The following is a 56,607-nucleotide window of genomic DNA, read 5'->3' as shown; positions in this document are numbered from 1 at the left end:
CGTTAGAATAATACGCTATTTATAAGAAAAACCCATGGCTAATCATGCGAACAAAAAACAGTCAGCCGTATATAATTCATCCGCGTTTCGCTTGACTGCAAAGCAAACGGGCCAGCAGACGCTGACCCGTGGAAAGGTAAAATGACACACCTGCCGTCAGGCGATCTTTTTGGCAATTAATCGTTCCGGGATCACGAAGCTGAAGCGAGTTCCTTTACCCAGCGTACTCTGGATATCGAGACGGCTTTCATGATGATTTACCGCGTGTTTAACAATCGCCAGCCCCAGGCCGCTTCCGCCTGTCTGCCGGGATCGCGCTTTATCCACACGGTAAAAACGCTCGGTCAGACGCGGAATATGCTCAGGCGCGATCCCCGGCCCGTTGTCTTCCACGCTAAACTCAGCCCCCGTTGGGGCGTGGTGCCAGCGCACCACGATATTCGTCCCCTCCGGCGTATGATTCACCGCGTTATACACCAGGTTAGAAATGGCGCTACGCAGTTCATCTTCGCTGCCCAGCACCTTCAGCGTATTGTCGACCTCAAAGGTCAGGTGATGCTTTTTGTGGCTTAACGTCTGCGCTTCACGCTCAACGACCCGCAGCATCATCGGGACATCAATGGTGTCATTTAGCGCGAGCGTTGGCGCCGCTTCAATCTTCGAGAGCGTCAGCAGTTGCTTCACCAGCCCTTCCATCCGGTGCGTTTGCTCGCGCATGGTGTGCAGCGCTTTTTCACGCGGCGCGCCTTCAAGCGTTTGCTCCTGCATCATCTCCAGGTAGCCCTGAAGCACGGTCAACGGGGTACGCAGTTCGTGACTGACGTTGGCGAAGAAGTTGCGACGCGCCCCTTCCAGCTGGTGCATCTGGGTGACATCGCGCGCCACCATCAGCCACTGCTTATCGCTGTAGGGCATCACGCGGATTTCCAGATGGCGACCATTATTGAGCTTCAGATTATGCGGGCGGGTAAAATCACGCGTTTTCAGATACAACGTGAACTCGGGATAGCGCAGAAGGTTGAGGATATTCTGACCATTGTCGTCGGGCCAGCGCAGGCCCAGCAGCTGTTGCGCAAGACCGTTACACCAGAAGATCGTCCCTTCTTCGGTCGTCAGAATAACGGCATCCGGCAGCGACTCTGCACCGCTACGAAAACGCTTAATCAGGCTTCCCAGCTCGCGGCGACGCTTTTTATTACGCATCTGCATCTGATGCAGACCGTACAGCAGCGGCTCCCAGCTGCCGCTTCCCGGCGGCGGCGTCATACTTCGGTCAACCCACAGCCACCAGGAGAGGCGCAGGAGGTTCCAGAAATGCCAGATCAGCAGCCCGGTGACCGACGCCAGCAGAAACCACGGCAGGTGTCCAAGAAAGGCCCCAAGAAGGAAGGCCGGAATACAGCATAAGATCAGTTCAAAGACGAGCCTTTTCCATGACAGACGTTCCAGCACGCGTCACACTCCTGTCATTGTTCAGAAACGGGTAGAAAAACGATAACCCGTGCCGCGGACCGTCTGCACCATGCGATCGTGGCCGCTCAGTTCCAGCGCTTTTCGCAGGCGGCGAATATGTACGTCAACCGTCCGGTCTTCGACATACACGTTAGTTCCCCAGACGTTATTCAGCAACTGCTCGCGGCTGTACACGCGTTCCGGGTGGGTCATAAAGAAGTGCAGGAGTTTAAATTCGGTAGGCCCCATGTCGAGGGGATTTTCACCGGTCATCACGCGGTGTGAGGTGGGGTCAAGGCTCAGCCCCTGCATCTCAATCACCTCTTCCACTGCCATCGGCGAAATACGGCGCATCACGGCTTTAATGCGGGCCACCAGCTCTTTCGGTGAAAAAGGTTTGGTAATGTAATCATCCGCGCCGGTCTCCAGACCGCGCACGCGATCCTCTTCCTCTCCGCGCGCCGTGAGCATCACAACCGGGATGTCGCGGGTCAGCGCCTCACGCTTCAGGTGTTTGATAAACTGCAGTCCGGAGCCGCCGGGCAACATCCAGTCCAACAGAATCAGATCGGGCCAGGGTTCATTCAGCTGGTTCACTGCGCTATCATAATCTTCCGCTTCAACCGGCTGGAAGCCGTTTTGCTCGAGCACGAAGCACACCATTTCACGAATTGGAGCTTCATCTTCTACGACCAGAATACGTCTCGCCATACTTTGCCCTGTCTTATCTTATTTAAGTTACAAGTTTGTAATTCGGCGCCATTATGCGTCAGATTTATGACAGATTTATGAAAAACAGTACCACGATAACGGGCAAACCGTTGTTTTATTACAGCGGTTATTTTCCCGTCTCTGAAGGTTTATAATCCTGCTTTCTCTTTTTTGCCACGGATCAGCTATGCGCATACTTCACACCTCAGACTGGCATCTGGGTCAAAATTTTTACAGCAAAAGCCGTGCGGCTGAACACGAAGCCTTCCTGAGCTGGCTGCTGGAAACGGCCCGGACGCACGAGGTGGACGCGATTATTGTGGCGGGTGACATCTTTGATACCGGCTCGCCCCCCAGCTATGCGCGTGAGCTGTATAACCGCTTCGTGGTGAATCTGCAGCAAACCGGCTGTCATCTGGTGATTGTCGCCGGCAACCATGATTCGGTCGCGACGCTCAATGAATCCCGCGACATCCTGGCATTTCTCAATACCACCGTGGTGGCCAGCGCGGGGCACGCCCCGCAGATCCTGAAAAAACGCGACGGTACGCCGGGGGCGGTGCTGTGTCCCATTCCGTTTTTGCGTCCGCGCGATATTGTGCAAAGCCAGGCGGGACTTTCCGGCGGCGAAAAGCAACAGCATCTGTTACAGGCCATCACCGACTATTACCACCAGCAGCACGCCGATGCCTGCGCCCTGCGCGGCGACCAGCCGATTCCGGTGATTGCCACCGGGCATCTCACCACCGTCGGGGCCAGTAAAAGTGACGCCGTACGTGACATCTATATCGGTACGCTGGACGCCTTTCCGGCGCAAAACTTCCCGCCAGCCGACTACATTGCGCTCGGACACATTCACCGGGCGCAGATCGTCGGCGGCAGCGAGCATATCCGCTACTGCGGCTCGCCAATTTCGCTCAGCTTTGACGAGACGGGTAAAGCCAAATCCGTCCATCTGGTGAGCTTCACCGAGGGCAAACTCCGCGCCGTCGAGACGCTGGAGGTGCCCGTCACCCAGCCGCTTGCGGTGCTAAAGGGCGATCTTGACGCCATTACCACCCAGCTTGAGCAGTGGCGCGGCGCAGCGCTTAACCCGCCCGTCTGGCTGGATATCGAAATCACCACCGATGACTACCTGCACGATATGCAGCGTAAAATTCAGGCGCTGACGGAAGATTTGCCCGTCGAAGTCTTACTGGTACGCCGCAGCCGCGAGCAGCGCGAGAAAATTCTGTTAAGCGCTCAACGTGAAACGCTCAGTGAGCTTCGGGTTGAAGAGGTGTTTGAACGCAGGCTCTCGCAGGAGGAAATTGACGACGCGAAGCGCGCAAGACTCAGCGAACTGTTCAGCCATACCCTGCATGCGCTCAATGATGAGGAAGAAAACGCATGAAAATTTTGAGCCTGCGCCTGAAAAACCTTAACTCGCTCAAGGGTGAGTGGAAAATTGACTTTACCGCGGAGCCGTTTGCCAGCAACGGTCTGTTTGCCATCACCGGCGCGACCGGGGCAGGTAAAACCACCCTGCTCGACGCCATCTGTCTGGCGCTTTATCACGAAACACCACGACTGCAGAAGGTCTCTCAGGCACAAAACGACCTGATGACGCGCGACACCGCCGAGTGCCTGGCGGAAGTGGAGTTCGAGGTAAAAGGCACCGCCTATCGCGCCTTCTGGAGCCAGAACCGGGCGCGCAATCAGCCGGACGGAAACCTGCAGGCGCCGCGCGTGGAGCTGGCGCGCTGCGAAGATGGCAAAATCCTGGCCGACAAGGTGACGGATAAACTGGAGCAAACCGCTGCGCTCACCGGGCTGGACTATGGCCGCTTTACCCGCTCAATGCTGCTCTCACAGGGGCAGTTTGCCGCCTTTCTTAATGCCAAACCGAGCGATCGTGCCGAGCTGCTGGAGGAGCTGACCGGCACAGAGATCTATGGCCAGATTTCCGCCATGGTGTTTGAAAAACACAAAGCCGCCCGCAGCGTGCTTGAAAAGTGCGAGGCGCAGGCGGCAGGCGTCGTGCTGTTGAGCGAAGAGCAACAGCAGCAGTTACAGCAAAGTTTGCAGGCACTTACTGACGAAGAGAAAACCCTGCTGGTTCAGCAGCAAAGCCAGCAGAAAGATTTTCAGTGGCTTACGCGCCATGATGAGCTTGTGCTTGAGCAACAGCGCGTCACCGCGATGCAGCAGCAGGCGCAACAGGCGCTGACGAACGCTGCGCCAGAGCTGGCAAAGCTCCAGCTCGCTCTGCCCGCCGCCCAGCTTCGACCGCTTTGGGAGCACCAGCAGGAGCAAACCGCGCGTCTGTCACAAACCCAGCAGCGAATTATCGAAGTAAATGCACGCTTACAAGCCAAAACCGCACTGCGCGCACGGATCCGTCATACCGCCCAGCGGAGTCATGAGCAGCTTCAGACCGAACTGACGGCGCTGGCGCAGTGGCTGGCGGAGCACGAGCGCTATCGCCTGCTGGGGCAGGAGATTGCCGGCTGGCGTGCCCAGTTCTCGCAGCTTAACCGCGATAAAACGCAGTTAGCCTCGCTTGCTGCGAAGATGAGTGAATTACGCAACAGGCTGGCTGAGATGCCGGAAAATGTGCTGACCCTGACGGCGGATGAGGTCAGCGCGGCCATGGAGCAGCAGTCCCGGTCACGCACGCTGCGCCAGCGGCTAACGTCGCTGCATGCCCGCTATCAGCCGCTGCAAAAGCGCCTGCGCCAGAGCGGTGAAAGCGTGCAGAAGGCCCAGGCCGATCAAAATAAACTCAATGAAACGCTGACGCTGCGTCGCCAGCAGTACAAAGAGAAACACCAGCACTATCTGGACCTGAAGGCCCTGTGCGAACGTGAAGCGACGATTAAAGACCTGGAAAGCTATCGTTCCCGGCTTGAGGCAGGTAAACCCTGTCCGCTGTGCGGTTCCAGCAAGCACCCCGCCGTTGAGCAATACCAGTCTCTTGAGCTGACGGATAACCAGCGCCGCCGTGATGCCCTGGAAAAAGAGGTCGCCGCGCTTAAAGAGGAAGGCCTGCTGGTGCTGGGACAGGTTAATGCTCTGACTCAGCAGATCCAGCGTGAGACAGACGAAGCGCAGACTCTCTCTCAGGAAGAGCAAGCACTCACTAAAGAGTGGCTGGAAGTCTGCGCTTCTCTGAACATCGCGTTGAATATTCAGGAAGATATCGCGCCATGGATGAACGAGCAGGAACAGTACGAGCGCCAGCTCTATCAGCTCAGCCAGCGTCTGACCCTGCAAAACCAGTTGAACGAGCAGGAAGTGCAGGAGCGACAGTATCAGCAGCAGCTGACGACCACGCGCCAGGCGCTGGAACACACCCTGCTCTCGCTATCGCTTAACGTACCTGACGACGGCAATGAAGCCGCCTGGCTGCACGCCCGCGAAGCGGAATTTGCGCAGTGGCAGGAGAAACAAACGCAGCACGGCGTGCTTCTGGAACGCATAAACGCTCTCAAGCCGTTGCTCGACACACTTCCGGAAACGAACGGCGAAGAGGCCGAACCGGCCATTCCGGACGGCTGGCGCGACGTCCACGACGAATGCGTGTCGCTACAGAGCCAGCTCACCGCGCAGCAGCAGCAGGAAAAGCTGGAGCAAGAGCGCCTGCATCAGTCGCAGACGCAGTTCATCGCAGCGCTCTCAGCGAGCTGCTTTGCCGATCGGGATGCGTTCCTTGCCGCGCTGCTGGATGACGACGCTATTCGCCACCTCGAACAGCTGAAACAGTCGCTGGAAAACCAGATACAGCAGGCCGCAGCCCTTTCCGGCCAGGCTAATCAGCAGCTGCAAGCTCATCTGGCGCTGCGGCCGGAAGGGATTGACGCCGATGCTCCTGCGCTGCAAAGCCAGCTACAGCAGCTGGCGCAACGGCTTCGCGAGAACACGACGCATCAGGGCGAGATCCGCCAGCAGCTCAAGCAGGACAGCGATAACCGACAGCACCAGTTGGCGCTGATGCAACAAATTGAAGAGGCCGCACGTCAGGCAGACGACTGGGGGTATCTGAACGCGCTTATCGGCTCCAGTACCGGCGACAAGTTCCGTAAGTTCGCTCAGGGGCTGACGCTGGACAATCTTGTCTGGCTCGCAAACCAGCAGCTTAACCGTCTGCACGGGCGTTATCTGCTGCAGCGTAAGGCCAGCGACGCGCTGGAGCTGGAAGTGGTCGATACCTGGCAGGCGGATGCGGTGCGCGATACCCGTACGCTCTCGGGCGGCGAGAGCTTCCTCGTCAGTCTGGCGCTGGCGCTGGCCCTTTCCGATCTGGTGAGTCATAAGACGCGGATCGATTCCCTGTTCCTGGATGAAGGGTTCGGCACGCTCGACAGCGAAACGCTGGATACCGCACTGGATGCGCTCGACGCGCTGAACGCTACCGGAAAAACCATCGGCGTGATCAGCCACGTTGAGGCGATGAAAGAGCGCATTCCGGTGCAGATCAAGGTGAAGAAGATCAACGGGCTGGGGTATAGCAGGCTGGACAGAGAATTTGCGGTGCAGTAAAGGTCCACTCTATCTGTAGATACTGTTATGCCACGCAAGCATTTTCCTGATGTAATGTGGCATCGAACGGGCGTCCTGATTTCAGGACGCCATACGCCACCTGCGCCAGCTTGCGCATCATCGCTCCGATTATCAGCTTCGCTCCCTTGCCGTTCTTTTCCAGACGCGCCCTGAACGCTTTTCCCCACTCCGTTTTGTACAGCGCCACCATCGCGGGCATATACAGCGCCCTGCGAAGCGAGACATGGCCTGCCTTACTCATCCTGCCTGCCCTGTGTACGCTGCTTCCGGATTCATGCTGCCGCGGTGTCAGTCCTGCGAAAGCCGCGAACTGCCGCGCCTGACCGAACCTGTCCTTCAGCCCCACATACGCCAGCAGCACCGCGGATGTCTTTTCACCGATACCCGGTATGCTGTCCAGCAGTTTTCGCCGGTGCTTCAGGTCCGGGTCATCATCCGTCAGGTCCTTTATCTGTTTCTCCAGCCGCTTCAGCTCCGCTTCCAGCCACAGAAGGTGCGCATCAATACTCGGCATCTGCACCTCCCGCGCCGTCTCACGACGGTTCAGCTCCTGCGTGTGCATGTCTGTCAGGGACTGGTGACGCAGCACCAGCGCCCGCAACGCGCGCTCCAGCGGATGAGGTGCCTCCCAGGCTACCGGACGCTTCTGCCGGCAGAACTCTGCCAGCATACGGGCATCAACGGCATCGGTTTTACTGCGCAGGCCTTCACTCTGCGCAAAGGCTTTACCAAGAGCCGGGTTGATGATGGATACGGTGAAACCGGCATCGCTGAGGGATGCTGCTGCGTCTTCCATATAGGTGCTGGTCGCTTCCATGCAGATATGTGCCTGAGCCACATTATGGCTGCGGAGCCAGCTGAGCAGCTCCTCGTGACCTTTAGGTGTGTTAGTAAATTTTTTGCTGCGGTGACGGCCATCAGGTCGCAACACATCGACATCCAGCTTAGCTTTGGAGATGTCGATACCAATAAAGTGAAGTTCCTGTTCCATAGTGAAACCAACCTTGTGAATGCGGATTACCGGGAAAACCGGTCCATGATACTGTCCGGTTTGTCACTTGTGGAGAAGGTGCAGTCCACTGCAGGGATCTACAACACAGGCGCGTGGCCTAAGGCCGGGTACGGCATGTGGACTGCATGGCAGAAAGTACTGGCCGGTTCTTTCTGCACGGAAGGATAATACAAGGCCGGGTAAGGCGTAGCCGCCACCCGGCTTTTTTTTGCGGCTGCCTGAATTCGCCCGGTGGCGCTGCTGTATGACCGGATACATAGGTGACAGATCAGACCGGGAACATAGGTAACACTTTTAGTCTATCCGGAGCACACTCTGGGTTCTTCGGTCATAGTACGCAAGCGTTATTCCGTTAAAGATGATGGCCTCAAGGCCATCATCTTGTTCTTCCAGCATGATGTACTCATCAGTCAGCGCTTCACTCAGGAACACCGTCCCCTTTTTCCCCATGTAGAGTGTCCCCCTCGATTTCACCCTGTAGACCGTACCGCCTTCCGGATAAGCATATTCAGGAACCCTGCCATCCCAGTGACGGCCTGAGGGCTTCCACACCGTTCCGGGCGTTGCACCCGCCAGGGCTTCATGCGGTCTTTCGTGGTTAAATTCTTCCCGGTAGTCACTGAACCACCGCTGTTGTTCTTCCATCGTCATGAAGGTGTTGCCCTGTTTCACTGCACTTTTCAGCGAGCGGTGCATTCGCTCATGACGGCCGTTTTCTTCCGGATGCCCCTTTCTGATACGTTCCGGTCTGATGCCCAGCTTTATCAGCCAGACTGCAAGGCGACTTAACCCGGCAATACCTGTTCCCGCGAACGGCTGACCATTATCCGTTCTCAGGACTTCCGGCAGACCGTACTCCAGGAACGCATCCGTCAGGCACTGCCTGACGAAGGGCTCGCTCTCCCGGTCCGTTCCCCGGCAGCTCAGAAGATACCGGCTGTGATTGTCGGTCAGGGTGAAGGGATGGCAGTATTCCCGGCTCAGCAGCCTGAACTTGCCTTTAAAATCAGCGCTCCAGACCTGATTGTTCTCACTGATGATGGTCAGGGGCTGGCGATTGCCCGGGGTTCTGCGTTTTCGCTTTTTATCCGGAACCAGGCCTTCACGCTTGAGGATATCGCCGATAGTGCTGGCAGCAGGGACGGTAAAATCGACGTGATGATTGAGCAGCCACATCCGCAGTTTTTTGGGACCCCAGTCAGGGTATTTTTGCCTCAGGGCCGTAAGCTGTCCGGCGATATCATCAGGAACCGTCCGGGAGTGGGAGTGTGGCGCGCGCGACCGGTCAGAGAGAGATGACAGGTCAGAGGGATCAAAACGCTGAAGCCATTTATAGCCGGTTTTACGGCTGATGCCAAAAAGACGGCAAAGAGCGGAGAAGGAGTCCGTACCTGCATGGCAGGCACGGATAAAATCAAGGCGTTGCATAGGTCGGGTCTCAGTCCAGGGCATAGCGAGTCTCCTCTTCTATGCCAGTTATAACTGTTACCCATGTATCCGGTCTAAAGTGTTACCCATGTTTCCGGTTCATACCCTTCGCTTACCGGGCCTACGAATTTACTGGCCATAACCACGCCGCGCCGCGCACGCCGCTGGAGTCACCGTGCAGCGCTTTGCGGATCGGGGTTTCGCACTCGCCGCCGAAGACCCACCGTTTCACCAGGTTCGGTACCGTGGCGTACAGCCGGTCGACGTTGCTCATGCCGCCGCCGAGCACAATCACGTCCGGATCGAGAATATTCACCACGTGCGCCAGGGATTTCGCCAGCCGCATTTCGTAGCGGCTAAGCGCCAGCTCGGCGACCGGATCCTGTTCTTCGACCAGACGCATGATTTCGTTGCCCTTGAGCGGCTGGCCGCTCAGACGGTGGTAGTCGGTCGCAAAACCGGTGCCGGAGATAAACGTCTCAATACAGCCTTGCTTTCCGCAGTAGCACGGCACTTCGGCGCGGTATTTAAGCTCATCTTCATCCATCCACGGCAGCGGGTTATGTCCCCACTCGCCTGCCGTACCGTTGCCGCCGATATGGGCGCGCCCGCCGAACGCCACGCCCGCGCCGCAGCCGGTACCGATGATCACGGCAAACACGGTCTGGGCACCGGCCGCCGCGCCGTCGATGGACTCAGAGACCGCCAGGCAGTTGGCGTCGTTGGCCAGACGCACTTCCCGGTTCAGACGTTGGCTTAAATCCTTATCAAACGGCTGACCGTTGAGCCAGGTGGAGTTAGCATTTTTAACCACGCCGGTATAGGGCGAGATCGACCCCGGGATCCCCATCCCGACGCTGCCGGTTTGCCCTGTCGCCTGCTCTGCCATCTCAACCAGTCTGGCAATCGTCTCGATAGTCTGGTGATAATCATCGCGCGGCGTCGGCAGACGATGGCGAAACAGCTGCTCCCCCTGCTCGCTCAGTGCGATAACTTCTGTTTTGGTGCCGCCCAAATCGATCCCAATACGCACAAGACTCTCCTCATTATTTTGATTATCAACAGAGTAGAAGCACGCTTCCCGATTAGCAATGCAAGCGATGCGACAATTCGTTATCATGCCCGCTGATTTAACGACAAGGCCGTGGAAATTATCATGCTGTGGTTCAAAAATTTGATGGTTTACCGTCTCAGCCGCGACGTTTCGCTGCGTGCAGAAGAGATGGAAAAACAGTTAGCCGCTTATACCTTTTCCCCTTGCGGTAGCCAGGATATGGCGAAAACCGGTTGGGTTCCGCCAATGGGTTCACAAAGCGATGCACTGACCCACGCCAGCAGCACGGGTCAAATCATCGTCTGCGCCCGTAAAGAAGAGAAAATCCTGCCGACACCCGTGGTTAAGCAGGCGCTCGAAGCGAAAATTTTCAAGCTGGAAGCCGAACAGGGCCGCAAGCTGAAAAAGACCGAGAAAGATTCGCTGAAAGACGAAGTGCTGCACTCCCTGCTGCCGCGCGCCTTCAGCCGCTTCAGCCAGACCATGATGTGGATCGACACCGTCAACGGGCTGATCATGGTGGACTGCGCCAGCGCCAAGAAAGCAGAAGATACGCTGGCCCTGCTGCGCAAAAGCATCGGATCTTTACCGGTCGTTCCGCTGGCGCTTGAAACGCCGATCGAGCTGACGCTGACCGAATGGGTCCGCAGCGGTGCTGCGGCACAGGGTTTCCAGATCCTTGATGAAGCCGAGCTGAAAGCCCTACTGGAAGATGGCGGCGTGATCCGCGCGAAGAAGCAGGATCTGGTGAGCGACGAGATCGCCGTACACATCGAAGCGGGTAAAGTGGTCACTAAACTGGCGCTCGACTGGCAGCAGCGTATTCAGTTCGTGATGTGCGACGACGGCTCCGTGAAGCGTCTGAAGTTCTGCGACGAGCTGCGCGATCAGAACGAAGATATCGACAGGGAAGATTACGCCCAGCGCTTTGACGCGGACTTCATCCTGATGACCGGCGAGCTGGCCGCGTTGATTCAGAATCTGGTGGAAGGTCTCGGCGGCGAAGCGCAGAGATAACAGACAAAACGTAGGCCGGGTAAGCGTTAGCGCCACCCGGCTTATTTTTTTATTTCAGGTAGCGGCACAGATAAGAGGTAGGTTCAGCCACCTGCAAATGAAATTCGCTGTGGCCAGGGACGTTGAAAGCTTGTCCGGCAGCGTAAACTTTCCATTCCGTTTCACCCGGCAGTAAGACGTTCAGCGCGCCGCTGACGACCGTCATTTCTTCAGCTTCCGCCGTGCCAAAGGTGTATTCCCCTTCAGCCATCACGCCGACACTGGCGCGGCCAGTGCTGCTGCTGGTAAAACCAATGGATTTCACTTTACCGGAAAAGTATTCGTTACTTTGAAGCATGAACTGGCCCTTATATTTATAGATAAAAATTCACTATAGGGGCCATGCTCATCACCTGTCACGCAAAATCATTACATGAGGAGTTCCGACGCCAGACGCGCCATCAGAACGTTGGATAACAGCACGGGCACATCCAGCGCTTTTTGCAGCAAGTCACGATGATGCTGATGGAAACCCAGGCAGTCCAGGATCAACACATCTGCCCCTCTCTCAAGCAGTTCCTTCCCGGCAGCAATGAGCTTGGCCTCACTGTCCCAAAACGGATTTGCCAGCGCATACAAGGGCACTTTTTCCAGCACGTGCCATTTTGCCTCCTGGTTATCCATGAGTTCCTCAATGGGAACAATCACCCCCACCTGATGACCGTCAACGATAGAGGCCACCAGCGGTGGAATGATCCGCATCGGCTCCAGCAAAATAGCATTACGCGCCGTAAGCCCCTTAATGGGTGCGGTACTCATCAGCAAAATAACGTCGTAACCTTGATTATCGAGCACTTCTATCACGCTCTGCAGCGAGCGCTCGATTTTCTGGCGTGAAACGTGCGCCAGTTTACCGTCACTTAATAACGTCGCCAGGGGATCCTCCCCCGCCTCGACAGCGTAGTCTTCCATGACCTCTTCCCGACTTATCTTCCCCAGCAGACTGAGATGCGTTATCTGTTGTTCAGATACATGCTCGGTTAAGAGCGGTAACACTTCGCTTACAGGGACCACACCAATGGTGAGGATCGCCAACGTTGCCTTCATTTTTATCGCCTTCCATTACTCCAACATCGTGTATACAGGTACAGGCTCACTACGCTGTACAGTTCGTTTTTTAAACAAAACAGGACCAAGCGTAGCAGGTGATCCCAACATCGAAATGTAAAGATCGCCTGCCGATACCGGAGTTACTTGTAATAACTAAATATTAACTCCTGCTTAACTTTCCCGATGAGTAAAAAGTGTGATTCAGGCACGATATTGGAGCGTTTAGGAAAACATTCAGGTTTTATCGGGATCTTCGTAGCGCCGTTTCGCGTCCAGCGCTTCCTGTTCAGTCTCATGTTCACTGATCAGCGAGTCCGGTTTGGGATGATCGGCACGCAGTTGATACCAGGTCACGGTATGACCCGTATGGCCTTTTTCAACGGTAACAATGCGCGCTTCACGCGGATAGGGAGGTCTGGTTGGCATAGCTCATCCTTTTTTTATGTCTGAGCTATAAGTATAGACGCCGGTTAGCTGGCACAAGCCAAACGCAGGGCGGTAATAATCTGAATCACAACGTCTTCGGGAGACGCTGACGCATCCACCACGTGGTGAGCCGCTTCGCGGTATAACGCATCGCGTTCGGCCAGCACTTCACTCACCTCTTCGTTGAGCGGCCTGGAGGTCAGCGCGGGGCGTTGCCCCTCTTCCGGAAACGCTTCCAGACGCCCTACCAGAGCCGACACCGGCGCGCTGAGATAAATCACAATTCCCTTTTCGCGCATAAAGCGGCGATTACACTCCGCCAGAACAATGCCACCACCGGTCGCGATCACGGCAGACGGGGTAGTGACCGCTTTCAGCGCGGCGGTTTCGCGTGCGCGAAAGCTCTCCCATCCCTCTTGCTCAACGATCTCAGCGATGGTTTTTCCGGCCTCGATTTGCAGCCAGTGGTCGGTATCAACAAACTGGCGATGACACACGCGTGCCAGCTCCAGGCCAACGGTGGTTTTCCCACAGCCGCGCGGGCCGACTAAAAAGATGGGTTGGGTCATGCCAGGTGTTCCCCTTGATGCCGAATGGCTGAAGAGTGTAAAGAAATAATTGCAGAAGATGTTGCGATTACTTTACTGCAAAGCGGTACGGGATGACAACCCTGTGGAGGCCACACTGTACCACAAATTGACAATAATTATCATTACGCTGTGCGGCGCTTCACTTCCAGCAGCCATTTATCCAGCTCGGCAGCGAACTGCTGACGGTCGCGCTGGGACAGGCTGTCCGGTCCACCGGTCTGCACGCCGCTGGCCCGCATCGTATCCATAAAATCGCGCATGGTGAGCTTTTCCCGAATGGTCGAAGGCGAGTAACGCTCCCCGCGCGGATTGAGCGCCGCCGCCCCTTTCTCCAGCACTTCAGCGGCCAGCGGAATATCCGCCGTGATCACCAGATCTTCCGCGCTGCACAGACGAACAATTTCGTTATCCGCCACGTCGAACCCGGCAGGCACGCGCAAAGAGCGGATGAACCGCGAAGGTGGTACGCGAATATTCTGGTTCGCCACCAGCGTCAGCGGCATCTGAACGCGCTCGGCGGCGCGAAATAAAATTTCTTTAATCACATTCGGACACGCGTCCGCATCAACCCAAATCGCCATATTGTCTCCCCATAATGACTCTGTCGACTATTGTCGCCTGCATTTCGTTGTTAAGCTATCAATCAGAGAAAACAACGCATAATGACGGAGAATCGTGATGGACAAGAAAATCGGGTTTATCGGCTGCGGTAACATGGGCAAAGCCATCCTGGGCGGTCTGATCGCCAGCGGGCAGGTGCTGCCGGGTCAGATTTGGGTCTATACCCCGTCACCGGACAAGGTCACCGCGTTGCGCGATCAATACGGGATCAACGCTGCCGAAAGCGCGCAGGAAGTGGCCCAGGTCGCCGATATCGTCTTTGGCGCCGTCAAGCCAAACATCATGATCAAAGTGCTGAGCGATATCACCTCCAGCCTGAATAAAGAGACGCTGGTCGTGTCGATTGCCGCGGGCGTCACGCTAGATCAGCTGGCGCGTGCGCTGGGTCACGATCGTAAAATCGTCCGCGCGATGCCGAACACACCGTCGCTGGTCAACGCCGGCATGACCTCCGTCACGCCTAACGCGCTGGTGACCACAGAAGAAGTGGCCGATGTGCTGAACATTTTCCGCTGCTTCGGTGAAGCTGAAGTAATTGCCGAATCGATGATCCATCCGGTGGTTGGCGTGAGTGGTTCAGCCCCTGCCTATGTTTTCATGTTTTTAGAAGCGATGGCCGACGCCGCCGTGCTTGGCGGAATGCCGCGCGCGCAGGCGTATAAATTCGCCGCGCAGGCCGTCATGGGCTCCGCCAAAATGGTGCTGGAAACCGGCAAACACCCGGGTGAACTGAAAGATATGGTCTGCTCCCCGGGCGGTACCACCATCGAAGCGGTGCGGGTGCTGGAAGAGCGCGGGTTCCGCTCGGCGGTCATTGAAGCGATGGCAAAATGCATGGAAAAATCAGAGAAGCTGAGTAAATCCTGATCCTCTCCGTCGGGCGTCAGGCCGCCACTTCGGTGCGGCCGCGCCCGGCATTTTTCGCCTTGTACAGCGCCACGTCAGCCGCCTTCAGCCATTCCCGATAGTGTCCAAACTGCGGTCCCCAGGGGGCAACACCGACGCTGATGCGCAGCGCTTCTTTTGGCGCGCACGGTAACGTCAGGTTTTCCAGCCGCTCATGCAACCGTGACATCACGGCGATGGCGCTTTCCGCCGCTGTCTGCGACATGATCACCGCAAACTCATCCCCACCAAACCGGCCGATCGCATCGCCTGACCGTACTGACCGCTGGAGTTGACGCGTAATAGCGATGATCGCCTCGTCGCCCACGTCGTGCCCCCAGGTGTCGTTGATGTTTTTAAAGTGGTCGATATCAATCAGCAATATCGTGGCGGTGCTATGGTCGCGCCGACAATGCTCAAATTCATTTCGCAGCAGCATTTCCCAGTGTCGGCGGTTAAAGACCCCGGTCATGCCGTCGCGGGTGCTCATCATTTCCAGCCGCCGCTTATGCTCCGCAAGCCTGACGGCGGTGCGGTGGCTGAGCCAGGCAAACAGCATGGGATAAAGCATGAGTACGGGCAGCGTTAGGCTCCACTCTACGGGGTCGGGGTTGAAGACGGCCACCTTCCCGACGAGTGGCAGGGTCACCAGCGCGGAGAGCAGCGTCAATGCGATCCCGGGGATAAACAGACGACAGCCCCCGGAACCCATCATATTCATCCCCACCATCATCACCAGCGCTGCCGTGGGTAACGCATTCATCCCCATCACGCCGATCCAGAGCCCGGCAATAATGGCATCGATTTTAAGATTGAAAATTTCCTGCTGATGAGGTGAAGCGGCACGGCAGGATAGCTGCCAGGCGAAATGGGGCCAGACGAACGACCACCCCACCAGTAAAAGCCACCAGCCTCCGGGTAAAAAATGGGTGACCAGCATCCCCGCAACCGGGAAAAACATCGCCGCCAGCCCGACGGCGCGCGCCAGCCTAACTCGGCGGGCAAACTGAATGCCGGCACGGTGAGGGTCATCCTGAGAAAGGGTTAAATTCCACTCTTCCCGAATGCGCTTTTTGTTGTAATACGTTTCATCATTCATCATTTTTGGGAATATTCTGAAACAATTTCCCAAATTATAGAGAGGGGGTCTGCGGGGAAAGTATGAAATTTCGGGTGAGCCGCCGAAGCCGCTCACCCGTTAGAACTACACTTTTTTCTTCAGGCAGGCACTCATGAACTTGCTGCGATCGTCCCCTTTCAGGGACTGCTCGGTTGCTTTCGCATTACACTCGCGCATTTTTTGTTGCTGCGGGGTCAGGCTTTTTTCAGCGGGTTTCGAGGCGCCATTTTTGAGGCAGTCACTCATGTAGGTCTTGCGAGCATCTCCCTTCAGACTCTGAGACGTGGCCTGCTGATTACAGGTGGTCATACGCTGTTGTTGAGGCGTCAACGTTTTCTCTTCCGCGTTCGCCGAAGCGACCAGGAACAGGCCAGAGAGCAGAGTAACCAGTAATGTTGTTTTCATTGCACCATCCTTTTGTGAACATTCCCTGTAAGTCTGGTTCGAGACAGGAAAAAAACCAGCCGACAGATGTGATTTCCGCCGGGATTTTATCATTTAAGACCCAGCGCCGCCTTCATGGTGTAGAACAGATCCGTTTGATCGGTCAGGCCTACCACGTTTGCCGCGTGCGGGCCATAGGCTGCAATGCGCAGCTGGGTGCCCGTGTGCTCCATGGACTCTTCCTCAGAGTTGCCGTAGCTCAGCACCATAACGGCACCATCTTTGGTGTTCAGCGCCTGCGTCAGGCCCGGGGCTTTGGTATCTGGCGGAATGATCTGGCTGGCGTGCGCATGATCCGCGGTGACAACCACCAGGGTGTTGCCGTCTTTTTTTGCGAACTCAAGCGCCTTCTGCACCGCTTCGTCCAGATCGACGGTTTCGCCAATCTGGCCGCACGGATTCGCGGCATGATCCTGTTTATCGATCGATGCGCCTTCTATCTGCAGGAAGAACCCTTTTTCGCTCTTGCTCAGCAGAGAGATGGCTTTATCGGTCATCGCCGCCAGGGTCGGTATGCTGTCCGTACGTTTTGGGTTTGGCGTACAGGTCACGGCAGGCTTATCGATATTGCCGTGATATGAGGCTTTTGGGCCTTCCCAGCGCACGGGCATGTTGCCGTCAGAGAATAACCCCAGCAGCGGTTTGTCCTGGTTCGCGTCGGTAATTGCTGCCAGCGAACTGGCGTCACTCACCAGCTGATAGCCGCGAGCCTGCGCCTGCTCGCGCAGCGTTTTGCCCTGCCACTCGCCGGCCGTCGCGGTTTCCGCGAAGGTTTTCGCGCCGCCGCCCAGGGTCACGTCAGGACGCGCATTCAGCAGCTGTTCCGTAATCGAGCCTTTGCCGCCTTTTTCCAGCGCGTTCGTTGGGCATTTTTCGCTGGTCACTGACGGGCCGTAGCATTTACGCGAGGTCACGTGCGCCACCAGCGCCGCGGGCGTCGCATCCTGAAGTTCAGCGGTGGAGACGTTGCCGGTCGCCAGACCCGCCGCTTTTGCCATCTCGAGAAGGGTTTGATGATCTTTTTCGTGAATATCCACCCCCAGCGCGCCATTATAGGTTTTCACGCCGGTGGACCACGCCGTGGCAGAGGCCGCGGAGTCCGTTACGTAATCCGGTTTACCGGTTTTTTTATCCAGCGCGTAATGGGTATATTGTCCGGTCAGCGGTAATGCGTCGATGCCTTTAAAAAATCCGCCCGCACCCTCGGCGTAATTTCGCGCCGCCGTGATTTCGGAATCGCCCATTCCATCGCCAATAAGCAGAATAATATTTTTCGCCGGCTTATCATTCAGCGAAGCGCGAATAGCGGCAGTTTGATCTTCTGATAAACGGCGTGCGCCGCCAGGCTGGGTGATATCCCCTTTTGCCGCACGATTATCCAGCACGCTGGTTTGGGCAGTATCGGCATAAATGGCAGGGGTAATTAACAGGGGAAGTAATGCGATGAAAAGTGCGCTCTGTTTCAATTTATTTTCTCCATGTACAAATACATAAAAATAAAAACAGAGCGACTATAGGCATACTGCATGACAATTCTATGACACGTCGTTACGTCCTGTGACGGTTTAGCTGCGCGGATGCCTTAACAGCTTCTTTACGTACTGGTGGAGCATCTCGGCATCCTCAACCGGAACCTGCGATTCAGGCCTGACGCTGTCCAGCGCGCCTTCCACGCTCTCAATCAACGCCTGTTGATCGGTTTTCGCCATTTGTCGCAGCAGCGCGGTGACCACAATTTCCAGCGCTTCGACCTGAGCAACCAGCTCTTTTGACTCTTCTTCCTTTTGTGCCAGCTTGACCAGCAATTCAGCAATGAGATTTTTCATCGTGCCAGTTCCTTTTTCAGTTTTGTCTGAAGTTAGCATTCTGAATCCATAATGCAAAGAGAAGAAGTTTATTAGGGTATGCAAAAGTGATGCAGGAATGAAAATAAAAGGCCGTCGCGGTGAGCGAAACGTTTTTCTATAAAAAAACGCCGCATTTCGTTATATAAAAATGCGGCTACTATAAGAATATTTAATACATCAGCGAAACGATTATCTCGACGATTTCGCTTCCGCCATTTGTCTGCGGCGACGCAGCGCAATAGCCAGCTGGATAATATTGATTAAAACGACAATCGCCGTGGCCGCAAATACCCAACGAAAACCGGCCATCGCGGAAACGGATGCGCCAATAAGCGGACCGGCAACATTCCCCAGATACATAAATGACTGGTTATAGCCAAAGATACGCCCCGTCACCTGGTCGCTGGAATATTTAACCAGCAGGGTCTGTACCGCAGGCAACATTGCGCCATCAGCAAACCCGAGCAGAAATCGCAATACGCCAAGCTGAAGCGGAGAGGTAACAAACGACATCGCGAAGAAGAGCACGACCGCAAAGATCAGCGTCGCCATCAGGATGCGCGCCGTGCCGATCCTGTCACCCAGTTTTCCCAGACGCGGCGCGGAAATCAGGGCGGATACGCCCGGCACAGCGGCAATCATGCCGCTCAGAAAAGCGATATTTGTGCTATCCGGCTCCATCGACTTGATAAACAGCGCCAGAATCGGACCGACCGAACCGTTACAGAGCTGGATAACCATAGTAGTCACAAACAGGCTGATCATCAGTCCCGGATAGGGCAGCGAGGCGAAGACGGCCTTGCCGCTCAGGCGTTCAGATTTACTGATAACCGGGCGGCCCCCCTCTTTGATAAGAAAGAGCGTGACCAGAAAACTGACCACCAGCAGGATCGCGGTAATGATAAATACCGCGCGCAGCCCGACGTGGTCCGCCAGAAAGCCACCCAGCAGCGGACCGCCGATGACGCCGCTGATCTGAGCCGTGGAGAGCGTACTCAGCGCCCAGCCACTACGCTCACGCGGCACCTGGGAGGCGACCAGCGCCATGGCATTTGGAATGTACCCGGACGTCAGCCCCATCACCGCGCGCAGGAAAAACAGCTGCCAGACGTTGGTGGCGAAGGCCTGCAGCAGAATGGCAATTGCCATCCCGAGCGAGGCGCGCAGCAGCATCAGTTTTCGGCCTTTCCGATCCGCCAGGCTGCCCCACATCGGTGACACAATGGCGGAGACCAGAAACGTGACGCTGAACGTCAGGCCGGACCACATGGAGAGCGCTTCATGCGAGTTCACCCCCAACTGCGAGACGTACAGCGGCAGGAACGGCAGGATCTGGCTGATGGCCAGCCCGGTGAAGAAGCAGCCGAACCAGACCGAGATGAGATTAACTTTCCAGGATTCCATAAAGAAATAGTCTTCATTTTTAGGCAAATTCGCCTACAGATTAGCAAGTTACGCGTTTTGACGTCGCACCAGAGATGCGGCCTGACTGACTTTGGTGTTTTATCTTCCCAGTCATCATATTTGTGAAATAAGTCACAATTCATCCATTTTCTGGCGGAATATTATGCTTCACCGACAGAGTCCGAAACCGCGCATTCCCAGATGAAAATGGTTGGCATGCGCCGCGTTATACTCCGGCCCCAGGCCGTTTCCGTAGTAGCCGCAGCTTGCCGCCAGCATTGCCTTCAGCCATGTCTGCGTTGTTGCCATCTTCCAGCCGTTCAGCACCGTGACGCGTTCCCCGTTCGCCAGACGAAAAGCGGCGATATCCAGCGCCTCAGCCGTGGCATGTTCACTGCGTCGCGCGTCAGGGCGGTGGTAAATATTGCGGCAGGCAAAGCTGCCGAGATGATCGATGCGCGCCAGGTCGCTGCCCGTATAGCGTTTTGTCAGCGGCCGGGCCTGCTGGCTGACAAACAGCGCAGAGCTGAGCGCCAGCGGACAGCTGGCAAGAAAACTGCTGTTCAGGCCGACCGGGCCGAAGTCGCGCACGCGCACCACGTTGTTAAGCGGACACGCGCCGCCGCTGTCTGCCACCGGCTGGGTGCGGATGAGATCTCTTTGGTTAGCCAGTGAAAGCAGGCTCGCGCACGCCTCGGGGGTTAAGCGCCGAAGTTTATACTGGGTGATTCGGCCCGGCGGGTCGTCAAGCGTCAGCGGCATAAAAGGGTTGTAGTAAGGCGGCAACCAGCGATAACCCACCGTTGCAACGGCCACAATGATGAAAACGGTCAGCAGCGTTTTTCCTTTCACTCTCCCCCCTCAACATTCCCCAAAACATTATGGCAGAAGGCCGCGAAACCCGCCGGGCATCGTGGTATGTTATTGGCTTTTCGTCAGACTGGAAGAGAGTGAGATGGCTAAGCAGCGCGTAGGTATTGTCTTTGGGGGAAAATCAGCTGAGCACGAAGTGTCATTGCAATCGGCCAAAAATATCGTTGATGCGATCGATAAAAGCCGCTTCGACGTGGTGCTGCTGGGCATTGATAAACAGGGCCAGTGGCACGTTAACGATGCCAGCCAGTATCTGCTGAATGCTCACGATCCGGCACACATCGCCCTTAATCCTTCAGAAGTGAGCGTCGCCACCGTACCCGGCGTCGTGAAGGGGCAGCTCATCGACGCCGGCAACGCGCAGGCACTCGCCCAGATCGACGTTGTCTTCCCCATCGTTCACGGCACTCTGGGGGAAGATGGTTCCCTGCAGGGAATGCTGCGCATGGCCAACCTGCCGTTCGTCGGCTCGGACGTCCTCGGCTCTGCCGCGTGCATGGACAAAGACGTCACCAAACGCCTGCTGCGCGATGCCGGGCTGAACATTGCGCCATTCGTAACCCTCACCCGCGCCAACCGCGACAAGCATAGCTTTGCGCAAATTAGCGGAGAGCTGGGTCTGCCGCTGTTTGTGAAGCCGGCAAACCAGGGCTCCTCCGTGGGCGTCAGCAAGGTCACCAGCGAAGCAGAGTTCACGCAGGCCGTCCGTCTGGCGTTTGAGTTCGACCATAAAGTGGTGGTTGAGCAGGGTATTAAAGGCCGTGAAATTGAGTGCGCCGTGCTGGGCAACGATTTCCCACAGGCGAGCACCTGCGGCGAAGTGGTCTTAAACAGCGACTTCTACTCTTACGACACCAAATACATTGATGACAAAGGCGCGCAGGTTGTCGTTCCTGCGGATATCGATCCGGCGATTAACGATAAGATCCGGGCGATCGCCATTCGCGCTTATCAGACGCTCGGCTGCTGCGGCATGGCGCGCGTGGATGTGTTCCTGACGCCGGAAAACGAGGTGGTGATCAATGAAATCAACACGCTGCCGGGGTTCACTAACATCAGCATGTATCCGAAACTGTGGCAGGCCAGCGGCCTGAGCTACCCGGAATTGATCACCCGCCTGATCGAACTGGCGCTGGAGCGCCACGCCGCCGACAGCGCGCTTAAAAGTTCCGTAAACGGTTAATCGGCGCGCTTCGCCTCATCCGCTGTCGTCTCTTCAGGGCGACGGCGGATAATCAACCCCGCCAGCCAGAAACTTATCACCCAGGTCACCAGCCCGACGGCATAGGTTTGCCATCCTTTTGCTTCAAACCCCAGCAGGCCCACGACACCGTTAAGAATAAAGATCAGCCCGATTGCAAAGGCATAGTAGTGCCAGTCACGGCGTAGTTTGGACGTGAGCTTCATAACAACTCCGGCAGGAAAAAAAAGATATCCTCTCACAGTTTTTCGGCCAGGTCTGTGGCAGATACGGAAATTCTGAAACGCGACGCAATTTCACTTAAGTGATGAAATTGTGATGTGCTGCAGAAATCGACAATCCAGGAGGATTCCGGCGCGGAAATTACCACGATTCTGATATTGACAAATGCGATGACCTGTCAAACTCACCCCGTAAGACGCGTATTAAAACAGAGTGATACCACGGGAGGTCAATATGGCTGACTTTACATTGTCGAAACCGATTTTTGGCGGCAAACCAAAAACCTCCACGGCGGGTAATATTGCTTATGCCCTGTTTGTCCTGTTCTGCTTCTGGGCCGGTTCCCAACTGCTCAATATGCTGGTCCATGCGCCAGGCGTTTATGAACACCTGATGCAGGTACAGGATAACGGACGCCCGCGAGTTGAGATTGGCTTTGGTGTCAGCACCCTGTTTGGCCTGATTCCCTTCCTCGCGGGATGTATGATTCTGGGGGTTGTGGCGTTAGTGTTGCGCTTTCGCCGTCGCCGTTAAAGCCCCATACAGCGAGCCCGGCGATCGTCCACGCGTTTTGCGAACCATGCGGTGGTCAGGTTACGCGTGATCTTCGGGCTTTCCAGCTGGATCCCCGGCAGGATAGCCCTCGGTAACGTTTTCCCGCTTTTCTGCTCTGCAAGCGCAAACACCTTCTTGTACAGATCCGTTTTCTCAAATGCCAGGCTGTCGCCTTTCTCAAGCTGACGGCGAATGTCGCTGTTGCTCAAGCCAAGCGTGGTCGACAGTTTCCGTACTGCCAGCTCGGTGCTTCCCGCCTCGCTGCTGCCGTAAGCGATGAGATCGCCGTCCAGCGCCAGCTTGACGCCGCTTGCGCGACTGACCGCACTCTGGAATGCCGCATTACGGCTCGCATACCAGCCCGCGTTAAAGTCGGCAAAGCGGTACAGCGGCTCATCATAGTTCGCCGGATAGTTCAGCAGATGATACGTGCCGAACCACAGCCCACCGCGCAGGGAGAAGACCTCCTGACGCACCGTACCGTCGATTTTCCACGGGTAGCCGTCGGTATGCTTCTCCGCGAACGCGATGCTCACCTGCATCGGGCCACCGGTGTGTACCGGGTTCAGTGAACCAAACAGCTTCTGCCCCATCGGGACCATACTGATGAAATCATCAAAGATGGCGCTCAGCTGTTTTTCGGTTTTCACCGCATCCAGCCGTTCGCTGTAGCTTTTGCCGTTCGGTGAGGTGATTTTCAGCGCGGTATGCACGAGGAATACCGGGATATGCATGGATTCCGCGCGGCGGTCGATCTCTTTCCAGGCAATTTTGTTCAGACCCGGCACCACCGGGTCTGACTGGTACATTGACTCCTGCTGCGCCACCGCGAGCACCGAGCAGATATTCTCCTCGGTCGGCGCGATCTTTTGGCTTTCAAAGGTTTTTGCCAGCGCATCTGCCCACGCATTGCGATCCTTCACGCTGGCGGGCATTTTCTGCCGCACAACGCTCGCCACATCGACGGGCTTCTCCCCCTTTTTGAGCGGAGCAGCCCCTTTTTCGGCACAGCCTGCCAGCACAAGAGCGGCCAGCAAGGACAACGGTAACGCGCGCGGTACGGCAAAAGACATAGCAACTTCCTGTATTAGCTAAATGTGTTGGTGACTTCCTGCAGGTCACGATCGTCCAGCTCACGTTCAAAACTGCGTAAACGTTTATAGATAGACATCAGTTCTACCAGGGTGGTCCAGGAGCTGATCAGGTACTGGAACGACCCACGAACCTGACCGAAAACGTTGGTGATCTGCGTCATCAGACCGAGCGTAATCGTACCCGCAACAATCGACGGGAACAGCAGGAACAAACCGAAAACATTGTCCACCTGCAGATACAAAATACGGGCAATGTTGAAATACATATAGTGGAAGTAGAGTCGGAAGTAGTTACGACGCACGGCGCCAAACAGCTCGCGGACGGTCGGCGGTGATGCGCGGTTGGCATCATCTTCACCGTAAACCAGCTCTTTACGGTAAGCGGCTTCCACGCGTTGATTTTTAAACTCCAGGCCCGGCAGTTTGATCCCCACCACCGCCAGCAGGCCCGTACCCATCAGCGACCAGACGATCGCGGCAATCACCAGACCATACGGAAGATGGCCAACAATCGGCAGATCCGGCACGTGCACCGAGAGCGTTACCAGCACGGGCAGGAAGGCAATCAGCGTCATGATGGCGTTGATAAAGCTTACGCCCATGTCTTCAAGGGTGGAGGCAAAACGCATGGTGTCTTCCTGCACACGCTGCGCGGCGCCTTCGATATGGCGCAGGTGCTGCCAGTGCGCCATATAATGTTCGTTCATTGCGGTACGCCAGCGGAAAACGTAGTGGCTGACGAAGAAATTGTTCATCACGCCAACGAATACCGAAATAAGGGCGATACCGAGGAAGACGCCAACCTCATGGTAGAACTGGTTGATAGTCACTTTATGCGGCGAGCTCAGCGCGGTCTGGATCAAATCGTAGAACGGCGCATACCAGGCGTTGACCGCCACACCCACCTCCACGAGGAACCAGGTGACAAAGATAATCAGCGATGTGCCGAGGATCGACCAGTACTGCCACCGGTGCGGAGAATACATAAACCAGAACAGCGCAAACAGCCCAACGCACACCGTATAGTAGGCGTAAAACAGCAGGTAGCTGAGCGACCAGAAGCGCGCCGCGCTAATCGGCACCTCGCCCGTTGCTCCCGTGATGCGCGTCAGCCATGCGCCGCCGCCCGCCTGCCAGAAAATGACAGCGATGAGTGCCCAAATAAATGCCGACAGGAAAAAAGGCCCCGGCTTTGGGAAAAAAGACTTAAACATAATGCTTCCTTCTTGTTGTTATGGCTGTTGCTGTGCACAACACGTTACCACACGAAAAACCTGCCCGAGCCAGCCTCCCGGCCCGGGCAAAAAGGTCAGACCCGAGGGTTAATTATTAGTTCGCTTTCCAGTTTTCGAGAATTGTTTCGGTGCGTTTCACTGCGAGAGGATTCGCCGGCGCGATGAAGTTACGCCACACATCGTTGTGGTGGTTAATCACGATCTGCGCATCTGCCGCCGGGCGATTGGCGGTAGTATGGGCATCTTCCGCCACGGTGATGTGATAACCCCGGCTGACGCCGTTCTTAACCGTCGTATCGACGCAGTAATCGGTGGCGCAGCCGCAGATGACAAACTCGCGAATGCCCTGCTCACGCAGCAGCGCCTCAAGCGCGGTGTTATAGAAGGCATCGCAGGCGGTTTTGGTCACGTAAAGCGCGTCAGCAGGCTGATGGAGTTCAGGCAGCAGCGCAAACCCTTCACTTCCCTCTTCCAGGCCCCCGGCCTCGGTATGCTGAATAAAAATCACCTTGTCGGCTGCCTGCGTAAGCTGGTTGATCAGAGAGACACACTTTTCGCGCTGATGACGAGGGGTTTCAAATACCCCGTTCTGCATATCGACAACCATAACCACACGCTTCTCAGACATACCGTTCTCCGTAAGATTGAGTGACACTGGCGTCTATCATAAGCCCGATGTCACAAAATGGGAGATGGCTCGTAAGTAAATTGTTCATATTTACCCATGGTTACGTTTTTCTCGCTATCGTTATGCAATTCGGGGCATTGCGCGGTTCCGATTAGTAGTATAAATACCCATTACTTTCCTCATTCACTTCATGGATGCTTTCGTTGAAACGTTGTCTGCTCTCTTTTGCCGCGCTGTGTGCGGTGAGCTTTTCTACCGCCCAGGCAGCCCAACCGCTGACGGCACCCGTTTTAGCTTCAGATATTGCCGATCGCTACGCGAACCTTATCTATTACGGCAGCGGCGCGACCGGGATGGCGATGGTCGTCATCGACGGCAACCAGCGTGTGTTCCGCAGCTTTGGCGAAACGCGCCCAGGAAATAACGTTCACCCGCAGCTGGATTCCGTTATCCGCATCGCGTCCTTAACCAAGCTGATGACCAGCGAAATGCTGGTGAAACTGCTCGACCAGGGCGTGGTGAAGCTTGACGATCCGCTCAGCAAATACGCGCCTCCAGGCGCCCGGGTTCCAACCTGGCAGGGGACGCCGATCCGGCTTGTGAACCTTGCCACCCACACCAGCGCCCTGCCGCGTGAGCAGCCAGGCGGTGCGGCGCATCGTGACGTCTTTGTCTGGCCAACGCGCGACCAGCGCTGGAGCTACCTGAGTACCGCCACGCTGAAGGCGGAACCGGGCTCGCAGGCCTCTTATTCAAACCTGGCGTTTGACCTGCTGGCAGATGCCCTCTCAACGGCGGCGGGTAAACCCTACACGCAGCTATTTGAAGAGCAGATAACCCGTCCACTGGGTATGAAAGACACCACCTTTACCCCGTCCCCGGAGCAGTGCCGTCGCCTGATGGTGGCGGAGAAAGGCGCGAGCCCCTGTAATAACACGCTCGCGGCTGTGGGCAGCGGCGGAGTCTATTCCACGCCTGGCGATATGATGCGCTGGATGCAGCAGTTCCTTTCCTCAGATTTCTACGCTCGCACCAGCCAGGCCGATCGCATGCAGACCCTGATTTATCAGCGTACTCAGCTGCACCGCGTCATCGGGATGGACGTGCCGGGTAAAGCCGATGCGCTCGGCATGGGGTGGGTCTATATGGCGCCAAAAAATGGCCGTCCGGGCATTATTCAGAAAACCGGCGGTGGCGGTGGATTCATCACCTATATGGCCATGATCCCGCAGTCAAACGTGGGTGCATTTGTGGTGGTCACCCGCTCCCCGCATACGCGTTTCGTCAATATGAGTGACGGGATTAATAACCTGGTGGCAGAGCTGAGCGCCAATAAAGCCCAGGTGCTCACCGCGTCTAACTGATCTTAATATTCTGTGGGCAAGCGGTTGATGCTGACCAGCTTGCCCCGGCTCATATTGATGTAGTTACCTTGCCGCAGGGCAGCGAGAACCTCAGCAACCACTGAACGTGAAATACGCGTACTTTGTTGAATATGATTCATCACACCAATTTTTGAGCGCAGCGTTTCATCCCACTCCGCCATATTCAGCAGCATGGCGCGGATCTGATGATAGGAATTATTTCCCACCAGCTGCATATCGCGTTTCTCAAGAATGTAGTTTATCCAGGATAACCAACCGAAGGCCTCTTTCCATAGCGCGTTCTGTTGTATAAGTTGACAGGTGGTTTCAGTGGGCAAATAAAAGCCCGTGCAGGATGTTTTGGCTACCACTCTATATTCCTGACTATGATTAATCATCACGGTGGACAGCCCCAAAATAAAAGGCGCTGTTGCGATGCCCACAAGCAGTTCATCTGAACAACGATAGATTTCGATTATACCGGTTTGTAATACGGTCGTGCGGGGAGCATGACACTCACCTGATGTAATTAACTGTTGTGGAGCAGATTTAAAAGGGGTACTGGCTGATTTCAAACACTGTTCGAGCCGGCTTAATTCAGAAAGCGGTTTCGCATTAACCCTCATGCAGACCTCAAGGCATCCGTATTTGTCGGTTCAATATTATTTTTATTGCTGTATATAAAAAGCGGGGGATATGACTCCCCCTGCTTTATTCATTACCAGGTATATTTCACACCCAGATTTGCGCCCCAGTTCTGGTCAACGTCACCGCCGCCCAGATAAGTGGCATCAGTATACGCACTGAAGTTCTTCGTGAAGCTGAACTGGGTGCCCAGCCCTACCCGCACAGCGGAGCCTTTCACGCCGTTATCAATGCTGTCACCGTTAACGTCGGCATTGTTATCGGCATCGTCATAAACGTAGGCCAGTTTGAAGTAAGGCGTCAGAGCCTGATCGCCGCCGTAGTTGAAGGTGTAACCTGTATCAACACCGAGTTCATAACGCAGGCTATCGTAAGATTGCCCATCCATGCGCATGTCATTGCTGAGACGATAATCATCACCAGACTGGAACAGGCCAGACACGGCTGCGTATGGCGTGACATAGCCGGACAGGTTTGGTTTCCAGTCATAGCCCAGTTTCAGCCCAAAACCAACAGCGTCATTGGAGGTGTTGCCGTCAACATACTGACCGTTGCTCATGTTAGCAGAGAGATCGCTGTTGAAGCGGGTATAGCTCAGGGAGCTGTCGAGGAACAGATCGTTCATGAACTTCGCCGACGCGTAGATCATCGCCGTCTGGCTGTCCTGATCGACCTGACCGGTACGATCGCTGATATCACCCTTCGCGAAACCTGCCGCACCACCGACGATCCACTTCGCATTATTACCGTCAATCTGCGTATCCAGACCAACCATAATACCGCTCACATCCTGATCGTAGCTAATAACGCCATTGTCGCCGTCGAAGTTGCCACCGAAGTAGCTTACCCACGCTCCGCCGTTATCCGCCAGGCCGTGACGGCTGTTGGTCAGACGCGTACCTACGGAATCCTGCTGCAGATTCCAGATGTTGGTGTTGGCAGATGGGATGCTCAGCGCCATATTGGCGTAATCGGTCAGCTCAGCCTGCTGCAGGACAACGGAGTCCCCCTGCTGCTGCGCCTGGTAGGTGTAAGCACCTAAATCGGCTTTGTTTGCAGCAGTAAAGCTGGCTGCGGTATCCGTGTTGTTATCATAAACATGGATAATTTCTTTGTTTTTATAATCAGCAACGGAGCCTGCACCAGTCGCATCATCGATGCGAACTTTGTAATTACCGGCAACGTCACCGTTCACCGCCAGATGGCCGTCAGAATTCAGTGCGACAACGCCATAGTCGTAGTCCGCCTGATATGGATCGTTGGTGATATAGCGAGCATTGCTCAGATCGCTGTTAAGGACATAATCGCGGCTGGCAACGTTCAGTACGCCGCCGTCAGTCAGCACCATATCGTGCGTATCGATCTGGCCCAGACCCAGCGCTAGCTCCGCACCGTTATCCACGGTGATGGTGTTGGCATACAGTGCTGCCGTCTCTTCCGTTAGAGCTGCACGGCTATAGCTGTCCAGATACAGACTGTCCGTCGCGACAGCACCGCTGTCACCAATATTCAATGATGAGCCATTGGTCAGGGTGATGGTATCAGCCAGCAGGCCAGAGTTTTCAACATTGACCTGAGACTGGTTATTTACCGTCAGCGTGTCGATGTTAGAAAGCTTGCGGGTATCCCACTCAGAGCCGTTATCCAGCGCGATGTTAAACAGACCGCTCTGATATACTGCGCCACCTGCAACGTGGTCGTTGCTGTCATAGGTGGAATCCGGCCAAATGCTGTTAGGGGACAGAGTGTCCCAGTCTACGTTGCTGTAGCCCTGGCCATACATCTGCGCCGTGCCGATAGCCTCGACGCTCGACTGTGCTGCACCAACCCATTTACTGCCATTGGTCAGAGTGACGTCCAGCTTATCGGTGCCGTCCCAGCCATTGGTGGTTGGGTTATAGATTCCATCTTCAGTCGTATCGGTTGCCGGATCGCCATTCGGGTAGAAGTTGTTGTCGAAGGTACTGGAGAAAAGAATGTCGCCCGTAACGGTGGAGTGATCGAACGTGGCGGAAGTCTGCATCGCGTTATCCGACGCGCTAGCTGCCACAATCAGCGCCGCATCATCCGCCACTGTCGCGTTGGTTTCACCATAATCGCTCGGCTTCGCGGTCTGACCGTAGAATCCGCTAGTACCTAAATCGCTGTACGCACCGGAAGTCAGTACAGAATCTTTCACCAGTAGCGTGTCGGTAAAGACTTTGCTGCTGTTGGCTACGCCTTCAACACCGTCGTACGGGGTATTATCCAGTTCCTGATACCCCTGAGTCAGAGTAATACCCGCAACGTGGGAATTATTCTGGATAACGATATCCGATTCAACATCCAGGGTAATCGCATTACCCAGAGCATAAGTGTCCAGATAGTGCGTCTCTGTGCTCTGACCATTTACGACGTCATATGCGTAATGCTCATAGGTATCGTTGATCGTAGAGTTATCCACGGTCAGACTAAAACGATCGTACTGAGAATGGGTCGTGCCATCGGTATCTATACCATCAGCACACGAGGTGGTCATACATTCAGAAGTGATCATACCATTAATGGTACTGTTGGAAATGCTCAACGCATTCGCTCGGCCATTTACGCCATCATCCAGATAGTATGTTGAAATAACACCATTCACGATGGTTTTATTAATCACGGGATAAATATCACCATCATGGGTGGTATCTGAGTAATCCCAGTCAGCATAACCATAATACCATGGTGTGGAGGCAGTATTATCATATCCGAAGGTATTATATGTCGTACCGGAAATATCCTTCGCATTGGCCTGAGAAGCGATAGCCAGGGTGCAGGCTAATGCAAGTTGAGATACAACCAGTTTCTTTTTCCATGTTTGCATTGGGTCATCCCTCCTCAGGGACGTAAGCAAGTTTGTCCATCAATGAATTTGCAATATTTAATTGCGGAGGGAATTATGCAGTTTCATTTCGAAAAGGTTCAATGAATGTTTCCATTAAGTCCGTATTCAGACAAAAGCACATCCAGACCACAAAAGCATAAGGTGTCATATAATAAATATTATAAAAACAAAGCGTTAATACGCGTCCAAATCAATCGGGTAAACACCATAAGAAATAATAAATAGTTTTTAATTATACATTCATTTTCATATAGAAATAACGCGAATATTTCATTCTTCTTTCAGAGGTATACTGACCAGCATTATATATATTATTGATGACTGTCAAACTAATCTGCCGCATTTCGCAAAAGCAAAATGCCCACTTTAGTAAAACACCCGTCTTCACTTTGAGGTACACTAGGCCTCTTTGTTCCACAAACATCAGGCATACCATGACCGATTTAATTGCACGCCCACGCCGTCTGCGTAAGTCACCTGCACTGCGCGCTATGTTTGAAGAGACAACCCTGACCTTAAACGATCTGGTGTTGCCGATTTTTGTCGAAGAAGAGATCGATGACTACAAAGCCATCGAAGCTATGCCGGGCGTCATGCGCATTCCGGAGAAATATCTGGCGCGTGAGATTGAACGCATCGCCAACGCGGGGATCCGATCGGTGATGACCTTCGGCATCTCACACCATACCGACGCCACCGGCAGCGATGCGTGGAAAGAAGATGGTCTCGTCGCCCGCATGTCCCGCATCTGCAAAGAGACCGTGCCGGAAATGGTGGTGATGTCAGACACCTGCTTCTGCGAATACACCTCCCACGGCCACTGCGGCGTGCTGTGCGATCACGGCGTGGATAACGATGCCACCCTGCTGAACCTTGGCAAGCAGGCTGTAGTCGCTGCCGCTGCCGGTGCGGACTTCATCGCTCCCTCTGCGGCGATGGACGGACAGGTTCAGGCGATTCGTCAGGCGCTGGACGCGGCGGGCTTTACCGACACCGCCATCATGTCTTACTCCACCAAATTCGCCTCCTCCTTCTATGGCCCGTTCCGTGAAGCGGCGGGCACGGCGCTGAAAGGCGATCGTAAAACCTATCAGATGAACCCGCTTAACCGTCGGGAAGCGATTCGTGAATCCCTGCTTGATGAAGCCCAGGGCGCAGACTGCCTGATGGTGAAACCGGCTGGCGCGTATCTTGATATCCTGCGCGACATCCGCGAGCGCACCGAGCTGCCGCTGGGCGCTTACCAGGTCAGCGGCGAGTACGCGATGATCAAATTCGCCGCGCTGGCGGGTGCGATTGACGAAGAGAAAGTGGTCCTCGAAAGCCTTGGCGCGATCAAACGCGCGGGCGCGGACCTGATCTTCAGCTACTTCGCGCTGGATCTGGCCGAGAAGAAAATTCTGCGTTAATCCGCTTTTGCGCCGGGTGGCGGCGTCGCCTCACCCGGCCTGCTCTCTGCGCTAATCTTCACCAAACTGCAATACAACCGACATCTGCGCCTTCTACTGTCTTCGCAAGACGGCAGGAGGAGTAATCATGTTTAGCCTCGATAGCGTTCTCGACGATCTTTGGCCTCAGGCGAGGCCTGCACCCTGGCAAAAAAGTCTCTTAAAAAGACTGTTTTACGAAGACGAATTTCAGCAATTTGCCGCAGCCCACCGCCACCTGAAAGGACTGGATATGGTGGAGCAAGTTCTGGAACACCTTGATATTCTCTGCACCGTTTCCGCCCGCGATCTCGAACAAATCCCCGAACATGGCCCGCTGGTCATTATTGCTAACCACCCGACGGGCACGCTGGACGGGCTGGCGCTGATGTACGCCGTCTCCCGCGTGCGACGCGATGTGAAAGTCGTCACCAACCGGATGCTGACGCACCTTGAGCCCCTCAGTTCGCTGTTTATTCCGGTGGACAATATGGGCGGCAGGACGGCGAAATCGTCGCTGGTGCAGATGGAACAGCATCTGCAAAACGCGGGCGTGCTGATCTTCTTCCCGGCCGGAGAAGTTTCCCGCCCCACGCGCAAAGGCATTCGCGACAAAAAGTGGCACTCTGGCTTTATCAAACTCGCCAGCAAGCTGCGCGCCCCGCTGCTGCCGGTGCATATTCAGGCGCATAACAGCCTGCTCTTTTATGCCAGCACGCTAGTATCTCCGACTCTGTCGATGCTGCTGTTGATGCAGCAAATGTTCCGCCGCCGCCATAGTCAGCTGCCGATTAAAATCGGCCAGCAGATTGCGTGGCATCACTGGCATAGCGCCACCCTTTCGTCGCGTGAGATGGCCGAGCAGTGTCGTCAGCACGTGATGCGTCTTGGCAAGGGAGTGCCTGGCGTCTTTAAAACCCAGTGCGCCATTGCCCGCCCGGAAGACCGCGCCACCCTGAAACGCGCGCTGGCGCAGGCCGAATGTCTGGGCAATACCAGCGACGGTAAAACCATCTATCTTTGGCAGCGCAACGGTCAGGAAGACGCCCCGCTGCTGCGCGAGCTGGGCCGCCTGCGCGAGATTGCCTTTCGCGCGGTGGAGGAAGGAAGCGGCAAGCGTCGGGACACCGACTGCTACGATGATGATTATCTGCACCTGATCCTGTGGGATGATGAGGATCTGGAGATCGTCGGCGCGTACCGCTTTATGCCGACCGCCAGCCAGGTTGAACGTCGCGGTCTGGAGGGGTTGTACAGCTATAGCCTGTTCCACTACGACGACAAAATGCAGGACGTGCTGGAACACGGCATTGAGCTGGGGCGCAGCTTTATTCAGCCGCGCTACTGGGGACGCCGCGGCCTGGATTATTTATGGTCCGGCATTGGAGCTTACCTGGCCCGTTATCCGCACTATCGTTACCTGTTTGGCCCGGTCTCGATTTCCGGCGGCTTACCGCCTGCCGCGCGGGATCTGCTGGTGGCATTTTACCGTCTGTGGTTCCCGGCGACGCATCCGCTGGCCGCGTCACGTCAGCCGTATCCCGCATCGCTGCCGGACGTGCTCGCGCAGTTTGGCGGCGTGGATTACGTGGACGATCTGACGAAGCTGAAATCCCTGCTCGGCAATCTTGGCTGCGGCATTCCGCCGCTCTACAAGCAGTATTCCGAGCTGTGTGAACCCGGCGGCGTACAGTTTATTGATTTTGGCAGCGACCCGGCATTTAACGACTGCGTCGACGGGCTGGTGCTGGTGGATTTGTGTTACCTGAAGGCGAACCGCTATCAGCGGTATATTGAGGCGCACCTTTAACCCCGTTGCCCGGTGGCGCTACGCTTACCGGGCCTACAATGGAACGTAGGCCGGGTAAGGCAACGCCGCCACCCGGCAATCAAGGCGCACGGTAAAACGGCTTATCCCCCAAAATCGTCGCCCGCTGCATAATCCTGCGCTGCGGAAGATAGTCCGCATTGGCATAGTGCTGCGTTACCCGGTTATCCCAGATCGCCAGGTCGTTCTCCTGCCAGCGCCAGCGCACCTGAAACTCCGGCTTGGTGATATGCGCGAAGAGGAACCCCAGCAGCGCCTCACTCTCTTTCTCGGATACGTCCACGATGCGCGTTGTGAACCCTTCGTTCACAAACAGCGCCTGCTTGCCCGTGACCGGATGGGTACGCACCACCGGGTGCAGCAGCGGAGGATGCTTCGCTACCGCCTCCTGCCAACGCTGATGTTCCTCTTCCGTTTTACGGTACTTGTACTCCTGGAACGATTTTTTGAAGTCGTGCTCCGCCCGCAACCCGCTTAGCAGCGTCCGGAACGGCGCGGAGAGCGCCTCATACGCCGCAATCCCACTGGTCCACAGCGTATCGCCGCCGGTTTCCGGCAGCAGCTTCGCCGCCAGAATCGCCCCGGCGGGCGGCGTCTCGATAAAGGTCACATCGGTATGCCAGTTGTCGTTATCCGGCGGGTTATCGTTGTGGGTGTCGAGGACGATAATCTCCTCCACGCCCTCCGCATGCGGATAGACCGGGTGAATGTGCAGGTCGCCAAAACGCAGGGCCAGCGCGCGCTGCTGCTGCGGGGTAATCGCCTGTTCGCGCAGGAACACCACCTGATGGCGCAGCACCGCGTGGTACAGCTGCTCAAACTGGTTATCGCTCAGCGGACGGGTCACATCCAGGCCCGACACCTGCGCGCCAATGTACGGCCCCAGCGGGGTAATGGTCAGACGTTCACTCATTGTATTTCTCCATGCCAGGGCGTCAGGCGGCGCTGTAACGCGCGCAGCCCCAGTTCTAATCCAAAGGCGATCGCGGCGATCACCGCGATCCCTGCCAGCACCACGTCAGTCGCCAGGAACTCTCCCGCCGACTGCACCATAAACCCAAGGCCGCGCGTGGCTGCAATCAGCTCTGCCGCCACCAGCGTGGACCAGCCTACACCGAGGCCGATGCGCAGCCCGGTTAAAATCTCCGGCAGCGCGCCCGGTAAAATCACGAACAGCAGAACCTGCGTACGGCTGGCTCCCAGCGACTGCGCCGCGCGGATCCGCACCTGCTGGGCGCTCTTCACGCCCGCCAGCGCCGACATGGCAACCGGGGCGAAAATCGCCAAATAAATCAGCAGGATTTTTGACGTTTCACCGATGCCGAACCAGATCACCATCAGCGGCAGATAGGCCAGCGGCGGCACCGGACGGTAAAGCTCAATCAGCGGGTCGAGGATGCCGCGCACCGTCGGGCTTAAGCCCATCGCGATCCCAACCGGAATACCGATAATCACCGCCGCCAGCAGCGCCACCAGAATACGCGCCAGACTTGCGCCTAAGTGCTGCCAGAGCGTGGCATCCATAAAGCCCTGCGGCCCGGCGATGGTAATGAGTTTGGCCAGCACCTGTCCCGGCGGCGGCAGAAACAGCGGGCTGACCCACTGCTGGGCAGCAACCGCCCACCACACCGCCAGCAGCACCAGCAGCGTACCGACGCTCAACGTGATTTGGCGCGAGAAAGGCCAGCGCAGCGACAGACGCGTGCGGCGCGTTTTTTCACTGAAGACGATGCTCATGAGAAAGCCTCCCGTTGTTCAAACACGCGGCTTAAGACGTATTCACGCTGTTCGATAAACAGCGGATCGGATTTGATGCTGCGCACGGGTTCTCCCGCGACGTAGCGGCGGGCGAAATCCAGCGGCAAACGCTCCAGCACGCGGCCCGGCCCGGGCGAGAGCAGCACCAGCTCCGTCGCCATAAACACCGCCTCTTCGATATCGTGGGTAATTAGCAGCACCTGCTTGCCCGTCTCATGCCACAGGCGCAGCAGCAGAGTTTGCATCTGCTCGCGGGTGAAGGCGTCGAGCGCCCCGAACGGCTCGTCAAGCAGCAACAGCTGCGGATTCGCGGCCAGCGCGCGGGCAATCCCCACGCGCTGTCGCTGGCCGCCGGAAAGCTGCCAGATAAAGCGTTTTTCCGCCCCTTCCAGCCCCACTTTTTTCAGCATCGTTCGTGCCGTTTCCAGCCGCTGTTCGCGGTTGATGCCCGCAAGCTGTAGCCCAAACGCCACGTTTTCCTGCACGTTGCGCCAGGGAAGCAATCCTTCGTTCTGGAAGACCACGCCGCGCTCGGCACCCGGGCCTTCCACCTTTTTGCCTTCCAGTTGAATGGTGCCATGCTGATAAGGGACAAACCCGGCGATCAGATTCAGCAGCGTGGTTTTTCCGCACCCGGACGGGCCCAGCACTACCAGCAGTTCACCGCTGTCCAGCGTCAGGTTGATGTCCTCCAGCGCGGGCTTACCACCGTAATCGGCGTACAGGTTCGTAATATTCAGCATGGCGGACTCCTTATTTCACAAAACGATCGGTCACGTACTGGCTGTAATCCGCTGCCACCGCAGGCACTTTGCCCTGCTCTTTCAGGAAGGTGGCGGTATCCACAATCGCTTTGTTCACCGGCCCGGTCAGTTGCTGCACCTGCTGCGCGGGCGTCAGATAGGTATTGCCTTTCACCAGCCCCGGCACGTCTGCTTCCGGCACGCCGCTCAGGCGGGAGAGTTTTTCCAGGTTGGCGGGCTGCTTCAGCCATTCATCCGGATTGCTGATGTACGGCTGCTGGGCGTCAATCGCGCTTTTGGCGAAGGCTTTCACCACCTCAGGATGTTTCTCGGCGAAGTCTTTGCGCACTACCCACACGTCGAGGGTTGGCGCGCCCCACTGGCCCACTTTTTCAGAGTCGGTCAGCACGGTGCCGTCTTTTTCCAGTTCGTTCACTGCCGGTGCCCACACATAGGCCCCGTCAATATCCCCGCGCTGCCAGGCCGCGATAATCGCCGGCGGCTGCAGGTTGATAATTTGTACCTGACCCGGCTTGATGCCCCAGTGCTTGAGCGCCGCCAGCAGGCTGTAGTGGGTAGTGGAGATGAACGGCACGGCGATGCGTTTGCCGATCAGGTCTTCCGGTTTGGTGATGTTCTTCTTCACCACCAGCGCTTCGGAGTTACCGAGCTGCGAGGCGAGCAGGAAAACCTCGATCGGAACCTGCTGGCTGGCCGCAACCGCCAGCGGGCTGGAGCCGATATTGCCGATCTGCACGTCGCCGGAGGCTAACGCACGCACGACGGACGCCCCGCTGTCGAACTTGCGCCAGTCGACTTTTGCGCCGCTCTCTTTGGCAAAGGTGTTGTCCGCCTGCGCGACTTTCGCCGGTTCCGCAGAGGTTTGATACGCGACGGTGACGTCCACCGCCTGCGCCTGAAATGCCCACAGCGCCAGTGCGCCGAGAAGTGTGATTCGCGATGAAATTGCCATAGTGCCTGCTCCCCTTGTTGTTATGAGGGCAGTATTTCCGGCGCGGGAATTTTGATAAAGGAATAAAAATGAATCGCTCATAACGATTCGTTTTTAGATAAAAAGCGGGAAAGGATAGTGAATTTTGTGCGGTTGTTTCGCCGGGTGGCGCTGCGCTTACCCGGCCTACGGTGAGTGCAATTTGTAGGCCGGGTAAGGCGTAGCCGCCACCCGGCAAAGCACTCAGCGCTGCGCGTTCAGCTCAGCAATGTCTTTCGGCGTGGTCCGACAGCATCCGCCAATCAGCTTAGCCCCGGCAGCCAGCCACTGCGGCAGATACCCCGCCAGCGTCTCGCACGCTTCACCGTGGTGGTGCCAGGTTTTGGTTACCGCATCATAATGCTCGCCCGAGTTCGGATAGACCACCAGCGGCAGCGACGTCAGGCTTTGCAGATGCTTCAGCGCCGCCGTGGTGTTTTCCAGAGCGATACAGTTAATGCCCAGCGCGACAATGTGCGGAGAGTTTGCCAGCACGCTGACCACGTCACGCAGCGGCGTACCGTCGCTCAGGTGCTCGCTGTCGCGTAGGGTGAATGAGAACCACGCCCGGGCACGGGGATATTCAGACAGCAGCGCCGCCAGCGCCTTAATCTCTACAAACGAGGGCAGCGTTTCGCAGGCCAGCAGGTCAGCGCCCGCATCCAGCAGCGCTTCCAAGCGCGGGCGGTGGAAGGTGGTGAATTCTTCCGCACTGCGCACATAGTCGCCGCGATACTCTGAGCCATCCGCCAGATACGCGCCGTACGGCCCAACGGAGCCCGCCACCAGCAGCGTGCCCGCATGCGGGTTTTCAGCCAGATACGCTTCGCGCGCCTTACGCGCCAGCTCCACGCTTTTGCCGATCAGCGCGCGGGACTGCGCTTCGTCCAGGCCGCGCGCCGCAAACCCCGCGGGGGTGGCCTGATAGCTGGCGGTGATCGCCACCTGCGCACCTGCGCGGTAGTAATCAAGATGCACTTCGCGAATAAGTTCCGGGTTTTCCATCAGTACTTTGGCAGACCAGAGGCTGTCTGCCAGGTTACAGCCGCGCGCTTCCAGCTCCGTCGCCATCGCGCCATCCAGCACCACAAACGGCTGTTTTTCCAGGATGGCGGTAAGCGGGTTATTCTGCGACATGTTCAGGCTCCTGCGATGTCATATTTCGGGTCAGGTAGTACGCACCATAACACAGGGCGACAAACGGAAGCCCGCAATAAAGGGCAATGCGCTGGCTCGGATCAAACCACAGGCCGACACAGGCTACCACGCAGAGGATAAAACCGAGCACCGGTACCAGCGGATACCACGGCGCACGATACTGCAGCGCAGAGAGCGGCTGCCCGGACTGCAAATGGCGACGACGGAAAACGAAGTGCGACGCGCAGATGCTGATCCAGACCGCCACCACCGCAAAGCCTGAAATCGCCGAGAGCGCGACAAACACCGTATCCGGCGCCACGACGCTTGAGAACAGCGCCAGCACGCCGCCGAGCATAGAAACCGAGAGCGCCGCCAGCGGCACGCCGTTTTTGTTCACGCGGGCAAAGCAGCGCGGCAGCGTTTTCTCATTCGACAGCGACCACAGCATGCGCCCGGAGGCATACAAACCTGAGTTCGCCGCCGAGAGGATCGCCGTCAGGATCACGAAGTTAACGATATCAGCCGCGTAAGGAATACCGACCTTTTCAAACACCAGCACGAACGGGCTCTTTTCCACGCCCGCCTGCTGCATCGGGATCAGCGCCGCCAGCACAAATACGGTACCGATAAAGAAGATAATCAGGCGCGCAATGGTAGTACGGATAGCAACCGGAATCACCTTGTGCGGGTTTTCCGTTTCCCCCGCCGCGATGCCGATAAGCTCAGTGCCGGAGAAGGCAAAGTTCACCGCCACCATGGTCATCAGGATCGGCAGGCCGCCATGCGGGAACCAGCCTTCGGCGGTGATGTTGCTTAACCCCGGCGCGGGTGAACCGTCCTGCATCGGGATAAAGCCAAAGACCGCCGCCCCGCCAAGGATAATAAAGGCGATGATGGTGATGACTTTCACCAGGGAGAACCAGAATTCGCCTTCAGCAAAGAAGCGCGTCGAGATGACGTTCAGGCCAAAAATCACCACGCAGAAGACCACGCACCAGGCCCAGACAGGCACCTGCGGGAACCAGTACTGCATACAGAACCCTGCGGCGGTGAAGCTTGAACCAAGCGCCACCGTCCAGGTGAGCCAGTAGAGCCACGCCACGGTGTAGCCCGTCGCCGGGCCAAGGTAGCGCGCGGCATAGACGTGGAACGCGCCGGTTTCTGGCATCGCCACGGAAAGCTCGCCCAGACACTGCATCACCAGCCAGACCACCAGCGCACCTATCAGGTACGCCAGCAGCGTGCCCGCTGCCCCGGTCGTGGAAATGATGTATCCGGTATTGAAGAATAACCCTGTCCCAATCACGCCCCCCAGTGAGAGCATAATCAGGTGGCGTGTTTTCATGGTGCGCTTAAGCTGCCCATTTTCTTGTTGTGTTTGCATATTACCTTCTATACGTATGGACATCTAAACATCCAAAGAAGGTGTGTTATACCGCGATTGTTAATAAAAAGCTAGATGACCAGACGCAAACGGGCACGCCGCGCGCTGAGTCTGGGATGGGTGGTGAGGATCACATAGAGAATCGGACGCCAGGCCATAAGCACCTCCGCAGGCAGATACTTACAGCATGGTGCGAGAAGAGGCGATCTTCGGTCAGTCGAAAGTGGTATCTGTGAAGAGCAGATTCATACCGCAACACCGTCCTTAGTCCGGGTAAGGCGCAGCCACCACCCGGCCTAAGGGTTGGTAATTCTCACAATCAGTTCTATAGTCGACACAGTTTCTTAGTAACAGGACTGACTGATGCGCTTTAACGGACTGACCAAAGGTTTCTTTATCTTTATTCTTGCCCTTGTGACCTGGGCCTTCTTCGACGTGCTGTCGCCCTACTTCTCCGCGATACTGTGGGCCGCTATTCTGACCGTCATCTTTAACCCGGTAAAAAACAGGCTGCGCGCCGCGCTGGGGGATCGCAACGGGCTTGCCTCGCTGTTGACCATTGGCATTATCTGCCTGATCGTCTTTATCCCGTTGATGGTGATCCTCTCCTCGCTCGCCATTGAGCTGAACGTGGTTTATACGAAGCTCCAGGAGAATAACACCCAGTTTCCGGAAGTGGTGGCGAGCATCTTCAACCATCTGCCTGACTGGGCCAGCGGCTTCCTGGCGGATCACAACCTGACCAACGCGGCGCAGATCCAGAAAAAACTCTCTGATGTCGCCCTGCAGGGCGGACAGTATCTCGCCGGCAGCGCGTTTCTGATTGGCAAGGGAACGTTCGGCTTTGCGATTAGCTTCGGCATCATGCTTTATCTGCTGTTCTTCCTGCTGAAAGACGGCCCGTATCTGGTGCGCCAAATCCTCGACTCCCTGCCGCTGTCTGATTTCGCCAAGCAGCACCTGTTCGCCAAATTCGTCGGCGTATCGCGTGCCACGGTAAAAGGTACGGCGGCGGTGGCGGTGGTTCAGGGCATACTCGGCGGGATTGCGTTTGCGATTGCGGGTATTGACGGCAGCGTGCTCTGGGGCGCGCTGATGGCCTTCCTCTCGCTGGTGCCCGCCATCGGCTCGGCGATTGTCTGGGTGCCCGCCGCCATCTTCCTGTTCGCCACCCACCAGCTGTGGCAAGGGCTGTTTATTGTCGGCTTCTTCGTGATTATCGTCGGGCTGGTGGACAATATTCTGCGCCCGCTGCTGGTGGGGAAAGACACCAAAATGCCGGACTACCTGATTCTGATCTCCACCCTCGGCGGCATGGAGCTGTACGGCATTAACGGCTTTGTGATTGGGCCGCTCATTGCCGCGCTGTTTATCGCCTGCTGGAACCTCTTTTCAGGGCGCGATCACGAAGGTAACGCCGAAGAGCTGGACCCCGACTTCATCGAAGAAGGAAAAAATCCTCCAGAATTGTGAGGATGTGACGATATAGACCACACCAGGCGGCGCTGTGCCGCCTTTTTTTTCGCCTTAAATCAAACGTTTTCTATAATTTGAAAGAACGCCATCCTACTCATGTTGTAAAAGGATCATCAGGTGCGAATCGCGACGATAACAAACTGGGCCTATGGTGCCACGGTCTGCCTGACCATCGCCTCCGGCATCATCATGCTGATGGCGTCCAAAGCTGATACCCTCGAGCGCCAGGCCGTTGAACAACGGCAGAAATTTGATCAGCTCACGGAAGATATCGAAACCGATATCTGGGCGCAGTCCGATTTAGCACGGCTGTACGTCATAAAAAAAGAGCCTCAGGTTCTCAAGGAATATAACCAGGCAGAAAACAGCCTGAAGAGCATCGAGCTTCGACTGGAAAAGTTGCAGGATAACGGCGCATCGGATGAAGAACTGTCCCTGCTGCATGAAGGGATAAAGATCGTCGATGAACTGCAGGACGAACAGCAAACTGCACTCTCCAGCCTTGAGCGAGGAGACGACGCAGAAGCCGTCGCCCTGCTCTACGGTGCGCCCTATGAGCAAGAGCTGGAGCGCGCGCAGAACCAGATCGATCATTTCCGCCAGATACTCGACAAGCGCGTCATCGCCTCCGTTCAGGAGGCGACAAAAAAATCGAAAGCGCTGCGTACGGCCTCTGAGCTGATGGTCGGTCTAACCGCCCTGCTGTTCCTGTTTGTTCTCGGTTTTATATTAAAGCGCCGCGTGCTGCGCCCCGTGGTGCGCCTGAGCGACGTGGTACACCGCCTGGCGTCCCAGGATTACGCGGTTGAAACGCCCAATTTCAACCAGATTGATGAGATTGGCGATATGGCGCAGGCCATCCGCATCTTCCGTGAAAACGGCCTTGCGCGACAGCGTCTGGAAAGAGAGCGAGATGCCGACTGGGCCATCCGCGAGCTGCTGGCGCGCATGACACAGCGGCTGCAGGGGTGTGAGAACTTTAACGATGTGATTAACGTGGCGGAACTGTTTGCCCCCAATATCGCGCCGGGGATCGCGGGCCGGCTCTACATTCTTGACCGCGATCCGTGGCAGATGCGCAGCGTCGCGCAGTGGCTTTCACCCATCGGTAAAGAGACGACGTTCCACCCGGACGAGTGCTGGGCCGTGCGTCGCGGGCAGAGCCACCCGCCGGTAAACGGTGAGCCGGATATCGCCTGCTACCATCTTCCGGCCTCCCAGGCGGAAAGTTCCCTGTGCGTGCCGCTTATCGCCCAGGGCGAGGCCATTGGCCTGCTCTCTTTCCAGAACATCACGGCGGACAACGCCCCTTCCCGTGCGTATCTGGAACTGATGGCCGAAGCGCTCGGGCTGGCGCTGGCTAACCAACGCCTGCGCGACGCGTTGCTGGAAAAAGCCTTGTTCGACCCGCTCACCGGCCTGCGTAATCGTCATCATCTGGAAGATACTCTGCAAACCCAAACGGCACAGGCGATGCGCACCGGCGTGCCGTTAAGCTGCATGATGATCGATATTGACCACTTCAAGAGCATTAACGACCGCTTTGGTCATGAAGCGGGCGATCTGGTGATTAAAAGCGTGGCGTCAATTGTTCAGCGGGCCGCCCATGACAACGGACTGGCATTCCGCTACGGGGGCGAGGAGTTTCTGGTGCTGCTTTCCGGTGCCGATGAAGCAGGCGCATACGCCTGCGCGCAGAAGATTTACAACGGCGTGCATGAGCTGTCGCTTCGCTACGGGCTGACTGAGATTGGGCCGGTGGACGTGTCGATTGGCATTGCCAGCTACCCGCAACATGCCCAGACTGACAACCTGCTGCGCGCCGCGGATGTGGCCTTGTACCGGGCGAAAGAGCTGGGCCGCGCGCGGATTGTGAGTTTTGGGATGCTGGAGGCGGGTTAGCGGATTATCGCGCCAATGCCCTCCCTTGGTTCAGGAGCGCGTGATAGCCCAAAGCACCACGATCCCCAGTGCGTTACTCCGCTTTTCCACGTACAGGGTGGTATCAGCATAAAAATTACCCTGCGGGTTACAGACGCGGATCTCTTTTTTTAATTCCGGCTCGTAGACTTCCGCACCCGAGCAACTGTGGCGGGTACTGGATTCATACCTGTAAGGTTTGCTCCAGGCCGAATAGTCCCCATCCAGTAGCCAGGCCGTTGTAAAGACCAAAAACGTGGCAACCGGCAGGCTGCAAATGAAGAAGCCGAAGTAGATTTTTACCGCGTCAGCAAGGCGCTTTCCTTTCAGTCCCCCCTTTTTGATGAAATTAACCATCAGCACCAGGGCCAGCAGCAACGTTCCACAGGCAAGAAACTGCTCCCCGCGGATAGTAAGAAATGTCACGCGGTAAACGTTGACTGACCAGACCACAAAACCCGATATCAGTACTATCCCGCCCGCGATGAGTAGGCCCCAAAAGGAATAACGCTCTTTTTTCATGGTGGACACGTCCTTGTCATTCTTGCAGGGTCAGAAGGTCAATCATCGCCCGGGTAGCTGCCGACTGACGTCGGTGCGGTGCAAACAGTACGGAAAAAGGTCTCGTTCGTCCCCGGAGGTGGGGCAGCACCTCAACTAACTGGCCGCGCTCTATTCTGTCGCGGACGATAAATTCATAGCTTTGGCAGATCCCCATCCCCTGCTCCGCGAGCGAAACCACGCCGAGTACATCGTCTGATATTTCGATGGTTGAACCCGGCAACCAGTCAATATCGCGCCCTTCATCACGAAATACCCAAGGGGCGATACGCCCGGTGCGCGGCATGATAAATGGCAGGCACTGATGGCGCTGCAACTCCTCTAGCGTCTGAGGTTTCCCTCTACGATGCAGGTAGTCCGGGGAGGCGACCAGAAGCAATACCGCATCTTCCAGCTTACGCGCCACAAGCCCACTGTCAGGCAACTGTCCCAGACGGATCGCCAGATCGAACCCTTCTGCGATCAGGTCAACGTTGCGATTAGTAATGTTCAATTCAACCTGAACGCGCGGATATTGTTGGCTAAAGCGTGCCAGCAGCGACGGCAGGCGGTAGTGGCCATAGGTGGTCGGGACACTCAGTCGCACGCGGCCGGTCAGATCGCCCTCCTGACCCCGTCCATCGCGTTCGGCGTCATCAAGCAGAGAAAACGCTGAGCGCGCCTGCTCAAGATAGACGCGCCCGGCTTCAGTCGGCCCCACCCGGCGGGTCGTGCGCTGTAACAGCTGCCTTCCAAGACGCGCTTCCAGGCGGGTGACCGCGCGGCTCAATACAGAAGGAGTGGTTGAAAGGGCAACAGCTGCGGCAGTAAAAGAGCCGTGTTCAACAACAGCAATGAAGACTTCCACGTCTCCGAGGTAATCGAATTTCCGGCTCATTTTGCTCTCTCTGGAACAAATCTTTTTCAATTTGGCTAATTTATCTCCCGTTGGGCGATGAGTAAAGTGACCTGCATTCATCATCTGAACGTGCTACTGGAGCCTGTCAATGTTCAACCACCCCCTTACTTTGCCCGCCATCGCTATGGCGGCGCTGTTCTCTTTCCCGAGTGTTGTCAACGCGGCGAACCACGCGCCTCTGGAGCGCTGGCGAAGCTACGCCGGTGTGAGCTGGGATACCCCTCGAGACGGACAGATACCTGCGACGTTTTCCGGTTCGGTCAATGCCCCTATTGCGGGTATCCACTTTGATGCAAAGGGCCGGGCCTTTGTCAGCACGCCCCGGCTGGTTTCAGCTGCGGCTCCCGCGACACTGAGCATTCTGGATACGACGGTGCAATCCGGCCCTGCCCGCCTGACGGCATTTCCGTCCCGCGAGGGGAATGCGGTGAATTCCGCTCCCGAACAGAACCTGCGCAACGTACTCGGCTTTTATGTTGATCGTAAAAACGGCTGGCTATGGGCGCTGGATATGGGGTTTGTTGCAGGGGAAACGGAATCTCCCGTGGGATCGCAAAAACTGGTCGTGCTGGATCTTAACTCTGGCCGAACCATTAAACGTATCGCCCTGGATAGCGTAGCGGACCGCAAGGCCAGTTTCCTTAACGATGTGGTTGTCGATGAGAACCGCCGTGTCGCCTATATCTCCGACAGCGGCTCGCGGAGTGCACCGGAAAACCGTGTAGGGGTTATTGTCGTGGACTTCGCCACCGGCAAGGCCCGGCGCGTGCTCGATCGTCACCCTGCACTGCAAATTGAGCCAGGCGTCAACGTCATCTCACACGGGGCTGAAGTATGGCCGGGTAAACCATTACTGATTGGAATCAATGGCATTGCACTTTCTCCCGATGCGGGCACGCTGTACTGGACGGTGACAACCGGCACCCGCGCGTATGCGGTACCAACCGCGATATTGAGGCAGCCAGCTTCAACCGATGCGCAAATCGCCGAACAGATCCGCGATCTGGGTACAGTGGGAGGCAATACCGACGGTATTGTGACAGATGAAAAAGGTAACCTCTACATTACCGATGTCACACGCAATGGTATCGTCAGATACGATCCTAAGACCCTTTCCATGTCACTGATTGCGGCAAGCGAAGACGTCCACTGGCCAGACACGCCGGCAATCCGTCCGAATGGGGATCTGATATTTACCTCGAGTAGCCTCAATGACCACTTCGCGGGAGCCGTTAAATCCGGAGAGGAACGCTATGATTTATGGCGCTTGCCTCTCAGAGCTTCAAAGGATTAGTCGCGCGTTACCTCAGTAATCAACATCGACAACCCATTCATGTAGTGACTTTTTTTAGCCTGCTCACGGTATTTGGTTGGGGAGAGTCCATATTGATTCGAGAACGCTCTGCTGAACGTTGACGGCTCCTCGTAGCCTAACATCGTGAATATATCTGAAACCGAGAGCTGCGTATGTCTGAGCATATGCGCGGCTTTTTCAAGTTTCCGGCTTCGAATATAGAGACCTATACTTATGCCACACTCCTGGCGAAAGTTTATTTACAAGAAGGCCGCTGGCAAAGTCATCCCATGACAATTTGGAATACCCCCCTAATAATAGAGTGAATGACAGCAGCTTCTTTATATTTGCCAACAGCGAACAGGACAACCAGAACACGTTAACGCATACCCTTTAACAATTACCGGGAAATATCGGACCGAAGGAAATAAAAAAGTAAAAGTTTCCCAATGGAAGATGCGTCAAAAAACCAGTCAATTATTCAGACATAGATTGAAACCGTAAACTGACGATCTCATCGATAATATCTCCCCCCCCTTCTCTTCATTATTTACATTTTCTGCCATCGCATAAGAAAAAACTCAGCCCGTAGGCGGTCACCTTTTTAGCGCGTTTGATGGCCTGGGCAAAACGGCAGGATAGTATTCGTCCATTCAGACACAGCGTAGCCTATGCCTCCTTGTTAAAGATGAGCGAATTTTGCACAGCCAGACAGTACCGGAAGCGTCACTTCCGCCAGGGCTAAACCCGCTAAGGGCTGACACTGAGCGTTTGCATGCTCGTCGTTTTCATCATCGGTAAAATCAGTGGTATGAGATAATAACAATCAATAAAAGCGATCGTTTTTTAAACACAAGAGAGCTTATGCAAGCAGCTTTAGCTTTTCTCAAAAATTTGAGCGTCCTTCGACTGCCAAACCCCCTGGCATCACCACAACCTAACCAACTGATTTTATTGAGTTTATGGCAATAAAATCTATAAAAGGCCTTGCTACTCAACAAAATATATAAACTAGTGTGATATCTAAATTATAATTCTTATACTTCTGTTAAAAAGTGGAGGCCAAAATGCGATTAACCCTACTGCTGTTATGCTGTCTGGTACAAAGTGTAACCTGGGCTGGCGATCTGCCAAAACCAGTTGGTAAACCCATTTTAACGATTTACGGTAATATAGAAAATACGAATGAAAATGGAAAAGCAGTGTTTGATCTCGCCAGCCTTGAAAAACTGGGCATGGTGAGTTTCGAGACTACATCCCCCTGGTATAATGGACGTACTAAGTTTGAGGGTGTTCCCATGAACAAACTCATGGATTATGTAGGTGCGAAGGGTACTAACGTTAATGTCATTGCGCTCAATGATTACTCTACCGTGATCCCTCTCAGTGATTTCAAAAAATACAACGCCATACTTGCCTTAAAGGTCAATGGCGAATATATGCGCATCCGCGATAAAGGTCCATCATTCATTGTATACCCCTATGACAGTCTTCCTGAGTTGAATAATCAGATTTATTACTCGCGATCAGCATGGCAGGTTAGCAAAATGAAGATTGAGTAGCAGTTCAGGAGAACATAATGAACAGGATACTGGTTGGTATCATTTTTTCTCTTTTTATCACGACAGGATATATTGCATTTCTTGTTTACGATCGACAGCAGGAATTGCAAAAACTGACTCAATACACTGAGTCCTGGTCCGTGGCACAACTGGTATCAGAGTATTACCGTTTTGAATCATGGCTTGGTCTATACGCAACCGATACCGATGACGTTACGATAGACCAGGTCCGCATGCGTCTCGAAATTATGCTCAGCCAGGGCGATTTAATGAAGGGGGGAGATTTAGGTCGCTATATTAACAGCGATAAAGCGCATCAGGAGCTCGCTTTGCGCTTAGAGCAAATACTGACCTATCTGGATAGCCATCTTGAAAAAATGAGCCACCCAGAGTTGCAGTCGTATCTGACAAATATGCATGTTCTCGATGCACCGCTGAGCCAGCTCTCTGCAACGGCATTAACGAAAGATATTAATACGGTTAATGAATCCAACCATAAAATACAGATCCTTTACTATATTTACTCCGCACTTTCATTACTCCTGGTGATATTAAGCTTTATTCTTGGTTTCTTAATGATCTACCAGAATAAAAACATTCTCAAAGCGCACATGCAGGTTAAAAGCCTTGCTGACGAACTTCAGAAATCAAAAGAAACGCTGCAAATTCAGAACTCGAAGCTGGAATATGATGTTTATCATGATTCCCTCACCGGCATGAAAAACCGCCTTTTCTTCTGGGACGATCTCAACAAAATTAATCTTCAGGCAGATAAAAACCACATCCCCGTCACGGTGATGTTATTTGATTTAGACCGGTTCAAAGAGGTCAACGATACCTATGGCCATGATACCGGCGATTTACTGTTGAATCAGGTATCCAGACGGCTCACCTCAATGAGCAGCGCCACGGATACATTTTACCGTTTGGGCGGAGACGAGTTCGCCCTTCTGTCCAGTGGCCTCACCGAAACAGCAGCCGTTTCGCGCGCCAAAGAAATCAGCGAACATATCAGCCAGCCCTATACGATTAATAACCAGCTGATAAAAATCGCCACCTGTGTGGGTATCGTTTTATCTGATAATGAGCGGCGCTCTGATTATCTTTATAAATTTGCCGATCTGGCGCTCTACGAAGCCAAAAAAGAGGGTTCACAGCAGATAAAGGTCTTCCGTCAATGGATGCTGCAAAAGTTGCAGGAAAGCAGAACCCTTGAACATGATATGGCACTGGCGATCGATAACCATGAATTCGTTGTTTATTACCAGCCTATTGTCGATTCATTCAGCAATGAAATTTACGGCTATGAAGCGCTTATTCGCTGGATACACCCGGTGAAGGGGATACTGTCACCTGATTACTTTATTTCTGTCGCTGAAAAAACGGGGATGATCAATCAGATCGGCAAAAATGTGCTTGAGCTTGCCTGCCGGGAAGCGGTTTCCTGGGCCGTTCCGGCAAGGATCTCTGTGAACGTCTCACCCGTTCAGCTGGGCACGAAATCGTTTACGACGATGGTACAGTCCATCCTGAAGGAGACAGGACTTCCGGCCAGCCGACTTGAGTTAGAAGTTACGGAGTCTTCGCTCTTCAGTGACAGCAATACGCCCCTCACTATTCTCAAAAAGCTCAGAACGCTGGGTGTAAAAATTTCTATCGATGATTTCGGAACGGGTTATTCGTCGCTCTCACGACTGAGTGAACTGAATTTTGATAAAATTAAAATCGACAAATCCTTTGTTAACCCGATATCCACGCAGGATGACGCCCTTAATATCGTTAAATTGATTACCGGTATGGCGAAGAGCCTCAATATGCGGGTCATTGCGGAAGGTGTTGAAACCGAAGCGCAGCTTGAACGTCTTCAGGCGCTTGGCTGCGATCTCGTGCAGGGATACCTGTTCGGAAAACCACAGGCTGAGATTGACAGGAAGATTAGATACGGTTGAAATGGTTGCGTGGCTTTTCATGGCCCAAAACCCTTTAGTCGATTGATAATCAAAGGTTAAACAATGAAAAAAATAGCCCCGGACTCTACGCCTGTTGATTTATCTCGTTGGCCAAGGAAAGAGCATTTTGAGGTATTCCAGTCATTTGCTGAGTGTACAATTAACCAAACGGTTCTGATCGACATTACCGCGCTGCGAAAACATATCAAAGAGGTCGGCTGGAAGTTTTACCCTACGATTATTTTCCTCCTCTCAAAAATCATGAACCGGCATCCGGAATTCCGTATGGCCATGAAGGACAATGAGCTTGTCATATGGAATGAAATCCATCCAAGCTATACCATTTTTCATCCTGAAACAGAGACTTTTTCGTCATTGTGGAGCCACTACGACGGCAATATTCAGCACTTCCAGAATACGTATGCAGAAGATGTTGCCCGCTATGGCAATAACCTTTCTTACTGGCCAAAGGAAGAGTCACGGGAAAATATCTTTTTCGTATCGTCTATTCCCTGGGTAACGTTTACGAACTTTACGATGAACATTGCGCACATGAAGAACTTCTTTTCTCCTATGTTCACGTTTGGAAAATACTACGAGCAGGATGGAAAAGTGTTGTTACCTATGGCGGTGCAGGTCCATCACTCGGTGTGCGATGGTTTCCATGTGGCAAGGATGTTTAATGAGTTGCAGGAGATGTGTGATGGGTTACCAAACCAATCTGGGGAAGTTAATGGTTAATTCACCAGATGTCTCATTGAAATGGAAATTTGAGGAACGTTATAAAAAATGATGCAATAACAGGGGGCGAACCAAGTCGGTATAATCCAATACTTTGTAGGTATTTGAGTACTCGGCCGTCTCCCCTGGACCAATTTTATTCAGCACCAGACCGTTGTCGAGTGTGATCACGTCCCGTTTATTCACGCTGGTAGCCATCTATATGCCGATTGCTGCGTGACGTCGAGACATTCGGAGTTGGAGATATTACTGCACCCGACACCTTCGATGATATCAGGAAAGGTCTCGACACCGACACGCTAATTTTAAAAGATTAAGTATCGGGTCGGCAATATCAATTGGCCTGATACTTACTTGTATCAATCTTTAATAATTCAACATTATATCTATTTATTTCCTTCCGCCCCGGCAAAAGTATCCAGAACATCAAAGCCATAAATAAACAAGATAACATCAGAACAACCCCAAGCATCATATAACCCGCCCCCTTATTCAATAATGATAACGGAAACACAAAGCCAAATAAAATATAAAAAATGGCTGCAATCTTAGTGTAAAAGCGATAACGTTTATATTTTCCTTTGTAACGTATAAAGAACCTGTCATATTTATATTGTATGTGCGGCGCTAAATGCCCCCATCGCCATGATGGCATATTCAGTTCGGAATATGTCCTAACATAAAGAACCAAACGTCTGACTCCCTGGTTTGTTACCCCCAGAATACTTTTCTTAACATCCCTTTTAATTTCTGATTTCATAAAATCCATTTCTAGTGGGTCAATATATTCAGAATAATTTTCAGTGATGTGTGAAAATCTTGTTGCTTTTGGTAAAAACCAACTCACATCTTTAAATAATTTATACACACCAACAGCTGCTGTTATAGTTGTAATAATGAGCCCAACAAATGCGAGAGTATCTTTTATTTCCATTCACCGAATCCTCCTAATAAATATCAGGACCAATATACTATGGCACGACAAGAAAACCTATTGAGAAATGCCCATCATGAATCGCCACGGGTTTAACAGACATCTCAGAGCCATTTAAAATGGCTTAAAGATAGGCGCACATGAGCAGTAAGCGTCACCCTAAAGAGTTTAAAATTCAAGCAGTCAAACTGGTTGTTGATCGTCGCCTTTATGTTTCCAGTGTTGCTACACTTCTCGATATCACTACCCACAGTCTGTATGCATAGATAAAGAAATACGGGCCGAACTCTTCCAACAACAAAGAGCAGTCAGATACTCATGCCGAGATACGCCAACTCCAGAAGGAGCATAAGCGGGTTACTCACGAACGGGACAAATCAAACAGTTCTGGCTGGAGTCTGGTTGCGTTTATGATTATCGCAAGATCTATCTCGACCTGCGAGATAGCGGGTAACAATGCAGGATTAACCGAGTCGGGCGTCTGATGAAGCGTGCCGGGATAAAGACTCAAGTCGAATATCGAAGCTCACGAACGCGTAAAGGTGAAGACAGTATCGTGCCCCCCAACAGACTCCAGCCGCAATTCAACCCCGAAGCACCGGATGAACGTTGGGTAACGGACAAAACTTACATCCGAACCCACGAAGGCTGGCTGTATCTGACCATAGTTGTTGACCTGTTCTCACGCAAAGTATCGGCTGGTCAATGCAATCCATGATGACAAAAGATATTGTCCTGAATGCGCTTCTAATGGCAACGTGGCGACATAACCCCCAAAAGGTACGCTGCGCCACTATTGATGAGAGCCTCTGCCAGGAACGCAGCCCAAACGGCTGGTTCTTTTCCGGGGCATCGATTCCTCTGAGACGAACCCGCATGAGTCGGTTGTCAGGTTCTGCGTTTCCCCTTTCAGACCGGAGGCATCCCCGGTAATTTACTGACGGCACCGAAAACTAACGCTATGGTAAATCACCGGCTTTTAACAAGACGATTGCATGGTCAAGCTGCTTGTAGAGTTTATGTCTCAAATCGTCTAACTCGTCATTTTCCCGAATTAGAGGTATTCCATTTTTATGGAGAACAATATCGTTAAATGATCCCATCCCGCCGTAGAGTTTTTTCAAGGAGTAAATGGATGACTCACAATCAACATCGAGCTCGATGGCTAGTTTTTCGAATGTTTTTGCCCATGAATCCTCATCATTTGAGGAGAGAATTTTGATGATATCAGTTACCGTTTTCTTTATTTCATTTTTCATTTCAAACCACCACTTTCAAGTATCTTAACGCCAGGTATTTTCCACGGGGTAGGTATTACAACTTGCTCAGAGCCACCGGAATAAATGTCTGTTTGATAACCTACTTCTCCAACATATACTTTCGTTCCGGCGGGTATTTGGATCTTATGATAGCTATTAAGAGGCGATTCTCCTCCATTAGGCCATTTAGGTAGCAGAGCCTTATCTATCCTGGTCTGGAGCACTCCCTGAGGTTGTTCATATCCAAAAAACTGACCTAATGGTCGGCCCTCAAGGCCACCTCTGTAGAAACTCGTATCTGTTGATAGCGTGATCTCTTTATAAGTACCACTGGAGAAGGTTTCAGCCAGCTCTTTAGGTAATGGTCCGGGTTTTATCATTGAGTATTCACCCTCGACTTTTCCCAGAACATGGAGATTGCTAAGCTCGCTCGCCGCCCCCAGTCTCCCCAGACCAAGACCCGCAGCAACAGAAGTACCAGCGATAATCAGCCCTTTATTGTCCATAACCTGATCGTAACCCGCCGGTGCATCACCGCCGAGCTGCTGCGCGGTCTGATGGAATCCCTCGATATTGCCGTTATAGATCCCGCCCGCGGCCAGCAGCCTACCTGCAGTTTTGCTGTTGATGGTTTTTGCGGCCTGGGCGTGTTGGGCCGGTGCCACATGGCGGACCTGATATCCCGGTCGTTTCAACTGCAGGGACAGAATGTATCGGAGTCGGGTTTGAAGGAACAGAGGCAGGTCATTGCGAAGGTCACCGGATGTTGTCAGCACGCCCGAAATGGCATGGCCGGTGATGTCTTTTCTCAGCAGGACGAGCTTCCCGGATTTGATGTCGTCCAGCGTGTCACGGTATGCCATCCACGGATGTTGCCAGTGGTACGCTTGATAACGGCTGACAAACCGGGTGTAGCCCTGCGGTAAATTCCACTCCTGAATGATGCGGTTTGGCCGTGCAGTATCTGCGAGGTCTCCTGCCGCTGTATCCGGGTGAATAATGTGAGGAATGTCCTCAAGGTAGATGTCATCCAGTGACATTGCCTGGCTGTGATGAAGCATGGTGCCCCTTTTACGCTGCCGTTATGTACCACATTATTGCTCATTCCGGACACCTGGCAAAGACACTAATATAGCAGGTCAAGGCCGGTTGTGTGGCTGTAAGCAACGGGTTCTGCACGCTGAGAAGAAAGCACACTGCTTGCGGAAGATGACAGACCGCCCACATTAGCGCCCCATCCGAACGCAATTGATGGCGAAGATCTGTCGGTTGTTGAACCACGGACCACGCAGGCCGAACAAGCATACCGCGAACAACTTGCATGTAGCGGCCGGAGCCTGCAAACGCTGCGTGAGAATATCGACGTGAAAAAGAGGGAAATAAATCAGGCTGCCGGGCGATATATTCGCTCGCATGAGGAGGTGCAGTGCATCGGCATATTGTTTGAAGGCATGTTTACAAGAATCCATTCACGAACAGAAACATATATACATTCCGTTGCGGATTCTACTGGATGATTACGGACGTTTAGGTAGGCTGAAATGGTGCGATAATAGGAACACAACACACCACATATACCCCTTGATAAATATAACTATTTTCTTGTTTCATCTTTATAAATGCCCCCTTTTGTGCCCCCGCCTTGTTTTTCATGCGACTCGATGAGACTTTCATCGAGTCGTTAATCTCATCAAATTCTTCACGTATCGTGGAAATCTTCGCAGATCTCCATCCCCTCACAGCCGTGATCGGCTAAGAACAATATTACTTACCTCCCTGTAAGAACACCGGCTCATCAGCCCGCACGCTTTCCTGGCTTGAAGAATGTCTGTCGCAGTCAAATATGGTGCTTGTACCTGAGAGGTAAATCCATTGCGATCGATACGAACTAACTCATATTTCTCTACCAGAAAGTTAACGGCATTAGCCAGAGTGATACCGGCATCGATATGCTCCTTTATAACGGTTTCATCACTAAAAGGTGTGTCGCTTAGCATCAGACCATAGTGCTGTTCAAGCAGACGAGTAAGTAACATTTGCCAGATAGTCACGGGCGTCAGGCATGGCTTCGCCGCCCGCATATTTGTTGCAGGTAGAAATTTCATTTTTTCTCTCGTGAAAATAATTAACGTTGAGTAGGATAAACGGCGATGTATACGTAGCCACAACTACCAAGCGTATCGGCTTCACAGGTGAGTCCGTTGTGGTAAAGCATGACGCTGTGTTGATAGCGGGGATTGAGCTCGCCACTGATGAGCATTAGTTCCAGTTGTTTGAGTATTAATGGAAATGCCTGGTCGAGGCTCAACGCATCCTCGTCGCTGAAAGCACCATTAAACCCGGCGCGGTCAGCGAGAAAATGCACCCGGCGGCCCTCCTGTACCAGACGAGCTCCAAAACAGGGTGTAATAGCGCGTTTAAGTCCCCACGCCTGGCTGGCGGGATTCTCCGGCTTGGTACCGGAGTCTGAGTGAATGCTCATTATTGTTCCTGGTTAAAGGGAAGGATTAATTGAGAGTGACGCTTCGAAGAATGACATAGGGACCATTGCGGTCCTGACGACGTTCAGCAAACACGGCCAGAACGCCGCGTATGTCCTCCACCTCGCGGCCAGCATAATGGCAGATACTACCTGACCATTTATATTTGCCCGTACTGAAGCGAAACAGTCGGGAGCCAGGATGTTGCCGGTACAGGGTCATTGCCTGGCGTTTGCTGATGATTTTCATATCCAGCCTCGCTCCGCAAACGACACAATGCCATCCTGACCGACAACCAGATGATCGAGCGTTTTCACATCAACCAGGCCCAGCACCTCCTTCAGTTTGTCAGTCATATGGCGATCGGCTTTGCTGGGCTCCGGATCGCCGGATGGATGGTTATGCGCCAGTACGACAGCTGCAGCATTGAAGCGAAGCGCTGACTTCACTACCTCTCGAAGATGGACCTGGACATGGTTAACTGAACCTGCAAACAGCGTTTCGCTCTCCAGTAAACGATGCTGATTATCGAGATAGAGCACCATAAACACCTCCCGCTCCTGTCTGGCCAGTTGTAACCGGAGCCAGTCACGGGCTGCAGTGCTCGAGGTAAAGGCTATACCGGGCTGACGCAGATATTTATCCAGCAAGTTGATAGCGAGGCGGATGGTCCGTTGGGCATAGGGGGTTAATCCGGATGTTGCGGGGAGCAGGCAATCATGTTGAGCCATAACCGCCAACGGAAAGAGTTCAGGCTGAGATGACAGCGGGGATAATGCGGTATTCATGTTCGGTATCCCTCAGTCGATGAGATGCATAATGGCGCTGCATTCCGGATGGTTCAGCGCGTAGTCGCGTAAGCGATAATAGTGCTCAGTCATCGCGTCACACTCGGTGCGGCAAGCGTGGTGGCTGTATGCCATCAGGCAGGCGACTATCCCTGCCGCTTCTCCAGTAAGTTCCGCGCCGTTGCCATTCATCGGGTTGAACAACGTCCATTTCTCACCGTCAGGCTCCGGAGCCATAAATGCGCCGCTATTGTTGAGTGTGTAAAAGCTCCAGACGCCGCCGCTGTAATCAGCGCACAGGCGATCCATCCAACCGAAGATTTGGGGCTCAAGGGTTATCCATTGTGGGATGGAGCCAAAGTGCTGCGGCCAGAAGCCGATGCGTAGCTCGTCAGGGACCACCGAGGCAGTAATTGCTGCCTGCTCAGCGAACTCAGGGTTGTGTGTATCCATTAAACTATCTCCTTATGCCGGAACGGTTGTTTAACGCCCGAAAAACGCGAGCATGTTTTCTGCCATAACCCACAGGGCGCGGTTGAGTTTCACATCGCCGTCAATGCCAGTAACAGCACGGGTGCGGCTGCTTTTCCCCTGAGCGGTACGCCCCGATAATCCCCCTTTCATCAGATTTTCCTGCACGCGCTGGTATACGGTCCACAGGTCATCGCTGTAGTCCTCCCGGCGACGTGGGGTCAGCAACTGCGATACCGTGACCGGCTGGTGGTCTTCACCAAAGCGATACTTCAGCGCGGCATTCGCCAGGGCGTTACGGGCTGGTTCTGGCAGTGCCAGTGAGTGCATTGCATCGCGCTTCTCCTCCACCCGGTCAAACACACCGAGCACTTCGTAAGCCCCTTCAATCACCTTCTCAACAACATTCCCTTTATGTGGTACCCGCACTTCGCCAAATGACTGTCCGCAGACCAGACCGTTGGTACAGACGCCACGAAACAGTCCCGGAAGCATCTGATAGCTCGAGGTGCCGTCATGACTGTTGAGCAAAATGATTTCCGGTACCTGATGCCCGGTCAGTTGACTGGCACGACGCAGGCGAAGCATGTGTTTGGTGTGCTCCCGCTTGCTCAGGTCACGGACCTTCGTCTGGCAGGCAAAGAACGGCTCAAAGCCTTCACGCTGCAGGCTTTC

The 56,607-nt window shown here is 54.5% G+C and carries 55 protein-coding genes and 2 pseudogenes (1 of these 57 only partly in view); 17 read left to right on the top strand and 40 right to left on the bottom strand.

Annotated features, from left to right (window positions below; all coding sequences use genetic code 11):
• Positions 1-156: 156 nt before the first annotated feature.
• Positions 157-1,452, bottom strand: coding sequence for a phosphate regulon sensor histidine kinase PhoR (gene phoR, locus V1566_RS07760; RefSeq protein ID WP_395305515.1), 1,296 nt, complete (start codon positions 1,450-1,452; stop codon positions 157-159).
• Between the two features lie 21 nt (positions 1,453-1,473).
• The gene (gene phoB, locus V1566_RS07755) at positions 1,474-2,163 is read right to left on the bottom strand and encodes a phosphate response regulator transcription factor PhoB (RefSeq protein WP_008503265.1); all 690 of its coding nucleotides are present in this window, start codon (positions 2,161-2,163) and stop codon (positions 1,474-1,476) included.
• A 187-nt stretch (positions 2,164-2,350) separates the two neighbouring features.
• Between phoB and sbcD the strand changes: the two genes are divergently transcribed.
• Together sbcD and sbcC are read left to right on the top strand one after the other, a co-directional pair.
• Positions 2,351-3,556, top strand: a complete 1,206-nt coding sequence (sbcD, locus tag V1566_RS07750; RefSeq protein ID WP_395305514.1) for an exonuclease subunit SbcD — start codon at positions 2,351-2,353, stop codon at positions 3,554-3,556.
• Entirely contained in the window at positions 3,553-6,684 is a 3,132-nt protein-coding gene (sbcC, locus tag V1566_RS07745; RefSeq protein WP_395305513.1) for an exonuclease subunit SbcC, read from the top strand. The genes sbcD and sbcC overlap by 4 nt, the downstream gene beginning before the upstream one ends.
• Before the next feature lie 25 nt (positions 6,685-6,709).
• Here sbcC and V1566_RS07740 read toward each other — a convergent pair whose 3' ends face one another.
• The 3 genes from V1566_RS07740 to mak all read right to left on the bottom strand — a co-directional run bounded on the left by V1566_RS07740 (position 6,710) and on the right by mak (position 10,178).
• Positions 6,710-7,696 carry an IS110 family transposase gene (locus V1566_RS07740; protein WP_395304634.1) on the bottom strand — a complete coding sequence of 329 codons (987 nt, stop codon included), beginning with the start codon at positions 7,694-7,696 and terminating at the stop codon, positions 6,710-6,712.
• Positions 7,697-8,011: 315 nt separating this feature from the next.
• The gene (locus V1566_RS07735) at positions 8,012-9,169 is read right to left on the bottom strand and encodes a DDE-type integrase/transposase/recombinase (protein WP_395303785.1); all 1,158 of its coding nucleotides are present in this window, start codon (positions 9,167-9,169) and stop codon (positions 8,012-8,014) included.
• Positions 9,170-9,266: 97 nt separating this feature from the next.
• Complete coding sequence (gene mak / locus V1566_RS07730; RefSeq protein WP_395305512.1) at positions 9,267-10,178, bottom strand: fructokinase; 912 nt, start codon at positions 10,176-10,178, stop codon at positions 9,267-9,269.
• A gap of 123 nt (positions 10,179-10,301) precedes the next feature.
• On the opposite strand from mak, the gene rdgC reads away from it, so the two are divergent.
• Complete coding sequence (gene rdgC / locus V1566_RS07725; protein ID WP_023310540.1) at positions 10,302-11,216, top strand: recombination-associated protein RdgC; 915 nt, start codon at positions 10,302-10,304, stop codon at positions 11,214-11,216.
• A gap of 49 nt (positions 11,217-11,265) precedes the next feature.
• Here the strand turns inward: rdgC and ppnP are convergent, their stop codons facing one another.
• From ppnP to V1566_RS07700, 5 genes are all read right to left on the bottom strand, one after another.
• Positions 11,266-11,553 carry a pyrimidine/purine nucleoside phosphorylase gene (gene ppnP, locus V1566_RS07720; protein WP_025756214.1) on the bottom strand — a complete coding sequence of 96 codons (288 nt, stop codon included), beginning with the start codon at positions 11,551-11,553 and terminating at the stop codon, positions 11,266-11,268.
• A gap of 71 nt (positions 11,554-11,624) precedes the next feature.
• Entirely contained in the window at positions 11,625-12,302 is a 678-nt protein-coding gene (locus tag V1566_RS07715) for an AroM family protein (RefSeq protein ID WP_395305511.1), read from the bottom strand.
• Positions 12,303-12,539: 237 nt separating this feature from the next.
• Entirely contained in the window at positions 12,540-12,731 is a 192-nt protein-coding gene (yaiA, locus tag V1566_RS07710; protein WP_032661588.1) for a protein YaiA, read from the bottom strand.
• Between the two features lie 44 nt (positions 12,732-12,775).
• Positions 12,776-13,300, bottom strand: a complete 525-nt coding sequence (gene aroL / locus V1566_RS07705; RefSeq protein WP_395305510.1) for a shikimate kinase AroL — start codon at positions 13,298-13,300, stop codon at positions 12,776-12,778.
• A 143-nt stretch (positions 13,301-13,443) separates the two neighbouring features.
• Positions 13,444-13,902, bottom strand: a complete 459-nt coding sequence (locus V1566_RS07700; RefSeq protein WP_010428006.1) for a YaiI/YqxD family protein — start codon at positions 13,900-13,902, stop codon at positions 13,444-13,446.
• A 97-nt stretch (positions 13,903-13,999) separates the two neighbouring features.
• Here V1566_RS07700 and proC point away from each other — a divergent pair, with 97 nt between their 5' ends.
• Complete coding sequence (proC, locus tag V1566_RS07695) at positions 14,000-14,809, top strand: pyrroline-5-carboxylate reductase (protein ID WP_395305509.1); 810 nt, start codon at positions 14,000-14,002, stop codon at positions 14,807-14,809.
• A gap of 16 nt (positions 14,810-14,825) precedes the next feature.
• Here proC and adrA read toward each other — a convergent pair whose 3' ends face one another.
• The 6 genes from adrA to V1566_RS07665 all read right to left on the bottom strand — a co-directional run bounded on the left by adrA (position 14,826) and on the right by V1566_RS07665 (position 20,494).
• The gene (adrA, locus tag V1566_RS07690; protein WP_395305508.1) at positions 14,826-15,929 is read right to left on the bottom strand and encodes a diguanylate cyclase AdrA; all 1,104 of its coding nucleotides are present in this window, start codon (positions 15,927-15,929) and stop codon (positions 14,826-14,828) included.
• Positions 15,930-16,031: 102 nt separating this feature from the next.
• Complete coding sequence (gene psiF, locus V1566_RS07685) at positions 16,032-16,352, bottom strand: phosphate starvation-inducible protein PsiF (protein WP_008503278.1); 321 nt, start codon at positions 16,350-16,352, stop codon at positions 16,032-16,034.
• A gap of 89 nt (positions 16,353-16,441) precedes the next feature.
• Positions 16,442-17,857 (bottom strand): alkaline phosphatase, encoded by a 1,416-nt coding sequence (gene phoA / locus V1566_RS07680; protein ID WP_395305507.1) that lies wholly within the window; start codon positions 17,855-17,857, stop codon positions 16,442-16,444.
• Between the two features lie 99 nt (positions 17,858-17,956).
• Complete coding sequence (iraP, locus tag V1566_RS07675; RefSeq protein WP_024906786.1) at positions 17,957-18,217, bottom strand: anti-adapter protein IraP; 261 nt, start codon at positions 18,215-18,217, stop codon at positions 17,957-17,959.
• Between the two features lie 210 nt (positions 18,218-18,427).
• Positions 18,428-19,642, bottom strand: a complete 1,215-nt coding sequence (locus tag V1566_RS07670) for a multidrug efflux MFS transporter (protein WP_395305506.1) — start codon at positions 19,640-19,642, stop codon at positions 18,428-18,430.
• 168 nt (positions 19,643-19,810) lie between these two features.
• Positions 19,811-20,494, bottom strand: coding sequence for an extensin family protein (locus V1566_RS07665; RefSeq protein WP_395305505.1), 684 nt, complete (start codon positions 20,492-20,494; stop codon positions 19,811-19,813).
• A 103-nt stretch (positions 20,495-20,597) separates the two neighbouring features.
• On the opposite strand from V1566_RS07665, the gene ddlA reads away from it, so the two are divergent.
• Positions 20,598-21,698 carry a D-alanine--D-alanine ligase gene (gene ddlA, locus V1566_RS07660; protein ID WP_029739746.1) on the top strand — a complete coding sequence of 367 codons (1,101 nt, stop codon included), beginning with the start codon at positions 20,598-20,600 and terminating at the stop codon, positions 21,696-21,698.
• Here ddlA and V1566_RS07655 read toward each other — a convergent pair.
• Positions 21,695-21,922: a DUF2754 domain-containing protein gene (locus tag V1566_RS07655; RefSeq protein ID WP_033144741.1), complete on the bottom strand. Its 228-nt coding sequence runs from the start codon at positions 21,920-21,922 to the stop codon at positions 21,695-21,697. The genes ddlA and V1566_RS07655 overlap by 4 nt on opposite strands.
• Before the next feature lie 250 nt (positions 21,923-22,172).
• Here V1566_RS07655 and V1566_RS07650 point away from each other — a divergent pair, with 250 nt between their 5' ends.
• The gene (locus V1566_RS07650; protein ID WP_008503287.1) at positions 22,173-22,472 is read left to right on the top strand and encodes a DUF2755 family protein; all 300 of its coding nucleotides are present in this window, start codon (positions 22,173-22,175) and stop codon (positions 22,470-22,472) included.
• On the opposite strand, the gene V1566_RS07645 is transcribed toward V1566_RS07650, so the two are convergent.
• From V1566_RS07645 to V1566_RS07635, 3 genes are all read right to left on the bottom strand, one after another.
• Complete coding sequence (locus V1566_RS07645; RefSeq protein WP_395305504.1) at positions 22,469-23,566, bottom strand: DUF1615 domain-containing protein; 1,098 nt, start codon at positions 23,564-23,566, stop codon at positions 22,469-22,471. The genes V1566_RS07650 and V1566_RS07645 overlap by 4 nt on opposite strands.
• A 14-nt stretch (positions 23,567-23,580) precedes the next feature.
• The gene (gene sbmA / locus V1566_RS07640) at positions 23,581-24,801 is read right to left on the bottom strand and encodes a peptide antibiotic transporter SbmA (RefSeq protein ID WP_395305503.1); all 1,221 of its coding nucleotides are present in this window, start codon (positions 24,799-24,801) and stop codon (positions 23,581-23,583) included.
• A 115-nt stretch (positions 24,802-24,916) separates the two neighbouring features.
• Positions 24,917-25,450 (bottom strand): isochorismatase family protein, encoded by a 534-nt coding sequence (locus V1566_RS07635; protein ID WP_395305502.1) that lies wholly within the window; start codon positions 25,448-25,450, stop codon positions 24,917-24,919.
• 203 nt (positions 25,451-25,653) lie between these two features.
• Here V1566_RS07635 and ampH point away from each other — a divergent pair, with 203 nt between their 5' ends.
• Positions 25,654-26,814 carry a D-alanyl-D-alanine-carboxypeptidase/endopeptidase AmpH gene (ampH, locus tag V1566_RS07630; RefSeq protein WP_395305501.1) on the top strand — a complete coding sequence of 387 codons (1,161 nt, stop codon included), beginning with the start codon at positions 25,654-25,656 and terminating at the stop codon, positions 26,812-26,814.
• Positions 26,815-26,816: 2 nt separating this feature from the next.
• Here ampH and V1566_RS07625 read toward each other — a convergent pair whose 3' ends face one another.
• A complete protein-coding gene (locus V1566_RS07625) occupies positions 26,817-27,440 on the bottom strand; it encodes a helix-turn-helix domain-containing protein (RefSeq protein ID WP_395305500.1) in 624 nt (207 codons plus the stop codon).
• Positions 27,441-27,532: 92 nt separating this feature from the next.
• Positions 27,533-30,307 carry an autotransporter outer membrane beta-barrel domain-containing protein gene (locus V1566_RS07620; RefSeq protein WP_395305499.1) on the bottom strand — a complete coding sequence of 925 codons (2,775 nt, stop codon included), beginning with the start codon at positions 30,305-30,307 and terminating at the stop codon, positions 27,533-27,535.
• Between the two features lie 455 nt (positions 30,308-30,762).
• On the opposite strand from V1566_RS07620, the gene hemB reads away from it, so the two are divergent.
• Together hemB and V1566_RS07610 are read left to right on the top strand one after the other, a co-directional pair.
• Positions 30,763-31,737, top strand: a complete 975-nt coding sequence (gene hemB / locus V1566_RS07615) for a porphobilinogen synthase (RefSeq protein WP_028017695.1) — start codon at positions 30,763-30,765, stop codon at positions 31,735-31,737.
• Positions 31,738-31,864: 127 nt separating this feature from the next.
• Positions 31,865-33,565: a lysophospholipid acyltransferase family protein gene (locus tag V1566_RS07610; protein ID WP_395305498.1), complete on the top strand. Its 1,701-nt coding sequence runs from the start codon at positions 31,865-31,867 to the stop codon at positions 33,563-33,565.
• Between the two features lie 79 nt (positions 33,566-33,644).
• Here V1566_RS07610 and tauD read toward each other — a convergent pair whose 3' ends face one another.
• The 6 genes from tauD to mmuP form a co-directional block, all read right to left on the bottom strand.
• Entirely contained in the window at positions 33,645-34,496 is an 852-nt protein-coding gene (tauD, locus tag V1566_RS07605) for a taurine dioxygenase (RefSeq protein WP_032661615.1), read from the bottom strand.
• On the bottom strand, positions 34,493-35,320 hold the full coding sequence (gene tauC / locus V1566_RS07600; protein WP_395305497.1) for a taurine ABC transporter permease TauC: 828 nt from the start codon (positions 35,318-35,320) through the stop codon (positions 34,493-34,495). The genes tauD and tauC overlap by 4 nt, the downstream gene beginning before the upstream one ends.
• A complete protein-coding gene (gene tauB, locus V1566_RS07595; RefSeq protein WP_029739736.1) occupies positions 35,317-36,084 on the bottom strand; it encodes a taurine ABC transporter ATP-binding subunit in 768 nt (255 codons plus the stop codon). Before tauB ends, tauC begins: the two co-directional genes overlap by 4 nt.
• A 10-nt stretch (positions 36,085-36,094) precedes the next feature.
• On the bottom strand, positions 36,095-37,057 hold the full coding sequence (tauA, locus tag V1566_RS07590; protein WP_023293188.1) for a taurine ABC transporter substrate-binding protein: 963 nt from the start codon (positions 37,055-37,057) through the stop codon (positions 36,095-36,097).
• Between the two features lie 222 nt (positions 37,058-37,279).
• Complete coding sequence (mmuM, locus tag V1566_RS07585; RefSeq protein ID WP_395305496.1) at positions 37,280-38,212, bottom strand: homocysteine S-methyltransferase; 933 nt, start codon at positions 38,210-38,212, stop codon at positions 37,280-37,282.
• Positions 38,199-39,599, bottom strand: a complete 1,401-nt coding sequence (mmuP, locus tag V1566_RS07580; RefSeq protein ID WP_395305495.1) for an S-methylmethionine permease — start codon at positions 39,597-39,599, stop codon at positions 38,199-38,201. The genes mmuM and mmuP overlap by 14 nt, the downstream gene beginning before the upstream one ends.
• A gap of 363 nt (positions 39,600-39,962) precedes the next feature.
• Here mmuP and V1566_RS07575 point away from each other — a divergent pair, with 363 nt between their 5' ends.
• Together V1566_RS07575 and V1566_RS07570 are read left to right on the top strand one after the other, a co-directional pair.
• Positions 39,963-41,072 (top strand): AI-2E family transporter, encoded by a 1,110-nt coding sequence (locus V1566_RS07575; protein ID WP_159515581.1) that lies wholly within the window; start codon positions 39,963-39,965, stop codon positions 41,070-41,072.
• 120 nt (positions 41,073-41,192) lie between these two features.
• Positions 41,193-42,977: a diguanylate cyclase gene (locus V1566_RS07570; RefSeq protein ID WP_395305494.1), complete on the top strand. Its 1,785-nt coding sequence runs from the start codon at positions 41,193-41,195 to the stop codon at positions 42,975-42,977.
• A gap of 30 nt (positions 42,978-43,007) precedes the next feature.
• On the opposite strand, the gene V1566_RS07565 is transcribed toward V1566_RS07570, so the two are convergent.
• The gene (locus V1566_RS07565; RefSeq protein WP_395305493.1) at positions 43,008-43,517 is read right to left on the bottom strand and encodes a hypothetical protein; all 510 of its coding nucleotides are present in this window, start codon (positions 43,515-43,517) and stop codon (positions 43,008-43,010) included.
• A 16-nt stretch (positions 43,518-43,533) separates the two neighbouring features.
• Positions 43,534-44,433 (bottom strand): LysR family transcriptional regulator, encoded by a 900-nt coding sequence (locus V1566_RS07560; RefSeq protein ID WP_395305492.1) that lies wholly within the window; start codon positions 44,431-44,433, stop codon positions 43,534-43,536.
• Positions 44,434-44,542: 109 nt separating this feature from the next.
• Here V1566_RS07560 and V1566_RS07555 point away from each other — a divergent pair, with 109 nt between their 5' ends.
• On the top strand, positions 44,543-45,748 hold the full coding sequence (locus V1566_RS07555; RefSeq protein WP_395305491.1) for an L-dopachrome tautomerase-related protein: 1,206 nt from the start codon (positions 44,543-44,545) through the stop codon (positions 45,746-45,748).
• On the opposite strand, the gene V1566_RS07550 is transcribed toward V1566_RS07555, so the two are convergent.
• Positions 45,745-46,008: a helix-turn-helix transcriptional regulator gene (locus V1566_RS07550; protein WP_332982801.1), complete on the bottom strand. Its 264-nt coding sequence runs from the start codon at positions 46,006-46,008 to the stop codon at positions 45,745-45,747. The genes V1566_RS07555 and V1566_RS07550 overlap by 4 nt on opposite strands.
• Before the next feature lie 807 nt (positions 46,009-46,815).
• Here V1566_RS07550 and V1566_RS07545 point away from each other — a divergent pair.
• The 3 genes from V1566_RS07545 (at position 46,816) to catA (ending at position 50,000) form a co-directional block, all read left to right on the top strand.
• A complete protein-coding gene (locus V1566_RS07545; RefSeq protein WP_121425627.1) occupies positions 46,816-47,310 on the top strand; it encodes a molybdopterin-dependent oxidoreductase in 495 nt (164 codons plus the stop codon).
• A gap of 17 nt (positions 47,311-47,327) precedes the next feature.
• Positions 47,328-49,259 carry an EAL domain-containing protein gene (locus V1566_RS07540; RefSeq protein WP_395305490.1) on the top strand — a complete coding sequence of 644 codons (1,932 nt, stop codon included), beginning with the start codon at positions 47,328-47,330 and terminating at the stop codon, positions 49,257-49,259.
• A gap of 63 nt (positions 49,260-49,322) precedes the next feature.
• Positions 49,323-50,000: a type A chloramphenicol O-acetyltransferase gene (gene catA, locus V1566_RS07535; RefSeq protein ID WP_395305489.1), complete on the top strand. Its 678-nt coding sequence runs from the start codon at positions 49,323-49,325 to the stop codon at positions 49,998-50,000.
• A gap of 334 nt (positions 50,001-50,334) precedes the next feature.
• On the opposite strand, the gene V1566_RS07530 is transcribed toward catA, so the two are convergent.
• Complete coding sequence (locus V1566_RS07530) at positions 50,335-50,934, bottom strand: hypothetical protein (RefSeq protein WP_395305488.1); 600 nt, start codon at positions 50,932-50,934, stop codon at positions 50,335-50,337.
• Positions 50,935-51,074: 140 nt separating this feature from the next.
• On the opposite strand from V1566_RS07530, the pseudogene V1566_RS07525 reads away from it, so the two are divergent.
• Positions 51,075-51,711 (top strand): annotated as a pseudogene (locus V1566_RS07525) (DDE-type integrase/transposase/recombinase); the annotation flags it as partial.
• Between the two features lie 182 nt (positions 51,712-51,893).
• Here the strand turns inward: V1566_RS07525 and V1566_RS07520 are convergent.
• Complete coding sequence (locus V1566_RS07520; RefSeq protein ID WP_025912594.1) at positions 51,894-52,193, bottom strand: DUF6966 domain-containing protein; 300 nt, start codon at positions 52,191-52,193, stop codon at positions 51,894-51,896.
• A complete protein-coding gene (locus tag V1566_RS07515; RefSeq protein WP_395305487.1) occupies positions 52,190-53,254 on the bottom strand; it encodes a hypothetical protein in 1,065 nt (354 codons plus the stop codon). The genes V1566_RS07520 and V1566_RS07515 overlap by 4 nt, the downstream gene beginning before the upstream one ends.
• A 231-nt stretch (positions 53,255-53,485) precedes the next feature.
• Between V1566_RS07515 and V1566_RS07510 the strand changes: the two are divergent.
• Positions 53,486-53,632, top strand: a pseudogene (locus V1566_RS07510) (phage polarity suppression protein); the annotation flags it as partial.
• A gap of 297 nt (positions 53,633-53,929) precedes the next feature.
• On the opposite strand, the gene V1566_RS07505 reads toward V1566_RS07510, so the two are convergent.
• The 6 genes in view from V1566_RS07505 to V1566_RS07480 are tightly spaced (at most 30 nt apart) and all read right to left on the bottom strand, a layout consistent with a single transcriptional unit that may run on beyond the window.
• Positions 53,930-54,298, bottom strand: a complete 369-nt coding sequence (locus V1566_RS07505) for a TA system toxin CbtA family protein (RefSeq protein WP_395305486.1) — start codon at positions 54,296-54,298, stop codon at positions 53,930-53,932.
• Between the two features lie 20 nt (positions 54,299-54,318).
• On the bottom strand, positions 54,319-54,675 hold the full coding sequence (locus tag V1566_RS07500; RefSeq protein WP_395305485.1) for a type IV toxin-antitoxin system YeeU family antitoxin: 357 nt from the start codon (positions 54,673-54,675) through the stop codon (positions 54,319-54,321).
• A 25-nt stretch (positions 54,676-54,700) separates the two neighbouring features.
• Positions 54,701-54,922, bottom strand: coding sequence for a DUF987 domain-containing protein (locus tag V1566_RS07495; protein ID WP_012543032.1), 222 nt, complete (start codon positions 54,920-54,922; stop codon positions 54,701-54,703).
• Positions 54,919-55,461: a DNA repair protein RadC gene (gene radC, locus V1566_RS07490; protein WP_395305484.1), complete on the bottom strand. Its 543-nt coding sequence runs from the start codon at positions 55,459-55,461 to the stop codon at positions 54,919-54,921. The genes V1566_RS07495 and radC overlap by 4 nt, the downstream gene beginning before the upstream one ends.
• 12 nt (positions 55,462-55,473) lie before the next feature.
• Positions 55,474-55,914, bottom strand: a complete 441-nt coding sequence (locus V1566_RS07485; protein ID WP_395305483.1) for an antirestriction protein — start codon at positions 55,912-55,914, stop codon at positions 55,474-55,476.
• 30 nt (positions 55,915-55,944) lie between these two features.
• Positions 55,945-56,607 carry the 3' portion of a DUF932 domain-containing protein gene (locus V1566_RS07480; RefSeq protein WP_395305482.1) on the bottom strand. The gene runs 159 nt beyond the window's last position, so the window shows 663 of its 822 coding nt (coding positions 160-822); the start codon falls outside the window, past its right edge — the gene reads right to left on this strand; the stop codon is at positions 55,945-55,947.

The sequence above is a fragment of the Enterobacter sp. ECC-019 genome (assembly GCF_043974075.1).
GTDB lineage: Bacteria > Pseudomonadota > Gammaproteobacteria > Enterobacterales > Enterobacteriaceae > Enterobacter > Enterobacter asburiae_D.
This window is presented reverse-complemented; position numbering and strand designations above follow the sequence as displayed.

What these genes read in the sequence shown, in the direction of transcription:
- phoB (WP_008503265.1), bottom strand. Translation starts at nt 2,163, where the DNA reads ATGGCGAGACGTATTCTGGTCGTAGAAGATGAAGCTCCAATTCGTGAA.
- sbcD (WP_395305514.1), top strand. Translation starts at nt 2,351, where the DNA reads ATGCGCATACTTCACACCTCAGACTGGCATCTGGGTCAAAATTTTTAC.
- sbcC (WP_395305513.1), top strand. Translation starts at nt 3,553, where the DNA reads ATGAAAATTTTGAGCCTGCGCCTGAAAAACCTTAACTCGCTCAAGGGT.
- V1566_RS07740 (WP_395304634.1), bottom strand. Translation starts at nt 7,696, where the DNA reads ATGGAACAGGAACTTCACTTTATTGGTATCGACATCTCCAAAGCTAAG.
- V1566_RS07735 (WP_395303785.1), bottom strand. Translation starts at nt 9,169, where the DNA reads ATGCCCTGGACTGAGACCCGACCTATGCAACGCCTTGATTTTATCCGT.
- rdgC (WP_023310540.1), top strand. Translation starts at nt 10,302, where the DNA reads ATGCTGTGGTTCAAAAATTTGATGGTTTACCGTCTCAGCCGCGACGTT.
- ppnP (WP_025756214.1), bottom strand. Translation starts at nt 11,553, where the DNA reads ATGCTTCAAAGTAACGAATACTTTTCCGGTAAAGTGAAATCCATTGGT.
- V1566_RS07715 (WP_395305511.1), bottom strand. Translation starts at nt 12,302, where the DNA reads ATGAAGGCAACGTTGGCGATCCTCACCATTGGTGTGGTCCCTGTAAGC.
- yaiA (WP_032661588.1), bottom strand. Translation starts at nt 12,731, where the DNA reads ATGCCAACCAGACCTCCCTATCCGCGTGAAGCGCGCATTGTTACCGTT.
- aroL (WP_395305510.1), bottom strand. Translation starts at nt 13,300, where the DNA reads ATGACCCAACCCATCTTTTTAGTCGGCCCGCGCGGCTGTGGGAAAACC.
- V1566_RS07700 (WP_010428006.1), bottom strand. Translation starts at nt 13,902, where the DNA reads ATGGCGATTTGGGTTGATGCGGACGCGTGTCCGAATGTGATTAAAGAA.
- proC (WP_395305509.1), top strand. Translation starts at nt 14,000, where the DNA reads ATGGACAAGAAAATCGGGTTTATCGGCTGCGGTAACATGGGCAAAGCC.
- adrA (WP_395305508.1), bottom strand. Translation starts at nt 15,929, where the DNA reads ATGATGAATGATGAAACGTATTACAACAAAAAGCGCATTCGGGAAGAG.
- psiF (WP_008503278.1), bottom strand. Translation starts at nt 16,352, where the DNA reads ATGAAAACAACATTACTGGTTACTCTGCTCTCTGGCCTGTTCCTGGTC.
- iraP (WP_024906786.1), bottom strand. Translation starts at nt 18,217, where the DNA reads ATGAAAAATCTCATTGCTGAATTGCTGGTCAAGCTGGCACAAAAGGAA.
- V1566_RS07670 (WP_395305506.1), bottom strand. Translation starts at nt 19,642, where the DNA reads ATGGAATCCTGGAAAGTTAATCTCATCTCGGTCTGGTTCGGCTGCTTC.
- ddlA (WP_029739746.1), top strand. Translation starts at nt 20,598, where the DNA reads ATGGCTAAGCAGCGCGTAGGTATTGTCTTTGGGGGAAAATCAGCTGAG.
- V1566_RS07655 (WP_033144741.1), bottom strand. Translation starts at nt 21,922, where the DNA reads ATGAAGCTCACGTCCAAACTACGCCGTGACTGGCACTACTATGCCTTT.
- V1566_RS07650 (WP_008503287.1), top strand. Translation starts at nt 22,173, where the DNA reads ATGGCTGACTTTACATTGTCGAAACCGATTTTTGGCGGCAAACCAAAA.
- V1566_RS07645 (WP_395305504.1), bottom strand. Translation starts at nt 23,566, where the DNA reads ATGTCTTTTGCCGTACCGCGCGCGTTACCGTTGTCCTTGCTGGCCGCT.
- sbmA (WP_395305503.1), bottom strand. Translation starts at nt 24,801, where the DNA reads ATGTTTAAGTCTTTTTTCCCAAAGCCGGGGCCTTTTTTCCTGTCGGCA.
- V1566_RS07635 (WP_395305502.1), bottom strand. Translation starts at nt 25,450, where the DNA reads ATGTCTGAGAAGCGTGTGGTTATGGTTGTCGATATGCAGAACGGGGTA.
- V1566_RS07625 (WP_395305500.1), bottom strand. Translation starts at nt 27,440, where the DNA reads ATGAGGGTTAATGCGAAACCGCTTTCTGAATTAAGCCGGCTCGAACAG.
- V1566_RS07620 (WP_395305499.1), bottom strand. Translation starts at nt 30,307, where the DNA reads ATGCAAACATGGAAAAAGAAACTGGTTGTATCTCAACTTGCATTAGCC.
- hemB (WP_028017695.1), top strand. Translation starts at nt 30,763, where the DNA reads ATGACCGATTTAATTGCACGCCCACGCCGTCTGCGTAAGTCACCTGCA.
- V1566_RS07610 (WP_395305498.1), top strand. Translation starts at nt 31,865, where the DNA reads ATGTTTAGCCTCGATAGCGTTCTCGACGATCTTTGGCCTCAGGCGAGG.
- tauD (WP_032661615.1), bottom strand. Translation starts at nt 34,496, where the DNA reads ATGAGTGAACGTCTGACCATTACCCCGCTGGGGCCGTACATTGGCGCG.
- tauC (WP_395305497.1), bottom strand. Translation starts at nt 35,320, where the DNA reads ATGAGCATCGTCTTCAGTGAAAAAACGCGCCGCACGCGTCTGTCGCTG.
- tauB (WP_029739736.1), bottom strand. Translation starts at nt 36,084, where the DNA reads ATGCTGAATATTACGAACCTGTACGCCGATTACGGTGGTAAGCCCGCG.
- tauA (WP_023293188.1), bottom strand. Translation starts at nt 37,057, where the DNA reads ATGGCAATTTCATCGCGAATCACACTTCTCGGCGCACTGGCGCTGTGG.
- mmuM (WP_395305496.1), bottom strand. Translation starts at nt 38,212, where the DNA reads ATGTCGCAGAATAACCCGCTTACCGCCATCCTGGAAAAACAGCCGTTT.
- mmuP (WP_395305495.1), bottom strand. Translation starts at nt 39,599, where the DNA reads ATGCAAACACAACAAGAAAATGGGCAGCTTAAGCGCACCATGAAAACA.
- V1566_RS07575 (WP_159515581.1), top strand. Translation starts at nt 39,963, where the DNA reads ATGCGCTTTAACGGACTGACCAAAGGTTTCTTTATCTTTATTCTTGCC.
- V1566_RS07565 (WP_395305493.1), bottom strand. Translation starts at nt 43,517, where the DNA reads ATGAAAAAAGAGCGTTATTCCTTTTGGGGCCTACTCATCGCGGGCGGG.
- V1566_RS07560 (WP_395305492.1), bottom strand. Translation starts at nt 44,433, where the DNA reads ATGAGCCGGAAATTCGATTACCTCGGAGACGTGGAAGTCTTCATTGCT.
- V1566_RS07555 (WP_395305491.1), top strand. Translation starts at nt 44,543, where the DNA reads ATGTTCAACCACCCCCTTACTTTGCCCGCCATCGCTATGGCGGCGCTG.
- V1566_RS07545 (WP_121425627.1), top strand. Translation starts at nt 46,816, where the DNA reads ATGCGATTAACCCTACTGCTGTTATGCTGTCTGGTACAAAGTGTAACC.
- V1566_RS07540 (WP_395305490.1), top strand. Translation starts at nt 47,328, where the DNA reads ATGAACAGGATACTGGTTGGTATCATTTTTTCTCTTTTTATCACGACA.
- catA (WP_395305489.1), top strand. Translation starts at nt 49,323, where the DNA reads ATGAAAAAAATAGCCCCGGACTCTACGCCTGTTGATTTATCTCGTTGG.
- V1566_RS07530 (WP_395305488.1), bottom strand. Translation starts at nt 50,934, where the DNA reads ATGGAAATAAAAGATACTCTCGCATTTGTTGGGCTCATTATTACAACT.
- V1566_RS07520 (WP_025912594.1), bottom strand. Translation starts at nt 52,193, where the DNA reads ATGAAAAATGAAATAAAGAAAACGGTAACTGATATCATCAAAATTCTC.
- V1566_RS07515 (WP_395305487.1), bottom strand. Translation starts at nt 53,254, where the DNA reads ATGCTTCATCACAGCCAGGCAATGTCACTGGATGACATCTACCTTGAG.
- V1566_RS07505 (WP_395305486.1), bottom strand. Translation starts at nt 54,298, where the DNA reads ATGAAATTTCTACCTGCAACAAATATGCGGGCGGCGAAGCCATGCCTG.
- V1566_RS07500 (WP_395305485.1), bottom strand. Translation starts at nt 54,675, where the DNA reads ATGAGCATTCACTCAGACTCCGGTACCAAGCCGGAGAATCCCGCCAGC.
- V1566_RS07495 (WP_012543032.1), bottom strand. Translation starts at nt 54,922, where the DNA reads ATGAAAATCATCAGCAAACGCCAGGCAATGACCCTGTACCGGCAACAT.
- radC (WP_395305484.1), bottom strand. Translation starts at nt 55,461, where the DNA reads ATGAATACCGCATTATCCCCGCTGTCATCTCAGCCTGAACTCTTTCCG.
- V1566_RS07485 (WP_395305483.1), bottom strand. Translation starts at nt 55,914, where the DNA reads ATGGATACACACAACCCTGAGTTCGCTGAGCAGGCAGCAATTACTGCC.